We start from the raw sequence: 57,671 nt of genomic DNA, 5'->3' as shown, positions 1-57,671 counted from the left end.
ACCAGCCAATCGTGCCGGAAATCAGCATGGCGGCGATCATTTCCCATATTCCGCGACGGATAGCTGTATCCATGATTGATACTCCTCAAGTGAGGCTCAATTATGGCAATCTGCGAGGCAGCCGCTCCAGCGACTAAAAAAGGCCAAACCGTCGATTCACCTTTACTTATTAGGCGAACACCATGATTGACACCATCGACCAGCAACTGATCGCCGCCTTGATGGATGACTCGCGCCTGTCCCTCAAGGCCCTGGCAGGTATCACCGGGCTGTCTTCCCCCAGCGTCGGCGAACGCTTGCGCCGCCTGGAAGAACGCGGCGTGCTGACCCACTACACCGTCGACATCGACCCCAAGCACTTCGGCTACCTGCTGCAAGCCATCGTGCGCATCCGCCCGCTGCCCGGCAAGTTGCAGGAAGTGGAACGCCAGATCCAGGCGATCCCCGAATTCACCGAATGCGACAAGGTCACCGGCGAAGACTGCTTCATCGCCCGTCTGCACGTGCGCACCATGGACCAACTGGACAGCCTGCTGGACCGGATCAACGGGTATGCCGAAACCAACACCGCCATCGTCAAGAAAACCCCGGTGAAACGCCGCTTGCCGCCCCTGAACGACTGAAAGCCCCTCCCACATTAGATCGGCTCCAGCCGTCGATTTAATCCTGGAGCGCTTTCGCCGCAGCAAGCAGCCCCTGGAATTTGCCATACCGCGCCGCCAACACCGGCTGCACTTGCTCATCAGGTACATACCGCGCCTTCACCGGCATCCCCGCCGCCAACAAACCAGCGCCCTCCCCGATGGCCATGAACCCCAACTTCGCCGCACCAATGCACGCGCTCAGTTCGCTGCCATGCAGGTAAAAATCTCGCGCTGCAGAATATTGGCCAGCAACTGCGCCCAATACCCGCTACGTGCCCCGCCCCCCACCAGTGCGAAGGCGCTGACCTCGACCCCGCTCGACTGCACCGCGCGCCAGGCATCGAGCAAGCCAAACCCCACGCCTTCCATGACTGCGTAGCCGAGCATCGCCGGCGTGCAGTCATGGCCAAGGCCCATGAAGCCGCCGCGCAGCATCGGGTCGTTATGGGGCGTGCGCTCACCTGCCAGGTACGGCAGAAACAACGGTGCCGACAGCGGCACCGCTTGCTCGATGGGCCACTGCGCCTGCACCTGGTCCAGCAGGGTTTGCTCATCCGGCATCCCGGTCAGGCGCGTCACCCAGCGCAAGCAGCTGGCACCGGCCAGCATGGCGCCCATGGTGTACCAGCGATCGGGCAACGCATGGCAGAAGCTGTGCACCGCACTGGCCGGGTTGCCGGCGGCGTGGGCGGTAATCGCGACAATCGCCGCGCTGGTGCCCAGGGTGATAAAACCGTCACCGGCGTTGACGGCACCGATGCCAACCGCCGCCACCGGGTTATCACCGCCGCCACCGGCAATCACCACCTGCGGCGATAAGCCCAGGCCAGTGGCCGTCACTAAAGCACTCGCGGCACCACCCTCCACCAGCCTGGGCATCTGTGCAGGCGTCAGGCCAGTGGCGTGCAGCATCGGGGTAAACCACTCGCGCTGCGCCACGTCCAGCCACAGCGTTCCTGCAGCATCCGACATCTCGCTGATCCGCTCCCCGCAAAGGCGCAGGCGCAGGTAATCCTTGGGCGACAGCACGCAATCGATGGCATTGAACACCTCGGGTTCGTGCTGCTGCAGCCACAGCAGTTTCGGCGCGGTCAACCCGGCCATCGGCAGGCTGCCGGTGACTTCGGCATAGCCGGCGCCCAGTTGCTCTGCCTGCGCAACTGCACGGGAGTCGTCCCACAGGATGGCCGGGTACAGCACGCGGTTGTCGGCCCCCAGCAAGACCGCGCCGTGCATCTGCCCCGACAGGCCGATACAGGCCACACGGGCAAACGCCGCATGCTCGCGCAGCGTGTCCAGCGCCTGCAGGCACGCCTGCCACCAGTCTTGCGGCGCCTGTTCGGACCAGCCGCTATGCCGACGCGACACGCTCAGGCGCACGCCCGCGTGGGCCAGCACCGTGCCGTCGAGGTCCATGAGGATGGCTTTGAGTTCCGAGGTGCCAAGGTCTATACCGAGAGAAACAGGACGGTTCATACGTGGGTCCAATCAGTCACAGCCACAGGAATTACGCACGTGCAGGCGTGGCGCCAGGCGTACGCTGTGCTTGGGTGCAGCGGGGCTCGTCATGCGTTGCAGCAGCAATTCAACAGCGCGTGCGCCGAGCTGCTGGACCGGCTGGGCGATCAGCGTCAGGCGCGGCACGAAAAAATCCGCCCAGTCGAAATCGTCGAAACCGACCAGGGCAATATGCCCCGGCACATCGAGGTGGGCGTCACGCAGGGCGTGCATGGCGCCGAGGGTCATCAGGTTATTGCCGGCCATGATGGCCGTGGGCGGCGCGGCCAGGTTCAGCAACTGCTGGGTGGCCTGGCGCGCTGGCTCAGTGTTGGAACCACCGTTGACCAGCAACTGTGGATCGAGCGCCAGCCCTGCTGCCTGCAATGCAGCCTGGTATCCCGCCACCCGTTCATGGGTGGTACTGAAACCGCTGCGCCCGGCGATAAAGCCGATGCGGCGATGCCCGTGGGCAATCAAGTGTGCGATCAACGCCTGGGTGGCCTGGCTGTTCTCCACCCCGACCTGGTCGAACTGCTCGCTCATCATGCGATCCACCAGCACGGCCGGAATCTCGTTGGCGCGCAGGTACTCCAGGGCCCGCGAGCCGTTCGAAGGCGCCAGTACGATCCCGTCGACCCGCCGGTGATGCAGCGCGGTGACCACGCGCAACTCTTGCTCCGGGTCGTCGTGGGTGTCGACGAACAGCATCATGTAGCCGTGCCGGGCGCACTCGGTCTCAATCGCGTGCACCGTCTCGCTGAAGTAATGGTTGGACAGCGCCGAGATCGCCACACCGATGGTGCTGGTGCTCGACCGTGCCAGTGAGCGGGCCAGGGTGTTGGGCGTATAGCCCAACGCCTGGATCGCCCGCTGCACCGCCTGCACCGTCGCCGGGCTGACCTTGCGCGTGCCGTTCAGCACATGGGACACCGTCGACGTCGATACCCCGGCGCTGCGTGCCACGTCATCCATGGTGACCATGGCGCTATCCCCCTGGGTCAACGACTCAATGCTTGCTTGACCAGCCGCTGTAGGTGCCGACGTTGTCACGGGTGATCAGCTTCGGCGTGAGCAAGGTCACCGCTTCGGCCGGGGCTTTGTCGTTGAGCAGGTCGTTGCCTACATCCACGGCGGCCTGGGCCATCGCCCATGGGTCCTGGCTGGCGGAGGCCTGGATCTGGGTGTCGGTCTTCAATGCATTCTCGATGTCCGGCGCGCCGTCCACCGAGGTGATGATGATGCCGCTACGCTTGAGCTGCTTGGCCGCCAGGTCGCTGCCAATGGCTTGCGGGTCGTTGATCGCGAACAGGCCGTCGATCTTCGGGAAGCGCGTGAGGTAACCCTGCATCACGTTCAAGCCGCCTTCGCGCGAGCCTTTGCCGTCCTGGTCGTCGGACAGCACCTTGATGTCCGGCGCGCTGTCCAGCGCGGCCTTGCAGCCTTTGACGCGGTCGGTCACGGCGGTGACTTGCGGGCCGTTCTGGATAATCACGTTGCCCTTGCCCGAGAGCTTGTCCACCAGGTACTGGCAGGCCAGCTTGCCGGCTTCGACGTTGTCGGTCTGCACCGTGGCGTTGACGCCCTTGGCGTCCACATCCACCGCCACCACCACAATCCCGGCGTCCCGCGCTTTCTTGATCGCCGAAGCCATGGCGGACGGGTCGACGGCATTGATCAGGATCAGGTCGACCTTGGAGGAAATGAAGTTGTCGATCTGTGAAAACTGTTTGCTCAGGTCATAATCCGCCGACACCGACGTCACCTTGACGTTGGGATTGAGTTCCTTGGCCCGCGCCGTGGCGCCGTCGGCCAGGGTCACGAAATACGGGTTGCCCAAAGAACCCATGCTGATGCCCAGGGCCTTGAGTTCTCGGGCTTGCACGGCTTGGGACATCAGGGCAGCCAAGGCAATGACGGGAACGATGCGTTTTATGTTCATGGAGGTCTCTCTTGTGATTGTTGTAGGAGTGAACTCAGGTACGGGCGCCGGACTGGCGATAGCGATCCAGCGCCACCGCGCCAATGATCACGATGCCCTTGATGATGTACTGCCAGATATCCGACACCCCCAGCAGCACCAGGCCATTGGTGAGTACCGCGATGATCAGTGCGCCGATCAGCGTGCCGCCGATGGTGCCGACGCCGCCGGTAAAGCTGGTGCCGCCGAGGATCACCGCGGCAATCGCGTCCAGTTCGTAGGACTGCCCCAGTTGCAGGCCATTGGCGGCGAACAGGCGCGAGGCGCTCATCACCGCGCCGAGGCCGGCCAGCGCACCGGACATGGCGTAGACGAACAGCAGCACCTTCCACACCTTGATCCCCGACAGCCGCGCCGCTTCCGGGTTGCCGCCCACCGAGTAGATCTGCACACCCATCACCGTGCGCCGCAAAATAAACCACGACAGCGCCACCACGGCCACGGCAATGACCACCAGCCAGGGCACACCGAGGATCGAGTCATTGCCAATAAAGGCAAACGGCAAATCGGGGTTGAACACCGTCTTGTCGTCGGCCAGCAACCGCGCCAGGCCGCGCATGGCGGTGAGCGCGCCCAGGGTGACAATAAACGGCGGCAGGCGCATGAATGCGATCAACCCACCATTGACCAGCCCCAGCAACAGCCCGAAGCCGATCCCGGCGGCGATGCCGAACATGCCGAACTGCGGCGACATCGAGGCCTGCAGCGCCACCACCGCCGACGCCGCCAGGATCGCTCCCACCGACAGGTCGATGCCCGCCGTGAGAATCACGAAAGTCATGCCGGCCGCCAGCACCACATTCACCGAAGCCTGCTGCGTGATGATCGACAGGTTCTGCAGGGACATGAAGTTCTCGCTGGCCAGGGCAAACCCCACCAGCAGCAACACCAGCACCGGCAGCATGCCCACCGTGCGCATCCACTCGCGTACACGCTCAGCCTTGCCCGTCGTTGTTGTCGCGATATTCAATTCAGCCATTGGCAGCCACCTGATCGCCACCGGTGGCGAGGTCGATAATACGTTCCTGGGAGATGACGTGACCGGAGGCCCCGCCGACTTCGGCCACCAACTGGCCTTCGCGCATGATCAGCACGCGGTCGCACGTGCCGATGATTTCCGGCAGCTCGCTGGAAATCACCACGATGCCGACACCGGCCTGGGCCAGTTGATTGATGATGCGGTAGATCTCGGACTTGGAGCCGATGTCCACCCCACGGGTGGGCTCATCCAGAATCAGCACATGCGGCTTGACCTCCAGCAGCCGCGCCAGCAACACCTTCTGCTGGTTGCCGCCGGACAGCGCGCCCACATTGACCTTGCCCGACGCCACCCGAATAGACAGCGACTTGATCGCATCATTGGCGCGCTGTGCGCCATGGCTGCGGTCCAGCACCCCACCGGCGCGGGCGTCCGGCACACAGGCGCACACGTTGATGTTGTCGGCCACGCTCATGTCGAGGAACAGGCCCTGGGCCTTGCGGTCCTCGGTGAGGTACACCACGCCGGCGCGGATCGCATCGGCCGGGGTGCGCAGCTGGGTGACGGTTTTGCCGACCACTTCCAGGGTGCCGCTGGTGCGCGGGTCGGCGGCGAAGATCAAGCGCGCCAGCTCCGTGCGCCCTGCCCCGACCAGCCCGGCAATGCCCAGCACTTCGCCGGCATGCAGGTCGAAACTGCAGTTGCGTACGCGCTTGCCGTCGGCCATGTCGCGCACGCGCATCACCACGTTGCCGGGGTTATACGCGGCGTGTTCCTTCTTGTAGAAGCCGGACAGGTCGCGGCCCACCATCATTTTCACCAGCACTTCGGCCGACAGTGCATCGCGGCTCAGTTCGCCGATGTACTGGCCGTCGCGCAGCACCGACACGCGGTCCGACAACTCATAGATTTCGGCCATGCGGTGGCTGATATAGATGATCGCAAGGCCCTGGCTGCGTAGCTGTTTGATCAGCGCGAACAGGCGGTCGGTCTCGCGCGATGACAATGGCGTGGTCGGTTCGTCCATCACCAGGATACGGGCGTGGGCATGCAGGGCGCGGGCGATTTCCACCAACTGGCGCTCGGCGATCGATAGGCTGCTCACCAGGGTGGCGGCGGTGAATTCAGCGCCCAGGCGTTGCAGCACTTCCAGGCAGCCGGCTTGCATGCCCTTGCGGTCAATGGTCCAGCCACGCCGCAATTCGCGGCCCAGGTAGATGTTCTCGGCCACGCTCAGGTTCGGGCACAGGCTCAATTCCTGATAGATCACGGCGATGCCGAGGGCTTTGGCGGTAGCGGGTGTAAAGCTGGCGACGGGTTGGCCGTCGATGCGGATTTCGCCGCCGGGGTCGGCCTGGTAAGCGCCGGAGAGGATTTTCATCAGCGTGGATTTGCCGGCGCCGTTCTCCCCCATCAAGGCGTGGATTTCGCCGGGGTAGACCTTCAGGCCGACACTTTTGAGCACGCGCAAACCGTTGAAGGTTTTGCTGATGCCCTGCATCTCAAGCAAGGGTTCAAGGCTCATGGATGAGCTCCTGGATTTATTGTTTTTGTTGTCGAGTGCTGCCGACTCTAGTTCAGATACATTTGCTTACGCAAGCGCTTGCGTCGCCATTTATCGGTCTGGTGAATCGTTTCATCATAGAAGAAGCGCGCAAACACCGTAGCGCCGGCTTTTGCACGTCAAAAGAATGCCATCGCCATTAAAAGGCCATGGTTTCTGCTATTGTCCAGAGAACTCATCTCCTCCTCGTCGCGTCCACGCGACCTTCTGTGAGCATGTTCTGCGCCATCTACCCGATGGCGGGCCTGAAGTTCACGGAAATGCTGCAATGGACACATCTCTACCCGACCCGCCCCGGTCACGTGCCGAAAAGATTGTCGAGTTCAAACGCCAGAAGACCTTGCTCAAGACCGGCGCGCTGCAGGATGCAATTTTCAACAGCGCGTATTTCTCCAGCATTGCCACTGACGAGAAAGGCGTGATCCAGATCTTCAACGTCGGTGCCGAACGCATGCTCGGTTACGCGGCTGCCGATGTGCTTAACCGCATCACCCCCGCCGACATCTCCGACCCAGCCGAACTGATCACACGCGCCGCCGCCCTCAGCCTGGAGCTCGACACACCGATCACGCCGGGTTTCGAAGCCCTGGTGTTCAAGGCTTCCCGTGGCATCGAAGACATTTACGAGCTGACCTATATCCGCAAGGACGGCAGTCGCCTGTCGGCCATGGTCTCGGTGACGGCCTTGCGTAACCGCCATGACACCATCATCGGTTACCTGCTGATTGGCACCGACAATACCGCACGCAAGCAGGAGGAAGCCGAACGCAAAGGCTTCGAGCGCGCGCTGGAAGAGAAGAACCTGGAGCTGGAGCACGCCAGCCACATGAAGTCCGAGTTCCTGGCGACCATGTCTCACGAATTGCGCACGCCGCTGAACGCGGTGATTGGCTTTTCCGAGGCGCTCAAGGATGGTCTGGTTGGCGAAATGAGCGATGTGCAGCGCGAATACATCGGCGATATCTTCACCAGCGGGCAGCACTTGCTGTCGCTGATCAACGACATTCTCGACCTGTCCAAGGTCGAGGCCGGGATGATGGACCTGGAGCTGGAAGCCGTGGCGCTTGACGGGTTGCTGGCCAACAGTTTGCTGATCGTGCGGGAAACGGCCGCGCTGCAGCGTATCGAGCTGAAATTGGAATGCGCGACGGATTTCGGCGTGCTGGCGTTGGACCTGCGCAAGACCAAGCAGATCATCTACAACCTGCTGGCCAATGCGGTGAAGTTCAGTGAACACGGCGGCTGTGTGACGTTGACGGTGCGCGAAGTCAGCCGCGCCGGGGTCGGCCACATACCTGGAGATTGGCCGACGCACGGGTTCGCCCTGCCCCCCAGCGCGCACCAGCGGTTCCTGGAGCTGAGCGTGAGCGACACCGGCATCGGCATCGCCGAGGACGACATGAGCAAGCTGTTCAAGGCCTTCAGCCAGATCGACAGCAGCCTGGCGCGCAAGTTTGAAGGCACGGGCCTGGGGCTGGCAATGGTCAAGCAACTGAGCGACCTGTATGGCGGCAGCGTCGCCGTGGCCAGCCGCGAAGGCCTGGGCGCTCGCTTCGTGGTATGGCTGCCGTTGCATCGTGCACCGGAGGCGTCATGGCCCACATCCTGATCGTCGAAGACAACGAGGCGAACATGCGCCTGGCCCGCCTGCTGCTGATCAACGCCGGGCACACGGTACTCTGGGCCGCCGATGCCGAAATCGGCCTGACCCTGGCCCGGGAACAACAACCAGCGCTGATCCTGATGGACATCCAACTGCCGGGCATGGACGGCCTGGCCGCCACTACCTTGCTCAAGCAAGACCCCGTCACTGCCCATATCCCGGTGATCGCCCTCACCGCCATGGCCATGAAGGAGGACAGGGAAAAAACCCGCCTGGCCGGTTGCGATGCCTACATCATCAAGCCGCTGCGCTACAAAGAGCTGTACCAGGTGATCGACAGCTTGCTGCAAAAGACTATCAACCCCCTCACATGAGCCCTCTCCATGGCCAGTCAACCCGCCACGCTGTTGATCGTTGACGATGACCCCCAGGTACGCAAGCTGCTGGAAACCCTGCTGCAGCACGAGGGCTACCAGACCCTGAGCGCCGACAGCGGAGAAGAGGCTCTGCGCCTGGTAGCGCAACAGCCGCCGGACCTGATTCTGCTGGATATCATGATGCCGGGCATGGACGGCTACGAAGTGGCGAGCCACTTGAAGGCTGACGAAACCACGGCCAACATCCCGATCATCATGCTCTCGGCCCTGAGTGAGCCCAGCGCCCGCGTCAGCGGGCTGGAAACCGGCGCCGAGGAGTTCCTCAGCAAGCCGGTGGAGCGCGTCGAGTTATGGCTGCGAGTGCGCAACCTGCTGCGACTCAAGGCCCGTGGCGACGAGCTGAAAAACCACAGCCTGATGCTGGAGCAGCAACTGCAGCGGCACACCGATGAAAAAACCGGCATGAGCGTGCATGACCTGGCGCGTCAAGACCTGGAAAAAGACTTGCGCCTGGCGGTTGAACAGCATGATTTCTCCCTGCATTACCAACCCAAGATCGAGCTGGCCGGTGGCCAGATATGCGCCCTGGAAGCCTTGCTGCGCTGGGATCGCCCAGGTTATGGAGCGGTGTCCCCGGCCGTGTTCGTCCCCCTGCTGGAAAGCCTGGGCCTGATCGTGACCGTCGGGCGCTGGGTGATCGACAGTGTTTGCCAGCAGATCGCCACGTGGCAACGCGGCGCCGTGGGCGCGGTGGAAGTGTCGGTCAACGTATCAGGCCATCAACTGATCGAGGGCGACTTGATTGCCGATATCGCGCATAGCCTGGCCAGGACCGGTGTTCAAGCCCACTGCCTGGAGGTCGAACTGACCGAAGGCTCGCTGATGGAGAACACCCAGCACACTATCGCCAGCCTGCAGCGTCTGCGCACCATGGGCGTGAAAATTTCCATTGATGATTTCGGCACCGGCTATTCAAGCCTGGCCTACCTGCGCCGTTTTCCCATCGACACGTTGAAAATCGATATCGCGTTTATCCGCGAAGTCACCACCAACCACCAGGACGCGGCGATCACCCGCACCATCATCGAACTGGCCCACAGCCTGAACCTGCGGGTGGTGGCCGAAGGCGTGGAAACCCAGGCGCAACTGGCGTTTTTGAAGGAAGCCGGCTGCGATCAGATCCAGGGCTACCTGTTCAGCCGACCGCTGTCGGCGGCCACCCTGGAGCGCCTGCTACTGGAGCGTCTGGCCGGTGCGTGAAATTTCGTCGCGCAGGCAGTCAAGCAGGCTGTGATGGGTGGCATTCAAGCGCTGCGCGCCGGTGACCAGCGCCAACTCCGACGGCGGCACCGGCGGCAGTTCCGTGCAGACGCGGTGGGTGTTCAGCACCGCGCTTTGGGGCAGGATGCTCACACCGAGGCCGCAGGTGACCGCTGCCTGGATCCCGGTGAGGCTGTGGCTGCCAAACGCCACGCGCCAGCTGCGGCGGGCCTTGTCCAAGACGCGGATCGCGCGCTGGCGGTAAATGCAGCCCTGGGGGAACAGGGCCAGGGGCAAGGTGCCGACGTGCAGGTCCTGGCCTTCGCCGCACACCCACACCAAAGGCTCGGGCCAACTGGCGTGGCATTCGCCGGCGCCGACTTCACGCTTGACCAGAGCAATATCGATCTCGCCGCGCTCCAACTGGCGGCGCAGGTCGCAGCTCATGCCGCTGACCGTTTCCAGCCGCGCTTCAGGGCGGGCGCGGACAAACCCCGAAAGCATCGAGGCCATGCGCGCAGCGTCGAAATCCTCCGGCACGCCCAAGCGTACCGGCACCACACTGGCCTCGGTGCTCAGGGCGTCACGGGCTTCCCGGGACAGATTGAGCAGGCGCCGTGCGTACTGGGTCAGCAGCTCGCCATGCTCCGTCGGGCTGACGTGCTGGCCGGAGCGATCCCGCACCAACAGCACTTGCCCGACGCTCTCTTCGAGCTTGCGAATCTGCTGGCTGACGGTGGATTGGGTGCGATGCACGCGTTCGGCGGCACGGGTGAAGCTGCCTTCGTCCACCACGCAGACCAGGCTGTGCAGCAGTTCGAGATCAAACATAGTGGCGACCTTCATATTTATAATTCAACTGTGATCTAGAGGTTAATTTAATTTTCAACTGATCTCCAGGCTGCCTATGCTGTCCGGGTCATTCACGCTCTGGTACAGGTGCCCCATGCCCCTCGAACACTCGCCCCGCCCGCTATGGTTGACCTTTGACTGCTACGGCACGCTGATTCAATGGGATGAAGGTCTGCGCAGCGCGATCGATCGCATCCTCGATGCCAAAGGTGAGCATCAGGTCGACCGTGAAACCCTGATCAGTCTTTACGACCAGCATGAACATGCCTTGGAACAAACACCGCCCCATCGTCACTTTCGGACCCTGGCGGGGCTAAGCCTGCAAAGGGCATTGCAGGCTTGCGGCCTGCCCGCCGACGAACAGGACGGCAGACGCCTGACCGACAGCATCAGCGCCATGCCACCGTTCCCCGAAGTGGTGGCGACCCTGGGACAGCTCAAGGCGCTGGGCTACAAGCTGTGCATTGTTTCCAACACTGACGATGACGTGATTGCAGGCAATGTCGCCCAGTTGGGCGGCCATATCGACCGGGTGATCACTGCGCAGCAGGCCGGGGCGTATAAGCCGAATCGGCGTTTGTTCGATTATGCCTACGCACAATTGGGCGTCAGCCTGGACCAGGTGGTGCATATCTGCGCCAGCCCGCACCTGGACCACGCCGCCGCGCGGGACATGGGGTTTCGCTGCGTGTGGATCGACCGTGGCACCGGCCGCCAACTGCTGGCCGATTATCGTCCCGATGCGATCCTGCCGACGCTCGACGCCGTGCCCGCCCTGTTCAACTCCCTGGGATGGTGAATCATGGCCCACACCTTTACGCCCACCTCATCCAGCCCGCGCGCCGGGCGCCTGAACCTCGACAGCAGCGCCGCCATCGAAGCCCGTGTAGAGCTTGCCGCGTGCCTGCAACTGGCCGCGTTGCACGGTCTGGAAGAAGGCATCTGCAATCATTTTTCGGCGATGGTGCCGGGACATGATGGGCTGTTTTTCGTCAATCCGTACGGCTACGCCTTCGACGAAATCACCGCCTCCGATTTGCTGGTGTGTGACTTCGCCGGCAATGTGATCGAAGGTCACGGCCTGCCCGAGGCCACCGCGTTTTACATCCATGCCCAACTGCACCTGCGCCAGCCGCGGATCAAGGCTGCCTTCCACACCCATATGCCCAATGCCACCGCCCTGTGCCTGCTGCAAGGTCCACCGCTGTTGTGGCTGGGGCAAACCGCGCTGAAATTCTACGGGCGCACGGCGGTGGATGAGCATTACAACGGCCTGGCCCTGGATAACCTCGAGGGCCAACGTATCGCGGCTGCGCTCGGCAATGCCGATATCCTGTTCCTGAAAAACCATGGGGTGATGGTCGCCGCGCCGAACATCGCCCAAGCCTGGGATGATTTGTACTACCTGGAGCGCGCGGCCCAGGTGCAGCTCAAGGCCATGGCCAGCGGGCAACCACTGAAGCCGATCGACTCGGCGGTAGCGCAGCGTGCGTATGAGCAGATGCGCGAAGGCGATCCGGCCAGTGCGCGGGCGCATCTGGACAGTGGGATGCGTCGCTTGAAACAGCGCGGGTCGCGCTTTGACCAATGAAGCCGGCGCCCACGGCAGGCACTTTTGGTAGCCAGCGGCAAAGCGCATTGAACCAGTATCGGACCATGCCCCTCCAACCTGCATAGACCAGGGCCGGACGCACGCTCGATGACGTTTATTCTATGGTTGGCCGTACTCGGGGCGATTTTGCTGATACTGGCCCTCACCTCCTCCTACCTGCGCTGGATGCCGGTGACCACCTCGGCGGTGTGCCTGTTGCTGGGGATCGCAATCGGCCCGATGGGCGCGGCTTTGCTGCACCTGGACATCAAGGGCTCCGCCCGCTGGATGGAGCACCTGACCGAAGTCGCGGTACTGTTTTCGCTGTTCGTCAGCGGCCTGAAACTGCGCCTGCCCCTCAAGCACCGCACCTGGCGTATCGCCTTCGGCATGGCGGGGCCGGTGATGCTGTTGACCATCCTCGGCGTGTGCCTGGCGCTACATTATTTGTTTGCGCTGTCGTGGGGCGTGTCATTGCTGGTCGGCGCCATGCTCGCACCAACGGACCCGGTGCTGGCCGGCCTGGTTCAGGTCAACAATGCCCAGGACGACGACCCGCTGCGCTTCGGCTTGTCCGGTGAAGCCGGCCTGAACGACGGCACGGCCTTTCCCTTTGTAATCTTCGGCCTGCTGCTCATGCAGCACGGCGGTTTTGATGGCGACTGGTTCGGCGGTTGGGTGTTGAAAAACCTGCTGTGGGCAGTGCCGGTCGGGCTGTTGATCGGCTACTGGATGGGCCGTGGCATCGGCCGGGTAACCTTGCGCATGCGCCTGATCAATGCCGACAGCACCTCGTCACCCAATGACTACCTGACGCTGGCGCTGATCGCCCTGGCGTATGTGAGCGCGCAGGCCGTGGGCGGCTACGGTTTCCTGTCGGTGTTCGCCGCAGGATTGGGGTTGCGCCAGGCCGAATTCAAATCCAGCGGCAAAGCGCAGACACCGTCCGAGCATCTGGCCCAACCCGTGGTCGGGCATCTGGAAGTGGCGCCGGAAAAAGCCTTGCACGGCGATGTCAGCGCGCTGGAAGATACGCAAATTGCCGCCGGGGTCATGATGGGCGACATGCTGGCGTTCGGCGGGCTGATAGAGCGTTCAATGGAAGTGTTTCTGGTGACGGTGCTGGGCCTCGTGCTTGCCAGTCATTGGGACTGGCGCGCAGTGCCAGTAGCGGCGTTGTTGTTCTGCGTGATCAGGCCGCTGAGCGTACTGGCAATGCCTTGGGGACGCCTGATCGATCTCCGTCAGCGCGGTTTGATGGGCTGGTTCGGCATTCGTGGGATCGGCAGTATTTTCTACCTGTTCTATGCCCTTAATCACGGTCTGATCGGCACCAGCAGCGCGGTAGCCGTGGACCTCACGGTATCAGTGATCGCCCTGAGCATTGTTGTGCATGGCCTGAGCACCCAGCCGATGCTGGCGTGGTACGAGCGTCACGCAGCGAAGAGACGACTCCCGGAAATAAACTGTTAGCACTGTATTAACAGTCACTGGAACCGCAGAGGGGCGGTAGTTACTTAGGGGATACGCCCAGGAGATCGATGCCTTGGAGCCTACTTGCCCCAGAGATGCCAGAACCTATGAACCCCACTTTCAGCCCCATTGCCTCACAAGCCAACCGATTCCTGCCGCGGGCAGACATCCCCTCCGAGCCGCTCTCCGGCCCGACACAGGCGGCGCCCGCGCCGCAAACGGAGGATAACTCCCGGGCCGCAGGCGATCGCCAGTTGGCTGTAGAGTATCACGCTGCATTGCTGCGCGCGGCCACGGCCGGTACGGATGTGAGGGTCAACGCGGTTGCTCCACACTCCACCTTCGGCCAGTGGCGGGAGCAGTTGAAAAACGCCCTCCAGTTACCCGGTGTGCTCCAATGGGTTCGAGACAAAGGGATCGACATTACGTCGCTGACACTCAATACCCAGACAGGCGAAGTCTCCTTCAAACGCCACCGACATCTGGACCCGGAACAGAAGCTTCACACGGTTGGCCAAGAAGACCGGCAATGGGCCGCCATTCGTGAGCCTATCCTTCACGCCGCATACGTTATCTGCACGGGGCATCCTGATACCGCCTTCGTACCGCAGGCGGTTCTTCAGGATGAGCAGATTCCGGGATCGCTGATCGCGCGTTTTTATCTACAAGAGTCGCCGGCGCCTACCGCGAGCGGTCTGCGTACACAGGCCCAAGACATCCTGCGCAACTGGGGCTTCAAACCCGTGGATGCCGACACCGACGCCAGCTATTTCGATTCACGTAGCGAAGACGCGCTGCTCCACCAGAAAGCGTTGTTGGGCGATATTCTCAACCGCGAGCGGGTGATCATCGAGTTACACAGCCTGGCCAAGTCTCCCAAGGACGACCTCGAAGAACCGGGGGCACTCGAAACCACGTTGAAGCAGCGAAAAATCGCGCTGTCGGCTGATAGAACCTACCTATCCGGCGATGATCACCCCTCGAACAAGATCAGTGTTTTTCAATTCTTGCAGGATCATGGCTGGGATATTCCCACCGATCACGATTCGCTGGCCAACTTGGCAACCGCGCTTTCCACACCTCCCCCCACCTCTCCCGCCAATGGCGACCTGGGAGGCGCGCTGGCATGGCCAGTGCCGCTTGATGCGCGCAGCCGGCAGCAACTGAAGGCAGACATTCGCACGGGCAAGTTCGGTAACATCCTTGTGAGCCCATTCAAAAATGTCCTGGAATACCTGCTCAATGGCAGGGTGATCACGTCTGCGGACCTGGGCGATCCACGCAAGTTGATCGATAGCCTGATCGCCGAGCCTCGGAGCAAGGCACTGGGCGAAGCAATTCAGGCTGCCTTCGAGGCGCGCGAGGTCAAAGGGAGCGCCGACGATTGGCTGCTCGCGGCCTTGAACCTGGAGAGCAACGAAGACAACGGCGATGGGGTGACGATTGAAGGCTATCGCCTGCTCTCCCCTGAAAACCGCGGCAAAACGGCCTCTACGGTTGTCAAGGAACTGGAGGCTCATCTGCTCGCCACCGGCAAGGCCTCATCCGCCGAAACGGCCGCCATTCTGGCGCACATACTGCTGGCCAGCAGGGCACCGGAATTCCTGGTCAAGGATATTCCCAACGAAGTCGTTATCGGCAGTCACAGTTGGGTCAGTTTCTCCACCGCCGTTGGGCGCATCGAAGAAAAAGCGCCCGGTGCGACGACAGGTGGTGTCAGCTATTTGCAAGTCATGCTTGAAGCCAGCGTCGCACCGATCAGCGAGCAGGAGCGTCAAATCGAGTATTCTGCCCAGAACGCGGCGCTCAAGGAGTGGGCCATCGCCAGCGGTAGAAAGCCGCCGTTGACCCCCGACGTAATGACCCAGGTGAGCGAAGCGTTCAATTCGCAGCTCAGGGAGCTGCAGAAGGCATCCGACACACAACTCGGTAGTCTGCCAACGGTCAGGGAAATAGCCCTGGAGCAGTTGAAAAAAGCGCTGCCGCATATGGACCCGAAGCTGTTCGAGGAAAAATGCATCAGCGTAGATCCTCCTCACAAACGCTATCCCGGACCTTACTCGATACTGGACAGCTACATCGATGGCCGGCCGCTTTTCTGGACGCCGAACCGGGCCGAGTTCTGGGCAGAAGAAGTACGCAACATCAAAAATCTATTCGTATCCAAGGAAAACGAGGAACAACCCGATTCACGGCCAGCAGCCTGGGTATCCTCATCAAAAGAGTTCGACCTTCAAAGTGTATCTCAAACGCTGAAAACCCTGCCGCGCCCCAGAGAACTGTTCAAGCCGCAATTCGATGAATTCTTGAGTGCCTTGAAGATCGTCAAGACCGCTCAGTTCAAACATATGTTTTCCAAAGCGTCGCCGGAGGATATCGATAATCTGGTGAACGGCAAAATCACCCCTCGCAAGCACATCAGGTATCACCGCGCCGACCATCCCAAGCGAGTTGAAGAAGGCGTATTGCTCTATGAAGTCGAGCGCAACGGCAAGACCATGACCTATGCGATCGATCGGATCAACGCCACGGTGACCCAGCGCCCCGACCAGACCTATACCGACTACCCGCCGAAAAACGGCACCCTTCCTCAACTGGGCCAGCGATACGATCTGGTCAAGCCAGCGGGAGAGCACCCGCCAGGCATCACCGACGAAAGAACAGGTGAGCAAGATGCGCCTGACGTTTTCAACGAGCCCAGGATCCAATACATCATTGACACGCTGTTTGCAGATATGGAACTGCCTGCGGTAGAAAATCACGCTCGGGGGACCACGACCTTTGATACCGAGGTCCCGCTTCACGAGACCATTGAAAAAATCGTGCTGGGCTTGGTTCCTTTCAAGTCAGCCATCGAGAATCTGATAGCGGGTAACACCAAGGAAGGACTCATCGAACTGGCCGTCGATATCTTTGGTTTCGTGGTTGGCTTCGGTGGCGCCCTCAAAGGCTTGAGTGGCCTGGCACGGGGTTCATCGGCGCTCGCAAAAGTCGGTAGGGTCGTGAAAATCATCGGGCGCTCGGCGCTCAGCGCACTGAACCCGTTGGACGGTGTTGCTGACCTGGCGCGGGGCGCTGTAAGTCTCGGGAAAAAGGCAACCTACGCAAGCTATAGGGGTATCAAGCAGCTACGCTCCAACCGCAGTGTCGACCTGCTGAAACTGGCCAAAAGGCCCGATATTGCTGAAGGAACCTACAAGTTGGCCGCTAACGGAGGTGACATTCCTGCCCTGGCCAAATTCGACGAGGGGACGCAAAAGTGGTTCGCTTTTGACCCGCGTACGCAACAGGCCTATGGCAAGCCCCTTGATCAGTTCAGGGCTGGCCAAGAGGGAGGGTTGGAAGCGATCGGCAGCAACGACATGATAAAGGCCGTCAGCCAGCGACATGGCTTGGCCGCTACCGGGACATTCAAGGTCGGACAGAAGAGTGTTGAAGGTAATGTCGTGATGTTTCAGGGCAATTGGCATCAATACGACCCTCTGAAAAAACTACCGGTCGGCCCTCCGGTGACAGACTTCACCCCCAGTCGGGTAGCGGCCAGTGGTGAGGTACGGGTCGCGGATGCCGAGTTGTTGGGGTATCAAGCCAAGTACATCGAACAGCGAGAGCTGTCGAGCAAAGGCCTGCAGGGCAACGTGTATCAAGGCCGCAGTAAAAAGGAATACGTAAAGGTCGATGGAACGCTGTATGAGTCCAAGGTCAAGGACGGCCAGCGGTTTATCCTCCACCCCTCGGGCAAGGGCCCTGACATACCGGTCAAGGATCTCGGCATTTCCGGGTGGGAGCCGCGCTCCAGGTCGGTCGGCTTGTTGGGGGGCGGGCAGGAATTTCATACGCGATGGCGATTGGGGGATAACACCTATGTTGTGCCAATGGACGATATCAAGGTGGTGGAAAACGCTGCCTCGCCTTTCAGCGTCAACGTCAACGGTGTCGATCACGCCGTCAACTTTGACAGTTCATCCGGCGCCTGGCGAGGTCTCACGCCAAGCCTGGACGCCGGTGCGCAAATTCCTCCCTATTTCTGGAGAAGTCCTAAAGGAAAGTGGCAGCGAGGCAGCGTCCATGAGTTTCTCAGCGCTAAAAAGGCAGACGCTCATCACTACAAATTCATCGATGTTTCGGCGATCCCGAAACTCCCGAAAGAGGTCACCCCGTTACCCCAGAACTTGCATTACTTTTGGGGCGGCCAGGACCTCCCCCCCCCCATTTGGCGGACAACCTGGCTAAAAACAGCCTGCATGCGCCCGGATATACCTCGACCCTCCATGTTGACGCCGACGCTCCAGAAATTTTTGAAAAGATAAAAGCCACCCTGAAAAACACAGCCCCCGGCGTGACGGTGAAAAACCTTCATGAGGATGCCCTTTACACGCAGTTGAAAACTGACGAAATTTATAGTTACTTCCGACAAGGGCAAGGTAAAAATCTGTCGGCCGCTTCGGATGTCGCGCGCTATCAAATCATGCACAAGCATGGCGGGGTTTACCTGGACACTGATGACATCATCCAAGCCAACGTCGATTCCGCCGCCTTGATGGCAGGGCCCAATGATGTGCTGCTCGGTAACGCGGTTGTGCATCGGGCCACCGGCTATAAACCTTTCTACAACACCAGTAACTTTGCCACCCAGCCTGGCAACCCTTTGATGAAAGACATCCTTACCGAAATGCATAAGCGGTTTACCGCGAATAAACCCTATTTTGTGAACAACCGCCCTGTAGCCCGACAGTCTATCGACGGTGGCGCATTTACCGCTGATCTCGATACATACGCGAAAAAACTATTCGAAACGACGGGCCCTACCCTGCTCAACGACACACTCAAAGTGAAACGACCTGATATGTACGATCTGGGACTGGAAGGGCTCGCAAAAGACACCAAGGTTGTGGATGGAGAGTTGGTCTCGTCTGGACCGGTCGTGAACAACGAGGAGAGAGCCCGGAACTTGTATTTAAAAGAGGGCATTGCGCCGCCCCCACTACTGCGCAGCCAGATAAATAAAATGAGCGAGCATTATTTCCCGCTTCGCCATAAATTCAACGTGAAACCAGGGGCCGACCATTCCTGGAAGACTGGCTGATCGCCCCTTGTTCAACCTCTACCCGGCCTGGCGCAAGGCGCGCCACCGGTCAGTCCTGATCCTCGGTATTGCCGACGTCCGCCGCTTCATCCAGATCGTTGAGCGGCACTTGCGCATCGTCCATCAACGAGCCGGGGTCTTCATTGCCAGGATCGTTGAGTTCTTCGTCCAGTTCTTTTGACATGACGTGTTCCTCTAACCGCCTTGCGTATCGATATCGGCATCGGTTTCAGGCTTGGGCTCGAGCGGCTCAGGCTTGAAGTCTGGACTGTAGTCGTTTTCCTTGGCCACGGGATCGCTCGCCGGCGCTGGATCCTTGGGTGCATCGGCGGCGGTGCCGGGGGCCGGCTCGCCACCGTCAATCGCCGGGTCGTTGCGGTTATCGGTCTGGGGATCGTTATCTGTGGGCATGGCGCACCTCTTTGCAGGCCTGTAGAAAATAGGTAACACGTAAAACTAAGGCGCTGCGTTAACGCGTGAAGTTCCGTCCGATTGCTCATCGCAACGGGTTGTCGACCTGGATATAGAACGCGTAGAAGCCCAACACCAGCCAGAACACCATGAACAACCACGGCGCGCGCATGGAAAACAGCAGCGACTTGCGATAGCCCTTGTGGGTCGATTCCATTTCGGAAAACAACGGCGAGTCATCGTACGCCATGCCCATGACCGGCTCACTGCGCAGCAGCTCGCTTTGCTTGTAGTGCCAGTGATCGATGATCTCGTAGGCGGCGCGAATGCCGGGCCAGGCGTTGAGGGAGCTGAGAATGCCCAGCGCCGCGAGAAAAACCGGCACCACCAGGGTGAACAACTTGCCCCACTCCGGGTTGAGATTGCCCATCCCGGAGACGAAGGCAATCACCAGAAATGACTGCGCGGTGAGGTAGGCGTCGGTGCGGTTGGCCAGGATGCTGGTTTCGTATTGGATTTCGCGACGATAGAAATCGAGCCGGTCCTTGGGCGAACCGAAGATCTTGGCGTTATGCTCGCTGTGGTCGGTTAGGGCCGCTTCCGGAGTGTGCGGTGAAATGATTCTGGGCACGACGGGCTCCACGTGGTTTCAAGACTTGATTAGAAGAACCCGGCCTGGGTGAAGTTCAAGTTTTTCACGCACCAAATTGGAGCGCTTTTGAGCAATGAGAGGACTGCTCAGGGGGCCGCTTCGCAGCCCAGCGGGAGCAAGCTCCTTCGCCACGGGGTATCGCGCTGACTTGGCGGTTTCGGCACACGCTTTGCTTAAACCATTCATCTGCCGGTAAACAGGAGCATTCGTTACCCCCCGACCCAGAGCCGACTCCATAAGAAAGTAAGGACCAGGCCCGTTGGCACCCTCAGCCACAGGCTCATAAAAAAATGCGTTTTTTAAAGCGGCAGTGCCACCCAGCAACCCTGGGCACTGACAAGGTACTGGAATGGCTCGATCTTTCTTCGATGAAATGAATGACGCAGACGGCGTGTGCCGGGCGCACTATCAGGATTTCTCGCGCTGGCTGGCCAATACGCCGCCGGAGTTGCTGGCCCAGCGGCGCCGTGAGGCTGATTTGCTGTTCCACCGCGCCGGGATCACCTTCACTCTGTACGGTGACGAGCAAGACACCGAACGCCTGATCCCCTTCGACATCATCCCGCGCAGCATCCCCGCCAGTGAATGGAGCCTGATCGAGCGCGGCTGTATCCAGCGGGTCACCGCGTTGAACATGTTCCTCGCCGATATCTACCACGACCAGCGCATCATCAAGGCCGGGATCATCCCCGCTGATCAGGTGCTGGGTAACGAGGGGTATCAACAGGCGATGGTCGGCCTGGACCTGCACCGCGACATTTACTCGCACATCTCCGGCGTCGACCTGGTGCGCGACGGTGACGGCACCTATTACGTACTCGAAGACAACCTGCGCACCCCCAGCGGCGTGAGCTACATGCTCGAAGACCGCAAGATGATGATGCGCCTGTTCCCGGAAGTGTTCGCCAGGCAGCGCATCGCGCCGGTGGACCACTACCCCAACCTGCTGCTCAAGACCCTCAAAAGCTCCAGCCGCCTGGACAACCCCAACGTGGTCGTACTCACGCCAGGGCGCTTCAACAGTGCCTTCTTCGAACATGCGTTCCTGGCCCGGGAAATGGGCGTGGAACTGGTGGAAGGCGCCGACCTGTTCGTGCACGACCTCAAGGTATTCATGCGCACCACCGACGGCCCCAAGCCGGTGGACGTGATTTACCGGCGTATCGACGACGCCTTTCTCGACCCCAAGGCCTTCAATCCCGATTCAATGCTCGGCGTACCCGGCCTGGTGGCGGCCTATTGCGCCGGCAATGTGGTGCTGGCCAACGCCATCGGCACCGGTGTGGCCGATGACAAGTCGATCTACCCCTATGTGCCGGAAATGATCCGCTTCTATCTGGATGAAGAGCCGGTGCTGCAAAACGTGCCGACCTTCCAGTGCCGCAAGCCCGATGAACTGTCCCACGTGCTGGCCAACCTTGCGCAACTGGTGGTCAAGGAAACCCAGGGCTCGGGCGGCTACGGGATGCTGGTCGGCCCGGCGTCCACCGCCGCCGAGATCGAGGACTTCCGCCAGCGCATCAAGGCCCGCCCCCACGCTTACATCGCCCAGCCGACCCTGAGCCTGTCGACCTGCCCGACCTTTGTCGAAAACGGCATCGCGCCACGGCATATCGACCTGCGCCCATTTGTGCTGTCGGGCAAGGAAACGCGCCTGGTGCCCGGTGGCCTGACCCGGGTCGCGCTGAAGGAAGGCTCGCTGATCGTCAATTCGTCGCAAGGCGGCGGAACCAAGGACACCTGGGTGGTGGAGGGCTGAGTATGTTGAGTAGAACCGCCGCAGATCTGTACTGGATGTCGCGCTACCTGGAACGCGCCGAGAACCTGGCACGCATGCTCGAAGTCAGTTATTCGCTGTCGCTGATGCCCCACGCCGGGCGCAGCGATGGCCTGGACGAACTGGCGATGTCGCTGCTCAGCAGCGGCACCCTGGACAGTTACCTGGAACGCCACAAGCAACTGGACGCCGAACGCATGCTGCATTTCTTCGCCCTCGACGAAGAAAACCCGGCCAGCATCTACAACTGCCTGCGCGCCGCCCGGGGCAATGCACACGCCGTGCGCGGGCGCATCACCGCCGACATGTGGGAAAACCTCAACGCCACCTGGCTGGAAATGCGCAGCATCGCCGCCGGCGGCCTGGCGCGGCATGGCATCAGCCATTTCTGTGACTGGGTCAAGCAACGCTCGCACCTGTTTCGCGGTGCAACCTCCGGCACCATCATGCGCAATGACGCCTATCGGTTCATTCGCCTGGGCACCTTTGTCGAACGTGCGGATAACACCCTGCGCCTGCTGGATGCGCGCTATGAAATGTTCGGTGAAGAGTCCGAAGAAGTCAGCGATCTGTCGGCACGTGGTTATTACCAGTGGAGCGCCCTGTTGCGCGCGTTATCGTCGTTCGAGGCGTATACGGAGCTTTACCCGAACGCACTGAATGCACGCTCGGTGTCGGAGCTGCTGCTGTTGCGCAGCGACGTGCCGCGCTCGCTGCACGCGTGCATCGAGGAATTGAGCCATATCCTCGCCGACCTGCCCGGCAGTTACGGGCGCACGGCGCAGCGCCTGGCGGCGGAGTTCGAAGCGCGGCTGAGGTACACCGGGATCGATGAGATCCTCGAAGACGGGCTGCACACGCGGCTGACGGACTTTATCGACACGGTGCGCGAGTTGGCGCGGGCGATACAAAGCTCCTACCTGGAAGTGGTTTAAGCCCCAACACCGTGCAAATGTGGGAGGGGCTTGCCCCCGATGGAGGTCTCTCAGCCAGCTTATTTGTAGCTGACCCACCGCTATCGGGGGCAAGCCCCCCTCCCACAATGGGTCTAGCGACCGATCGACCACCAACTGGGCAACAACTGCCGCACGCGCGCGTCGCCGAAACGGTCGTCGATCAACATCACCACGCCGCGGTCGTGCTGGCTGCGGATCACCCTCCCCGCCGCTTGCACGACTTTCTGGATACCGGGGTACAGGTAGGTGTAATCGTACCCCGCGCCGAAAATGGCGCCCATGCGCGCCTTCATCTGTTCATTCACCGGGTTGAGTTGCGGCAAGCCCAGGGTGGCGACAAACGCCCCGATCAAGCGCGCACCGGGCAAATCGATGCCCTCGCCGAAAGCACCGCCCAGCACGGCAAACCCGATGCCCTGGCTATGCTGGGTGAACTGGTCGAGAAAGGCCTGGCGCTGCGCCTCGGCCATACCCCGCGATTGCAACCACAGCGTGACCTGCGGATGACGCTCGGCCATCAACTGCGCCACTTGTTGCAGGTAATCGAAGCTCGAGAAAAACGCCAGGTAGTTGCCGGGTTGCTCAGCGAATTGCCGGGCGATCAGTTCCACGATGGGCTCCAGCGACGCTTGGCGGTGCACGAAGCGCGTGGAAATGCGCTCGACGATGCTCACGTGCAGTTGCTCGGCCTTGAACGGCGACTCGACGTCGACCCAGGCGGTGTCGGTCGGCAGCCCGAGCAAGTCGGCGTAATAGTGGCGTGGGCTCAGGGTCGCGGAAAACAGCACGCTGCTGCGCGCGGCGCTCAACCTGGGCCGGATGAATTCGGCCGGCACCACGTTGCGCAGGCACAAGGTAGAGCTGCTGCGCTTGCCGCTGAACTGACGCTTGCTGATGTCGAAAATGAAATGCTCATTGAACAGCTCGGCCACCTTGGCAAATTGCAGCGCTTCGAAGTAGAAGGCTTGCAGCTCGCCGCTGAGGGCCTCGGGGTGGTCGTTGAAGTGATCGCCCATGGCGCTGGCACACAGGCTCAGGGCCTGGAGCAGCTTGTCGGGTTTGGCCGCGTAGGCCTGATACGGCGCGAGCTGATCCTTGTGCAACGCGTTCCACTCACGGTTCAGACGTTGCAAGGGCTTTTTCAGCGCCTCGGGCGCGCGCTCGCGCAGGGTCTTGAGGCTGTACTGATCGAGGCTGGCGCTGTACATCGAACGCGCCCGCTCGACCAGGTTATGGGCTTCGTCCACCAGCACCGCGACCCGCCACTGGTTGAGCTGGGCCAAGCCAAAGAGCATCGCGCCAAAATCGAAGTAGTAGTTGTAGTCGGCGACCACCACGTCGGTCCAGCGCGCCATTTCCTGGCTCAGGTAATACGGGCAGACGTCGTGGGCCAGCGCCACCTCGCGCAGATTATGCTGATCGAGCAGGCGAATCTTGGAAGCGGCTTGGCGCGCAGCGGGCAAACGGTCGTAAAAGCCCTTGGCCAGCGGGCACGATTCGCCGTGGCAGGCTTTGTCCGGGTGCTCGCACGCCTTGTCCCGCGCCACCAGTTCCAGCACGCGCAAAGGCAAGTCGGGGCTGCTGTCGTACAGCACCTGGGCGGCGTCCAGCGCCAGCTTGCGGCCGGGGGTCTTGGCGGTGAGAAAGAACAGCCTGTCCAACTGCTGCGGTGCCAGGGCCTTGAGCATCGGAAACAGCGTACCGACGGTCTTGCCGATGCCGGTGGGCGCCTGGGCCATCAGGCAGCGGCCGGTACACACCGCTTTGTAGACCGACTCGGCCAGCACACGCTGGCCGCTGCGAAACTCTGCGTGGGGAAAGACCAATCCTTGGGCGGCGTGGTTGCGCGCCTCGCGATGCTGCATTTGCTGCTGGGCCCAGTCCAGAAACAGCGCGCATTGCTGGTTGAAGAAGTGCTCGAGCTCGGGCGCGGTGAAACGCTGCGTGAGCAGGGTTTCGCCTTCGCCGACGATGTCGAAGTACACCAGCGCCAGCTCAATCTCATTGAGACCGAGCTTCTGACACATCAACCAGCCGTAGACTTTGGCCTGCGCCCAGTGCAGCTGCCGATGGTTGGCCGGCTGGGCCTGGAGGTCACCGCGATAGGTTTTCACTTCTTCCAGGCGGTTGCTGTCCGGGTCGTAGCCGTCGGCCCTGCCGCGTACCTTGAGCTGCGCGTACTCGCCTTCCAGCGCCACTTCGTTCTGATAGTGCGCGCTGCGCCGCGACGCCACCGTGCGATGGCCGACGATGCCTTCCTGGGCGCTGGGCGACGGGGTAAAGCGCAGGTCCAGGTCCCCGACCTTGGCCGTGAACTCGCACAACGCCCGCACCGCCACGCTATAGCTCAAGCGGACTCTGCCCAGCGCACGTAACAGACCGTGACCGGCATCTGGTATTCACCGCAGAACTCCAGCCAGCGCAGCTGGTTGTCCTGCAGCCGGTCGCCAGGGCCTTTGACCTCGATCATGCGGTAGGTTTTCTGCGCCGGCCAGAACTGGATCAGGTCGGGCATGCCGGTGCGGTTGGCACGGATGTCCAGCAGCAGCCGCTCGAACCAGTAGCGCAGATGCTCGGCGGGCAGGCACGTCAGGGCTTGCTCCAGCAGCTCTTCGCTGAGCAGGTTCCAGAACACGAAGGGCGATTGCAGCCCCCATTTGTCCACGTAGCGTTGGCGGATGGTGGCTTTGTAGCGCTCGTCGCTCAGTTGCTCGAAGCAGGCGCTGAACAGCGCGGCGCGGCGTTGCTGGAAGTCTTCGCTGTGCAGGTCGGCGGGCCCGCGCTGGAAGGGGTGGAAAAACGCCCCCGGCAGCGGCGCGAAGATCACGTCCCAGCACAGCAGGCCGAACAGCGAATTGATCAGGCCGTTCTCCACATAGTGCACCGGCGCGTCCGGCTCGCTCAGGTGGGCTTGCACGCAATACTCCACCGACATCAGCGGCTCGGGGCATGCCAGGGCGAGGTCCAGGCGCGTGAGGTCCCGCGGCTTGGCCTTCGGCTGCCTAGGCTCACCCAGCTTGCGCCGCAGGCGCGGTAACACGCGCAGCAGGTGTTGCTGCTCGGCGGCGCTTTCCGGCGCCTGCTGCGCGGCGACGGCCAATGCCAGCGCTTGCGCGTAGGCCTCCTGGCGCTCCAATACGCGGATCAACCGCGAACGCGCGCCGGGGTAGCCGCAGCCGCGGTAGATCTGTTCGGCCAGGGCCAGTTCAGCGCTGCGCTCGCAGTATTGGCCGATCTGGAACAGTAACTTGGCGCGGCGTTTTTCCAGCCAGGGGTTGTCGGTGTGCAGCGTGGCGATGTGGGGCAATAGCGTATCCAGCGCCTCACCCGTGTCAAACGCTTGCTGGCACTGGTGCAGGAATACAAAGCCCTCCACGTCGGCGCGGCTGCGCAACCCACGGGACTCTGCGCTGAACGCGACCTTTTCATAGGTGTAGATACCCAGGTCCGCCAGCACGAACTCCGACCAGTCCTGATAAAGGTTGCCGAAAAACATCAGGCGCAGGCGGTCGCACAACTGCATCACCGTGAGGCTGTACAGCACATCCTGCAGATCGGGGCACCAGTGGGCGAAGCTGCGGCTTTCACTGAAGCGCGCAGCCAATGGCGCCAGCCAGTCGGATTTCCTCGCCTTGGGTTGCTCGATCCAGGGCCTGAAGGCCAGGAGCAGTTCGCCTTTTTGCAGCAAGCCGAACAGTTCTTCAAAGCCCAACAGGCATTGGCCGTCGACCCAGCCGAACGCCAGTAGCGGCTGCATGGCCGCATGCGGGCAGCCGACCTCTTGGTAACTGAGCTTTGCCCCACGAAAATGCACGCCCTTGCGCATGATCATGCGCACCACTAACGCCTGGGACGCCTGCGGCAACCTGTCGAATTGCTGAATGAACTGCAATTCGTCCGGGTCGAGCAAATCGGCATAGCGTTGCTCCAGCCAACTCAGCACTTGGCGGAAGTTATGCAGGTAATACAAGGGATCTTCGAGGGGGTTGGCCATGGCACAAAGCAATCGACTACTGGTTATGCATACAGAGTGCCGTCGCAAACGTGTTGTTGCAATCAGTAATAGATAAGTGGCGCCTGCAACTTTTTGCAAAAAAGCGATCAGATGAGGGAGCTGATCGCGTAACATTTATGCCCTGCAGCCAGACGCTGCGGGGCTTTTAAGCGGGACTATTCAGGGTAAAGGTAAGGGTAAATGAACATGAAGAATTTGGGTCTGCCGCTGGTTGCACTCACTTTTCTGGTATTGGCCGGTTGCTCTACGCAAACGGTGGTGACGTTGCAAAACGGCACGCAGTATTTGACCAAGGACACCCCCAACGCCAAGACCGCCGACGGCTTCTATGAATTCACCGATATCGCCGGCAAGCGCATTCGGATCAAAGCAGCCGACGTGGCCACGGTGCGCAAGGAACAATAATCCCCTTATTGATCGTTGTACGCCGATCAAAATGTGGGAGGGGGCTTGCCCCCGATGACGGTATGGCAATCGACACATGAAGTGACTGGACCACCGCTATCGGGGGCAAGCCCCCTCCCACAGTTTTTACTGCATTCCCACAGTCAGCCGATCATTATCCCCTCCCCCGACACACTGCTCACACCCACCAGTGTCACCGAGTCGGCGCCGAAGCTGATCACGGTATCCCCGCCTACCAGCTTGGCGTGGTCACGGTAATCCGTGCTGCCCCCTACCCCGTCGAACACCAGCTTATCCGTCGCCTGATAGCCAATCACCCGGTCGTTGCCAAAGTGCTCGCTGAACAGAAAAGTGTTATGCCCGCTGCTGTCGCGAATCGTGTCGTTGCCTTTGCCGCCCTCGATAAAGTCAGCGCCCTTGCCGCCCTGGATCAGGTCATTACCGTGGCTGCCGATAATGAAGGTGTTGCCCTTGTGTACTTCGGCATTGCGGTTGAGGTCTTGCACCCAGGTGGTGGCCCTTGCCGGGTCGGACAGGTTGGCGACGATCACCGTGGAATCGCGGGTCATCTGCTCGTAGAAGCCTGAGTCGAGAATGCGCGTCATGCCGTCGCCATAACCGGTAGGCAAGTGAGACACCCAGGTCGGCAGGTTGAGGATGGAAAAGGGCAGCGCGTTCCACAACGTTGACGCGTAGTGGTCGTTGAAGCTGACGATATTATCGGTGGTGGATTCGTGGGGTTTGTCGTGCACGCCCAGCGTCGACAGGTTGGACGACGCGCCATCCAGCGCGCGGAACACCGGATCATTTTCGTAGCCCACGTTCAGCACCTTGTCACCGGCACTTTGTGTCGGCGAGGCATAGGCTACGTAGTTGGAGTCCTTGTAGAAGCCTGACCACTTGCTGTCGCTCAAGTCGGCCATGCTGTTGACCGCAAGCCCTCCCAGGCTATGCCCGCTGACGACTACATCCTGGCCGCTCAGGCCGTGGGCGCCGGCAAACTCGGCGACATTCTTGAGCAAGCCGCCGAAGGCTTCGCCAGCGTAGTTTTTCGCATAGTCCTTGGGGCCGAGGGCGGCGAGCAGGTCATTGATCAGGTCGCCGATGGAGTCGGTGATCAGGCTCTCGCGCGGCCCTGAAGTGCCGCGAAACCCAATGCCGATTTCCAGCAGCTTTCCCGCATCATCGTACTTGCCCAGCACCTCGACCTGAGCCGTGGTGTAGCCGGGCTTCTCGCCAAAGAACGTGCCCCTTGCGTCGACTTTTCCGGTGTAGCCCAGGGTGCTGGCGCTGATGGGCGTCCAGCCCGCCTGTTGCACCGCGTCCAGGGCGGCTTTTTCCGAATCGGGGTTCCAGGGAACGCCGGGAATCACCCCCTGGGAATCGGTACTGCCCAGCAAGGCGCCCACCAGCGTGGCCGGCAAGCCCAGGCCGAGGCCGTTATGCTGATACCCCACGGCAAAGCCGTTATCCAGGTTGTGGTAGGAATACAAGGTGATCGCCATCGCATCGGCGAACAGCGTCTTGGAACCCTCGGCTCCGAGGTTTTTATAGTCAAAGATACCCATGGTATTGCCTCTCTGTTGTTGGATTTGTAGAGAAAGCCAAAAAACCTGTTATCCGTTACCGACTGTAGGAGCGAGGCGGGCGGCTAGCCCTTGCTCGCGAAGATCGTCAACGATGACGCGCTCTACCTGAAGAAACGCGGCACGTTTTAGTTTTTCGCGAGCAAGCTCGCTCCTACAGTGGTTTTTAAAGCTTTAGAACGCCCAGTCCAGACTCAGGCCGACGCCGTGCACCTTCTCCTTGCTGGCCAGCAAACCGTTGTAATCGAAGTTGACCCGCGCATCCTTGCTCAACGCCAGGCTTACCCGTGCACCGACCAGCGCGGCATCACGCACCATCGGCGCGCTTTCCACCGCGAACGAAGGCCCACCGGAGGCAAACGCCAGGTGCTGTTCGGAGTCGGTACTGCTCAAGTTGTGCTGCCAGCCCAGGGTGCCGGACACTTCCAGTTGCTGGTGATCGTTGACGTTGAAGGTCTTCAAGGCGCGCACACCCAGGGTGCTCAACACCAGGTCGCGGCTGTCGTCGCCACTTTTCAGCGCGGCGGCATCGCCCTTCTCGGTGAAGCCATCGGTGTCCAGGTGCACGTAGGCCAGGTTGGCGAACGGCTCCAGCGCCAGTGGCTGCAGGTTGACGCGGTACGCCGCCTCGGTAAACACCTGGGTGCTGTGGGCGTCGACCTTGGCTTTCTGCTTGCCGCTCACGTCACCGTATTGCAGGTCGCGCTTCACATCGGCGCGGTGCCAGCTGTAGGTCGCGCCGCCGCTCAGGCGCCAGGCGCCGATTTCATGCCCGGCGTAGGCGCCGAAGTGGTAGCTGTCCACCGACGCACGGCTATGGGTATCGCTGCCCATGTTCAGCGACGTATCGCTGTAGCCCGCCACCAGACCGATGCGTGTCGCGTCGTCGAGGGCACCGTCCACCCCGGCGAGCATGCCGCCGATAGAAGTGGTGTAGCCCGCCGTGTCGCTGCGGCTGTCGGTCTTGCCCCAGGCACCCAGTGCCTTGACCCACACGTTGCCACGGCTGTCGATGGCTTGGCTGGTGGCGCCCATTTCCCCATTGCGCAGCCGTTCACCGACCGCTTCGCGCACGTAGCGGCTGTCATTGACCAATGCAGTCTCCAACGCCGGGTAGACTTCGCCACTCAGTTGCTGGAACGCACCCTGGGCCGAGGCCGCCGTCGGTGCCAGCAGCAGGCTTTCATACACCCCATTGCCCGCGCCCAATTGCTCGGCGGCAGCGGCGACGGCGCGCTGGTTCGGCGTTGCGGCCACACTGGCGAAGCTGTTGGTGCGCGCCACATCCAGCTGCACGCCATTGGCTGCGTAGTTCAAGGTGCCACCGATGAACAGGTAGTTCGGCAGGACTGCACCGAATTGGCCGGTGATACCGCCGGCCGCTTGCAGGATGTTGTACTGACGGCCAATCAGGCTTTGCGCCTGGGTTGCGCTGAGCAACGTCGGGCTGTTTTCCAGGGCCAGGGTCACGGTGCCGCCGTTCAGCGTGGCGGTGCCGCCGGCGACGATACGGTCGCTGCTGGTGGGCGACAATTCCACCGCGTACGTCGAGCCCGGCTCGAAGGTGACATTGCCCGCCACGTTCAGGGTACCGATGGAGTTGCCCGGCGCCACGGTGCCGCCGCTTTTTGCGCTCAGCGAGCCGATACGCCCCGAGCCACCGAGCACGCCGCTCTGGCTGACGGTGACGTCGGAGGTGAGCGAGCCGTTGATCGCCAGCAACCCCTGGTTGACCAGGGTCGGGCCGCTGTAGGTGTTGGCGCCGGTCAGCACCAGGGCACCAATGCCCTGCTTGGTCAGGCCGCCATGCCCGGAGATATCGTTACTCCATACATCCAGCCCGCAGTGCACGTCGTTGCACACGCGCTCTGTCGGTTTACCGGCATCCACCACCGCGCCTATCCCCGGCAGGTCCGCGACGAACTGGCCACTGCCGTAGGCGCCGTCAATGCGAAACTCAGCCGGAATGTCCTCGGCGGTAATGAACATCCCCGGCCCATTGACCGCCTTGCCCAGGTTGATCATGCCCCAGCCGTACAGCGAGTCGATGCCTGGCGCGCCGAGGTCGGTGGCGGTGGTCTTGAGCAGTGTGGAGATCTGGTCGCCACTCATGTACGGGAAGCGCTCCATCAGCACCGCCGCGCTGCCGGCCACGTGGGGCGCGGCCATGGAGGTGCCGTTGAAGTTGGCGTAGTCGGTGGTGAGGTTGTCCAGGTTGGTGCCGTTGATGATCGAGCTGAAAATCTTGGTACCCGGTGCCGACACACAGAAACTCGCCGCATAGCCGCAGCGCGAAGAGAAGGTGCTGATCACATACGGGTTGGCACTGCTGGTGTCCGGGTTCTGCTGCAGGGCCGCAACCGACAGCCAGTTCGGTGCAATTTCGGGGACGAAGTACGCCAGGCCGGAAATGGCGTCCGGGTTGTTGCGGTTGTAGTCGTTGCCGGCGGCGAAGATGGTCAGCACACCGCTGCGGGCGGCATCGATTGCGCCTTGGTAAGCGCCGCCGGCAATCGTGCCGAGGATCGGCCGGATGGTATTGAACTGCGCCTGGGCCTCATTGACGGTGAAGTTGGGGAAGGCGGGATCGCGGCCACCCTTGGCGTACTGATCACCGATGCCAATGCCCCAGCTGTTGTTGATGATCCGCGCGCCGCTGGCGACCAGCGCGTCCCAACCGGCTTTGTACACCGCGCCATCGTTGCCCAGGATGATCCCGTCTTCCGGGCCTGGGTCGCCGTTTTCCGCGCTGATGATTTGCGCGTTGAACGCCACGCCATGCATCGGCCCGCCGTCGCGGTTACCGGCAGCAATGCCGCCGACGTGGGTGCCGTGGTTGCCCAGCTTGCCGTTGGAGCCCAGGGACGGCGTGCCGTCATAGCGAAACGCGTCACCGGCCTTCACCGGGATATACGGGTCGGTGTATTGGCGGATGCCTTCGGTGACAATCGTCACTACTTTGTTCGGGCTGGCGAATTCCGGATGCTGGGCATATACCGGCTGATCGAAGATGCCCAGCTTGACGCCCTTGCCGGTGTAGCCTGCGGCGTATGCCGTGTCGGCATGTACCGCGCCCAGGCCCCAATCGGCCTTGAACTCATTGCTGCGCCAACTGGCGGCGTCGCCCAGTTTGCCGGTTTCCACATAGGGTGCGGCCTGGGCGGTCCCCAGGCTTGCCAGGCAGCACAGCAACGCGCCGTATGGCACGCAACTCAAAGCCTTGAGCGGGTAGCCCGGGCCGGTGTGGATGGCGGTAGTTAACCCTGACTTGCGTTTTTTCACGGTGACCTTCCTTAGTTTTCTTATTGCCAGTATGTGAATCGCTTCCAATGTGGTGTGCCTTTAGAACTGCCAGTTCAGGCTCAGCCCCACACCCTGGGTTTTCTCGCGTCCACCCAATTGGCCGTTGTAATCCAGGTTGACCCGTGTCGACGGGCTCAGCGCCAGGCTCGCCTGCACGCCCACCAGCGCCGCATCGCGCAGCAACGGTGCGCTGCGTACGTCGAATGAAGGCCCACCGGCGACAAACGCCAGACGTTCTTCGGACTCGACGGCGGTCAGGCTGTGTTGCCAGCCCAGGGAACCCGACAGCTCAAGCTGCTGGTGGTCGTTCAGCGCCAGGGTTTTCAACGCTCGCACGCCCAGGGTGCCGAGCACCGCATCGCGTTGATCGCTGCCACGCTCCAAAGCTGCTGCTGCGCCTTTTTCGTGGAACGACTCACTGTCCAGGTGCACGTAGGCCAGGTTGGCGAAGGGCTCCAATGCCAGCGGTTGCAGGTGAACGCGGTACGCGGCTTCGGTGAACAATTGCGCGGTGCTGGCGTCCAGCTTGGTCTTCTGCTTGCCGCTGACTTCGCCGTATTGCAGGTCACGCTTCACATCGCCGCGATGCCAGCTGTAGGCACCGCCGACGCTCACCCGCCAGTCGCCCAGCTCGCGCCCGGCATAGGCGCCCAAGTGATAGCTGTCGATGGACGCCGAGGCGTGAGTGCCGCTGCCCAGGCCCAACGAGCTGTCGCTGTAACCAGCCACCACGCCGATGCGGGTCTGTTCGTCCAGTGCGCCGTCGACGCCGGCCAGCAAGCCGCCGATGGAGGTGGTGGAACCCGCCGTTTCACCGCGATTGTCCGACTTGCCCCAGGCGCCCAGGGCCTTGAGCCACAGATTGCTTTCACCGGCCACTGGTACATGACGCAAGCGTTCGCCCACCGCGTCGCGCAGTTGGCGGCTGTCGTTGATCAACATCGCGCCCACCGCCGGGTAAATTTCACCCGACAGCTGCTGCAAGCCCTGTTGCGCCGTGGCAACCGAGTCCGACTGCAGCAGGCTTTCGTACACCGGGTTGCCGGCGCCCAATTGCTCGGCGGCAGCGGCGACGGCGCGCTGGTTGCGGGTGGCGCCGACGCTGGCAAAGCTGGCATCGTTGCGCCCCACCGCCAGTTGCACGCCGTTGGCGGCGTAGTCCAGGGTGCCGCCCAGGAACAGGTAGTTGGGCAGCACCTGGCCGAACTGGCCCTGGATACCGCCGGCCGCTTCAAGAATGGAGTACTGGCGACCGATCAAGCTCCGGGCCTGGCTCTGGCTCAACAAAGTCGAGCTGTTTTCCAGGGCCAGGGTCACCGTGCCGCCTTCCAGCACCGCCTTGCCGCCTGCAACGATGCGGTCGCTGCTGGTGGGCGTCAGCTCCACGGCGTAGGTGGAGCCCGCGCCCAGGTTCACATCCCCGGCCACTTGCAAGGTACCCACCGAGTTGCCCGGCGCCACGCGGCCACCGCTGTTTACCGACAGCGCGCCGATACGCCCGGAGCCGCCGAGGGTGCCGCTGTTATTGACGGTCACCGCCGAGATCAACGAGCCGTTCACGGACAACAGGCCGCCGTTGACGGTCGTTGAACCGCGGTACGTGCTGTCGCCGCTGAGCACCAGGCTGCCGGCGCCGGACTTGATCAGACTGCCTTCGTACACACGGTTCGCCGCGGCCTGATCGCGTGCGCTGCCCACGGCGTAGTCGGTCTGGTCCTGCTGGCTGGCCGTGGCGCCCACGCCGTTCTGCCAGCCTTTATCGATCAGGGTCTGCTGCCAGGCGCTGTGCTCGGCGCGGTCTTCTGCCTGGCGCTGGAGCAGAGCCTGGTCGGAAATGCCGTTGCTCCACACATCGCCCTGCCCAGCCGCCAGGTTCACATTGGTGACGCCGAGCAACTGCCCCGGCCCGTGCATCGCCCGGCCCAGGTCCGGCACGCCCCAGCCGACGATGGCGTTGGGCGCCTGGGTGATCGAGCCGTCAAGTTGCGTGGCGGTGGTCAACAGCACCTGCAACGCCTGCTCGTTGGTCATATACGGGTAGCGCTCCATCACCAGCGCCAACGCGCCCGTGGCATGGGGCGCCGACATCGAAGTGCCGGATTTCACGCCGTAACCGCCGTCCGGGATGGTGCTGTTGATCAGCGCACCGGGGGTGGAGATACACCAGTACTTGGCGATGCCGCACTTGTTGTATTTCTGGTTGTTGGCCTTATCCAGCCCCGACACCGCCAGCCAGTGGCCTTCCAGTTCCGGTTGGAAGTACGGCAAGGCCGAGCGCACGCTGGCGTTCGCGTAGCCGCTGTTGCCGGCGCTGAACACGTTGATCACACCGGCCTTGGCCACATCCGCCGCCGCATCCAGCCAGGTGCCACGGTTGTAGTGCTGGGCATAGGCTGCATGCAGATCGCCCAGGGTCTGGTAGCTCACGTCCTTGGGCTGGCTGCCCCAGCTGTTGTTGATGGCGCGCACGCCGGAATCCACCAGGGCGCTGTACACCGCCTTGAAATACTTGGGGTCCGGCGTCGGGCCGAACAGGAAGCTGTCGTTGGCGTTGGTGTTGCCGACAAAAACCTGAGCGTTGTACGCAACGCCATGCATGCCCACACCGTCGCGCGCCGCGCCCATGGTGCCGGTGACGTGGGTGCCGTGGGAATCGTTGTTCGGGTTGAGCGCACCCGTGGTACTGAAGGCACTGCCATCGACGTAGGTGCCGCTGGCCGTGACCGGATGAAAGCGGTCTTTGGACGCTTCGGGGTGATTGGCATCGAAACCCGAGTCCAGCGCACCGATCTTCACGCCGTTACCGCTGATCCCGGCGGCATAGGCTTCATCGGCCTTCATTCGCCCCAGGCCCCAGTCGCTCTGGTATTCGGCGGAGCGCCAGCTGGTGGGGTCCCCCGGTTGGCCGGTCTCGGCATATTGCGCCTGTGCCGCAACGGACAGCAGCAGCAATGAGCCTGCGGTGAAGGGTTTGAAACGTGGTGAATCGGTGATCATCCGTACACTCCTGTTTACTGTTATTCGCCCTGCACAAGTGAGCCTTTTTGTGGCGAGGGAGCTTGTTCCCGCTCGACAGCACAGCTGGAGCCGGCTTTTCCGGGAGCGCTTCGCACTCCAGCGGGAGCAAGCTCCCTCGCCACAGCAAGCTCGCTCCTACAGTTTTCTATCCGGGCCGAAGGCTTCATCCACCTTGGCCAGGTCGGTGTCACGCAAGTTGCCCGCGTAGTAGTGCAATTTGGTCCAGGCCATCAGGTAGTCGTAGCGCGCCTGGGCGAGGTCGCGGCGGGTGCTGTAGAGCTGCTGCTCGGCATTGAGGGCATCGAGGTTGACCCGCTCGCCGCCAAGGATGCTTTGCTTGGTCGACACCACGAGTGCCTCGGCCGAGGCCAGGGCTTTTTGATAGGCGCGCAGCTTGCTCACCCCCGACAGGCACGCGCTGAACTGACGGCGCAGTTCGATCAGGGTTTCGCGGGTCTTGCCTTCCAGTTCGTACTCGGCCTGCTCCATGGCGCGACTGGCCTGGCGCGTGGACGCCGAGATACCGCCACCGGCGTACAGCGGCACGCTGACTTCAACGCCAATGGTGTTGGTGTCGTAGCGCTGGTTGTAGGTGTTGCCGCTGTCGGACTCCTGCTTGCGCGAACTGGCGTATGCAGTCACCTTCGGCAAATGCCCGGCGCGGTTGCGTTCCACTTCATAGCGCGCCACTTCCAGGGCCTGGCGCTGGGAGGCGAGCGTCGGGTTATTGCTGATGGCCAGCTCATGCCAGGTGTCGTAATTGGCCGGGGTCAGGGTGAAGGCGGCAAAGCCCTGGTTCAGCGGGGCCAGGTCGTTGATGTTGACGCTTTGCACGCCGATCAACGCACCCAGCTCGCGCAACGACGCATCCTGCTCGTCCAGGGCCTGGATCTCTTCGGCGGTGGCCAGCTCATAGCGCGATTCGGCTTCGAGGATGTCGGTGCGGGTGCCCTCGCCTTGCTGGAACAAGTGCTGGTTCTGCTGAAACTGCTGCTCGAAGGCTTTCTTCTTGGCGCGGGCGATGTCGATCTGGTCCTGGGCGAACAACGCCTGGGTGTAATAGCTCAACACCCGCACCAACAGCGCCTGGCTCTTGTCGCGAAAGCTTTCATCGGCAAACAGCGCCTGGGCCACGCCCTTGCGGTAGTTGGCATAGGCTTCGTAGTCGAACAGCGGCTGTTGCAGGCTGAAGGTGGAGCCATAACTGTTGTAGTTGCGGTCGTCACGGTAGCTGCCACCGCGCCCATCGGGCAGGTGCGCCTCGGAATTGTTGCGGCCCTTGTTGTAGTTGTACGACAGCTTGGGCAGAAGGCCTGCGCGGCCGATGGTGCGGTTTTCCAGGCCGGCGTCGCGTTCCTTGATCGCGCCAAGGAACACCGGGTCATTGCGCAGGGCTTGCTCGTAGACATCGAACGGGCCCATGGCGGCGTGTGCACTGGCGCAACTGAACAGCAAGGCGATGAACACAGGTTTCATGCTCATTCCTCGGTCAACGCGGAGCCGGCGCGGTCGAGCAGCGGCTTGAACAGGTAATTGAGCAACGAGCGCTCGCCAGTGCGCACGAACATCTCGGCGGGCATGCCGGGCTTGATCACCAGGCCGTGGAGTTTTTCCAGCGCCGCCTCGCTGACTGTGGTGCGCAGCACGTAATAGGGTGCGCCGGTCTTTTCATCGAGCATCTGGTCGGCGGAAATCAGGCTCACCTCACCTGGCACCCGTGGGGTGCGGCTCTGGTTGAAGGCGGTGAAGAGAATGTCCACCGGCAAGTGCGTGCCAACCTTGTCCACCAGGTGCACCGGCAAATGCCCCTCCACTTCCAGGCGCGTGCCTTGGGGCACGATCTCCAGCAGGGTTTCACCGGCGCGCACCACGGCGCCTTCGGTGTGCACGCCGAGGTTGACCGCGATGCCATCGGCCGGCGCGTTGATTTCGCTGTGCTGCAAGTCGAAGCCGGCGGAGGTGAGTTGCTGCTCCAGGGTCAGGCTGCGCAGTTGGGCATCGGCCAGTTGGCTGCGCACCTCTTTCTGATATTCCTCGCTGTGCTGCTGCAATTTGAGGCGCGATTCGACAATGCCCTGCTCGACGCGGCCGCTTTCGCCGGCATTCTGCGCCAGGTCCTGCTGCACCTGGGACAACTGGCGCTGATAATCCATCAGCCGGTTGCGCGGGATGTAGCCGTTGTCGGCGAGCGGTTGCAGGTTGCTCAGTTGTTCACGCAGGGATTGGGCCTGGGCGGTCAGGTCGCTGCGGGCGCGGCGCATGCCGCCCAACTGCGACGTGGCGCCATCGATGCTCGCGCGAATGCCGGCCTGCTCACGGGCAAAGGCTTCGCGCCGGCTGCTGAACAGTTGACGCTGGCCTTCGAGCACCAGCGCCAGGGCCGGGTCGGGGTTGCTGCTCAGTTCAGCCGGAAAGCGTACGCCTGGCAGGTTGTCGCGCTCGCTCTGCCAACGGGCGGCGCTGGCCCAGGCCATGCGGTATTGGGCTTGCAGCGACTGTACGTCGGCCTGGTGCTGGGTCTGGTCGAGACGAAACAGCGGCTGGCCCTGCTTCACCACCTCGCCTTCGCGCACCAGGATCCGGCTGACCACGCCGGGGCTTAGGGTTTGCACGGCCTTGCGCTTGCCCGACACCACCACCGTGCCTTGTACCGAGATGCCCTGATCCAGGGGCGCCAGGCTGGCCCAGAGGAAAAAGCCGCCAGCGCCGACCACGGTCAGCAGCCAGCCCATGCGGACGAAGAAACGTGCGTCGTGTTGTTCAACTATAAGGCTGCTCATGCGCCTGGATTCCTTCCGGCCTGATACTGGCGACTGAAAGAGACGCCGGTTTTTTCCTTCGCTGTTTCCTGCTGGCCGGACAACGCGCGCAGCACTTCCTGGCTGGGTCCGAACGCCTGCAACTGGCCTTCATTGAGGATCAGCAACTTGTCGGCCTGGGCCAATGCGGAAGAACGGTGGGTGACCAGCACCACGCTGCTGCCCTGGGCCTTCATCTGCACGATGGCGCTGGCCAGCGCGGCTTCGCCGACGGTGTCGAGGTTGGAGTTGGGCTCATCCAGCACGATCAAACGCGGGTTGCCATACAGCGCACGGGCCAGGGCCACGCGTTGCTTCTGCCCGCCGGACAGGCCGCCGCCGTTGTCGCCCAGAACGGTGTCGTAGCCTTGGGGCAGGCGCAGGATAAGCTCGTGCACACCGGCCTGTTGCGCTGCCTTCACCACCAGCGCCGGGTCGGCCTGGCGAAAACGTGCAATGTTGTCGGCGATGCTGCCGCTGAACAGTTCGATGTCCTGGGGCAGGTAGCCGATATGCGGGCCGAGGTCCTCGCGGTCCCAACGGTGGATGTCCGCACCGTCCAGGCGCACAGTGCCGGCCAGGGTCGGCCACACGCCCACCAGCACGCGGGCCAGGGTGGATTTACCCGAGCCCGAGGCGCCGAGCACGCCCAGCACCTCACCGGCGCCGAGGTTGAAGCTGAGGTGATGCAAGGTCGCCAGGCGCCGACCGGGTGGACCAGCGCTGACCTGTTCAAAGCTCACCTGGCCCTTGGGCGCCGGCAACGTCATGTGCTCGCCTTCCGGTGGGAACTCGCGCAGCAGTTCATCGAGGCGCTGGTACGCCAGTTTCGCCGAACTCCACTGCTTCCACACGGCGATCAGCTGGTCGATGGGGCTGAGTACCCGGCCCATCAGGATGGAGCCGGCGATCATCATGCCCGCGGTCATATCGCCCTTGATCACTAGCAACGCGCCAAGGCCCAACACCAGCGATTGCAGGCACAGGCGCAGGGACTTGCTCAAGGAGGTGATCACCGAGCCGGTGTCGCTGGCCTTGTTCTGCAAACCGAGGAACTGCGAATGCACCGCGAACCAACGCTGGCGCAGCGCGCCGAGCATGCCCATGGCCTGGATGGTTTCGGCATTGTGCAAATGGCTGGTGGCCAACTGCGTCGACTGTTGGGAAAAACCGCTGGCTTCGCCCAGCGGCTTTTTGGTCAGGTATTCGTTGAGGCAGGCCAGGCCGATCAGCAGCACCGCACCGGCGGTCGCCAGTACACCCAGCCACACATTGAACAGGAAAATCACGAACAGGTAGATCGGGAACCACGGCGCGTCGAAGAACGCGAACAGCGCAGGCCCGGTAATGAATTGGCGAATGTGGGTCAGGTCGCCGAGGGACTGTCCGGCATGCCCCTGCCCACGCTGCAGGTTGCGTTCGAAGGCGGCTTTGTAGACACGCAAGTTGAAACGGCGCTCCAACTCACTGCCGATGCGTATCACCACAAAACTGCGGATAACTTCCAACAAGCCAATAAAGGCAAAGAACCCCACGACCATCAACGTCAACATCACCAGGGTGGTTTCATTCTGGGAGGACAGCACGCGGTCGTACACTTGCAGCATGTAAATCGAGGGCACCAGCATCAACAGGTTAATCAGCGCGGTAAAACAGCCAATGCTGATCAAGATGCTCTTGTATTCACCCAGCGCCTTGAACAAGGGTGCAACGGTATGGGGCTTGGCCATATCTTCTTTATCTTCCCTGAACCCAGTTTGCGCGCAATAGTCGCCCTACCCCCTGAATAAGGAGCGGCCAACTAAAAAATTAAGTTATAAGCTTATAGCCGGAACTAAGGCATGCGTTGCAACACAACTAGGGCACCCGATTTAGTCCGCGCCTGATATTCGCCCTCCTTCTGACGATTCAGATGCGTAATCCCGCTGCCTTCGGCATTCATCAGCCAGATCCCGTCTGGCGTCGGCGACCAGCTCAGGGGGTCGTCCCCCAGCCATTGCGCGACACACGCCACATCGCCCCCCAGGCTATTGGCCTGCTCCAGCAGGTCCAGCGCACACACCTGCTCCCCCTGGTGCAACTGCCAATGCCCCGCCAACTGCGCGGTGGTGGGTAAAACAAGACTGCTCGCCATTGCATGGGCTCCTGCCGACACGATCAATAAGGTGAACCATTTGAAACGCTGCATCTTTGGCTCCAGCCTGGAACGCGGCGCCGAAGCGCCGCGCGTTACATCACGCCACGATGTCGCTGGCAGCCGCCTGGCCAACGGTGGTGACGAGGAAATCCGCCACGCCGTGCCCAGAGAAGTCCACCGCCAACGTCCCCAGGTTGGTACCCGAGGCGTAGGACAGCACCGCATCTCCGGCATGCCCGGTGAACGCATTGACGAAGGTCACGCCTGCACCTTTGGTGATGCCGGACAGATCGATCTTGTCCGAACCTGAGGTGAAGTCAAAGATCTTGTCCGCCGCCCCTGGCTTGGAATCGGACACGGCACCAAACACAAAGGTGTCGCTGCCGGCGCCGCCCCACAGTTGGTCCGCACCGCCACCACCGTAGATCAGGTCGTTACCGGCCCCGCCCTTGATGAGGTTGGCAACCTGGTTACCAATGATCAGGTCGTTGCCCGAGCCGCCAAAGGCGTTCTCGACCGTCACGCCCTTGGCGATGGACACGTTGCCTACCAGGCCGCCAACGTCGGAGAACGAGGCCGCATTGAGGTTGATCTTCTGGTTTTGGGTGAAACCGGAGAAGTCCAGGGTGTCGTTGCCCCCACCGTCCCATACCGAGAACACCAGCTTGTCGGCATTGGAGGTGGCGCTGAGGAAATCGCGCCCGGTGTTGGAGTTGAAACCGTAGGTGGTGTCACCGGCGCGGGTGTTGAAGTTGGCACCGTAGAGCTTCTGGATCGCGGCGATGTCGTCGATCAGCGGCCCCGACGCGTAAGCCTCGACCCCGCCTTTGGTGAAGTTCTGGCCAGTGTTGCTCTCGCTCCAGTAACTCATGACACTATAGCCACGCGTGTCCTGTCCATAGGTCGCGTCGTTGTAGGTCGGGTTGCCATTCCCGGCGTTGTAGTCGCCAGGGTGAGCCAGGCCCAGGGTGTGGCCGATTTCGTGGGTCAGGGTCTGCCGGCCATAGTTGTTCAGGTCCGGGGTCTTGTTCGGCGTGTAGCTGCTGTTGGTGAGGTACCACGAGGTGCCGTCGTAGCCTGCGCCGGTACCGGGCAGGTAAGCAAACGCCGCCGCGCCGTCCTGGCCGCCGCTGTAGTTGCCGAAGGTCATGTGTGCGTCACCGCCGGAAGCCTTTTCGGTAAAGGTTACGTTGGCGACGTCCGACCAGGATTGCATGGCCAGTGCGGCCTGTGCTTTCTGCTGGGTGTTGAATTGGCTGAAGCCGGAGATGCCATGTTTGTTCATGGTGCTCTGGGTAGCCGAGGTGAGGAAGGTGTAGGTCAGATCGATCTTGCCGTTGCCATCAACGTCCCGGTAGGCGGCGCCATCCCGCAGCAGCTGGGTCGCTGCCTGGTCCACGCTGTAGGACGGTTTGCCATTGACCGTAAGGTTGCCGCCACGGTCATACAAATGGCTGAAGCTATCGATTTGCGAGTAAGCAGTGCTGGCTTGCGCGGCAGATACAATAGCCTTGTCTTTTACTTTTGACATAAACGTACTTCCTTGTTTGCAAGTGCATCAGTCTTTGTTCGATAGGAACCTCGCGGGCGAGGATAGTCCTATCACTCACCTCTTTTGAAGGCGTAAGAAAACTGACACAACTTGAAATCTTTCGTCTACACATATTTCAGTAGCAAAAAGCTGACCCGATTTCAACTTTGGGAAGTCCCGCGTAGCGTTTGTTGGGGGCTGTTGTGTTTGTGCGCCAGAATAGCGCCGAGCGATATTTAAATATTAAATACAAGTAAAGCCGCTCTAGTGAGCGGCCTACTTGAATAAGGGATCCAATATATTGTCACGGTGTCATTGGCAACATTAAAGAGCCACTACTTACAATTAAACTATGCTGTCCCCTTTTACCGGGGCAGACTCCAGCCACACTTGTGCAGCGCGTCCAACACCGTCTCGCCGGCCAGGCCCGGCACCGCGACGCCGTCCTGGGTGGTCATGTCTTCGCCAGCCAGCAGGGCATTGATGATCGCCTCCTCCACCGCCTCGGCCGCGGCGCTGAACAGCGGCGAGATATGGTCGTTATTGACCATGTGCAATGCCGTGCTGAGCGCCAGGTCCTTGCGCCCGTAATCGGCAGGCGGCAAGGCGTGGTTACCGGTGGCGAAGGCCAGGAACAGGTCGCCGCTGGAATCCTCGGTGCCGCCGCCGGTGCGCGCGATACCGATGGACGCGCGCTGCGCCAGGCGCTGGCATTGATGAGGCAACAGCGGTGCATCCGTGGCGATAATCACCACGATGGAGCCCATGCCCGGTGTGCCGCGGTCGGCAAACGGCGAAGCGATCTGCATCAGGTGGCGGCCGACCGGGTAGCCATCGACGCGCAGTTCCTGGCGTTTGCCATGGTTGGCCTGCACCAGCACGCCGACGGTCCAGCCGCCCTGCTCCGCCGGCAACAGCCGCGACGCCGTGCCGATGCCGCCCTTGAACTCATGGCAGATCATCCCGGTGCCGCCACCCACCGCGCCCTCCTGCACCGGGCCTGACTCGGCCTTGTCCAGCGCTTCGCGCACATGCTCGGGTTGCACATGCTGGCCCCAGATATCGTTGAGCAGGCCGTCATAGGTTTCCATCACCACCGGCATGCACCAATACACCGCCGGGTCCGCCAGGCGCTCACGCTCCAGGGCGATCAAGCTGTCACGCACAATGCCGATGCTGTGGGTGTTGGTGATAGCCATCGGTGTGGTCAACAGCCCCGCTTCGCGAATCCACTCAAGGCCGGTGGCGTCGCCATTGCCGTTAAGCACGTGGTACCCGGCAAAACAGGGTTGATGGCGTGCTTCACCAGGGCGCGGCTGGATCACGCTGACGCCGGTGCGCACCTGCTTGCCGCCGACGTTGGCGTTAAGCGTCGCGTGGCCGACGCGCACGCCCGGAACATCGGTGATTGCATTCCATTCGCCAGGCGTGCCCAGCCCCAACGTAATGCCCAATTGACGTGCGCGCATAACCACTCCTTACAGTTTCTGAAAGACCGGACTCAACCGGCCACTAATGGAATACAAAATCACCGACAGGGCCAGCAAGCCGATGATAATCATGATGTCGCGTCCCGATGCCGCAAGCATCAGCGTCACCAGCAGATAACCCGCGCCCAGCACGGCCAGCAGCGCCGGCAACGGCCACAACGGCATGCGGTAGGGATGCTCACGGTCGCGCAGCACAATCCGGCTCATCAATGCGCTCAAGGCCACCACCAGGTAGACCAGCATGATCAGCAATACGCTGAACGAGGTCAGGTCCGCCAGGTTCGAGCTGAAGCTCAGCAACGCCGAAGGCACCGCCAGGAACAACGTCGCCAGCCACGGTGAATCCCAGCGCGGGTGAATACGCGTGAATAACTGGTTGATGCCCGGCGTCCACAGCGCATCACGGCCACTGCTGAACACCACGCGGCCGATCTGGATGACGATGGCGACAATGGCGTTGAACACCGACAGGAAGATCCCGGCGCTGACCAGGCGCGACAGGGTTTCATTGCCGTGGCTGGTCAGCAGGTAGCCGATGGGGTCGGGACTGCTGATCATCGCGCTCAAGGACGGCGCGCCAATCAACAGCGCGGTGATCGGTACCAATTCGATGACGACCACCAGTCCCAGGGACCACAACACTGCCTTGTGCACGCCTTTGCCGCCGCACTTCATGTCTTCGGCCAGGAGCACCGCGGGCCCGTAACCATTGAACGAGAACAGGCCGATGCCGACTGCGCCGATCACCAAGGCCCAGGGCGCCAAGTGCAACACGCCGTTTTCGACGATTTGCGGCTGGAACAGCACGCTGGCCGGCTGTACCGGGTTGCCGAAGCCGATAAATACGATCACCAGCAAGGCGGCGACTTCCAACAGCAGGTAGGTGCCGGTGATCCAGGCATTGAGCTTGATATTGAGGATGCCCAGGGCGTAACTGCAAACCACGATAACCAGGGCGACCGTTTGCGAGTCGAACCGCGTGCCCAGGGCGTTGTTCAGGTAGGTCGCCGCGCCGGTCGCCAGCACCGGCGGGATAAACAGCAACATCACCAGCACCGTCAAAAAAGTTGCATAACCGGCCATGCCACCGAACACCCGCTTGGCGTATACGTACTCGCCGCCGGCGCTGTTGTGGGCGCGGCCAAGTTCGGCGTAACAAAAGGCGAACATCAACGCGAGCAACGCGGCCATCACGAACGCCAGGAATACCCCGCTGCCAGCCTGCTGGATGGCAAACGGGGCAATCACGAATACGGAACTGGCCGGAGTGACCGCCGAGACGGTAATGGCGACTACATCGAAGACGCTCAGGGTGGGCTTGAGCACGCCATCTGGGGCGGGGGAAGCACTCATATCGTTATCCTCTGTCGTTGTTTTTGGTAGGAGGCAGAAACGAAAAGTCGGGCGGTGGGCGGGATATGCTTCCCGCTGGATGACCGGACAGTAAACGCTACCCGGTTGCCGGCCAATTCCCCTATTGGCGTACTCCCCTTGACGGTGGCCGCCAAAAGCCGAAGGCTTGGCCGATCTTTTGAAGGTCGGAGCGCTATTGATGAGCCTGTTCAACGAGGTCGGCCTGCACGCCGGCCTGGGCCGCACCGTCGCACAACTGGGCACCGAGCGCTTCTGGAAACAATTGGTGCTGTTGCTGCATCAGTGGCTGCCGTTCGATAACGCCCTGGCGATTTTCTATCCCCTCGAGGGTCCGCCCCAGGCCCTGGAAGAATACGACGCCCAACCCAGCAGCAAACCGGCGTCGATGCTGGTCTACCTCAACGGTTTGTATCTGCTCGACCCGTTTTTCCAGGCCTGTCGCGAGGGCTATGCCAGCGGCGTGTATCGCCTGGAAGAAGTAGCGCCGGACCATTTTCGCCAGAGTGAATACTTTCTCAATTACTTCCACGACAACGTGTTGGAAGATGAGGTGCAATTCATCCTGCAATTGCCCGGCGCGGGGACGTTATCGCTGTCGCTGGGGATGCAGCGGCGATTCAGTTTTGAACAAACCGGGCTGATGACCACGCTCGCGGCCTGGGTGCTGCCGTTGATGCAGCAACATTGGCAGCAAAGCACCCAGCGCGCGCCGGCCATGGACAGCCAGATCCGCGATGCGTTGAGCCACTTCGGCAGCGGTGTGCTCTCGGAGCGCGAGCTGGAAGTCGCCCGCCTGGTGCTGCGCGGGTTCTCTTCCAAGGCCATGGCCGAACGCCTGAAGATATCGCCGGACACCGTGAAGGTGCACCGGCGACATCTCTACGCGAAGCTGGATATCTCGTCACAGCCCGAGCTGTTTTCGTTGTTTATCCAGTCACTGGGACATGACCTGGACAATCCCTGACTTCACCTGGGTGTTGCGTTGCGCCTAGCGCCCGGTGCGGATGCTATTCCAGACTCGTGTGCGAATCCGGTCGATATTCAAAGGCATGGCTTGCAGCGCAAACAACTTGCCCATCATTTCCGGGCTGGGGTAGACCTTGGTGTCCGCCTTGATCTGCGGGTCCACCAGGCTGTCGGCTGCCTGGTTGCCATTGGCGTAATGCACGTAATTGGTGATGTTGGCCATCACCTCTGGGCGCAGCAGGTAGTTCATGAACGCGTAGCCGGCCTGTTCATTCGGCGCATCGGCGGGCATGGCGACCATATCGAACCAGATCGCCGCGCCTTCCTTGGGAATGTTGTAGCCGATGTTCACGCCGTTCCTGGCTTCCTTGGCGCGGCTTTCAGCCTGCAGGATGTCGCCAGAGAAACCGACGGCCACACAGATATCGCCGTTGGCCAGGTCGGCGGTGTATTTCGATGAGTGGAAATAGGCCACGTAAGGCCGCACTTTCATCAGCAGGTCTTCGGCCTTTTTGTAGTCCTCGGCCTTTTGACTGTGGTGGGGCAAGCCCAGGTAGTTCAACGCCGCCGGCAGCAACTCCGGACCATTGTCGAGGATCGCCACCCCGCACTTTTGCAGCTTGGCCATGTTTTCCGGCTTGAAGACCAGGTCCCAGGAATCCACCGGGGCGTTGTCGCCTAAAACGGCCTTGACCTTGTCGATGTTGTAGCCGATGCCGGTGCTGCCCCACAGGTAAGGGAAACCGTGGGCGTTGCCCGGGTCGTTGTTTTCCAGAGCCTTGAGCAGTACCGGGTTGAGGTTCTTCCAGTTGGGCAGTTGGCGCTTGTCGAGCGGCTTGAGCGCCCCGCCCTGAATCTGCCGCGCCATGAAGTGGTTGGACGGGAACACCACATCATAGCCGGATTTACCGGTCATCAACTTGCCATCCAGGGTTTCGTTGCTGTCGTAGACGTCGTAGGTGAAACCGATGCCGGTTTCTTTCTGGAAGTTTTGGGTGGTGTCCGGCGCGATGTAATCCGACCAGTTGTAGAGCTTTACCGTCTCAGCGGCCTGGCTGACGGAGGCCACCAATATCAAGGGCAACAGGGCAATGGCTTTCATGGTTCGATTTCCTGGCGGTTTTAGGGCTGTTTTTATGGCAGGCGATCAAGGATCAAAGCGTTACAGAATCAATAGTGCGTAATGCTCATGGTTATCCCCATGTGAGTGAAACGGCTCAGTGCATGAAACCTTCCATGAAACCCGCCACCCCGGTCGCCAGCTTGCGGCGCCAGGGTGCGGTATTGGGGTTGGCCAACACCTGGTCTTCATGCACGAAACTGCGGATGATCGCGTTGTAGCCCAGCCAGCGGCACGGCTCAGGCTCCCAGGCTTTCAGCGCCTTGAGCCCATGTTCGCGAATTACCCAGGGCTGGTGGGTCAGTGGCGTGTCGAGGCCCAGGATCAGGTCGGCCAAGCTGCGCCCCCCCAGGTTGGTGGCACCGACGCCCTCCCCGCCATACCCGCCAGACAACGCGATACCGGTCGCGTGATCGCAGAGCATGTGCGGGCGGAAGTGGCGTGACATGCCGAGGTTGCCGCCCCACGAATGGGTAATTCGTACCTTCTTGAACTGTGGGAAAAGTTCGCCGAACAGGTAACGACGCAGCTCTACTTCACTGTCGGTCAAGTCAAAGTCATGGCGCAGCTTGCCAGCGAACTGATAACCACCACGTGCGCCGAACACCAAGCGATTGTCCAGCGTGCGCTGACCGTAAGTGACCTGCCGGCTGCTCTCACCAAACGCCTGGCCGTGTCTCAGGCCGATGTCATCCCAGGCACTGGCGGGCAACGGTTCGGTGGCGACCATCAAGCTTTGCACCGGCAGTTGGTAGCGGCCCAGTGGCGGCAAGGTCGTGGCGTAACCCTCGACAGCCGGCACCACCCAGGCGGCACGCACACTGGCCTTGGCGGTGCGCACGGCGCCGGATTGCCAATGGGTCACCGGGCTGTTTTCGTAAAGGCTCACGCCCAGGCTCTCTACCACTCGCGCCAGGCCGCGCACCAGTTTGGCCGGGTGGATGGTCGCCACATGAGGTGCATGGATACCTCCGTAAGGTTTGGCGATGCGGATCTGTTCGGCCAATTGCTGAGGGCTCAGCCAGCGGTAGTCGGCTTCGGTGAGGCCCTGGGCGTAGAGTTTGTCGAGGTAACGGCGCAGGTTGCCCTCCTGCTCCGGGTAGCGCGCCGCACAATACAGCGCCCCGCCTTTGCGATAGTCACAATCGATGCCTTCGCGGGCCAGCACCTGGGCTACTTCATCGGGAATGCCGTGCAGCAGGTCGAACGAAGCGCGACGCTGTGGGGGTGTGAGCCCTGCCAGCAGCCGGTCTTCACCGAGCAGGTTGCCCATCAGCCAGCCGCCGTTGCGACCGGACGCCCCAAAACCGGCGGTTTGCGCCTCGATGATTGCGATCTTCAACTGCGGTGCCTGGCGCTTGAGGTAATACGCGGTCCACAGGCCGGTGTAGCCGGCGCCGATGATGGCCACGTCTACATCCAGGTCATGCTCCAGGCACGGCCGCGCCTGCAACGGGTCGTCGAGTTGGTCCATCCATAAGCTGATCGTGCGCCAGGCCTGCATGCCCTGTTCCCCTACCTCGTTTCGATAGGGTCGATCCTAGAGCGCGGCCTTATTGACTGTCTTGCGCGCGTGCACGCAGAGAAATCAGTTTGACGTAGGCCTTGGGCGATTGGCCGGTATGCTGGCGAAAGGCGCTATAGAACGCCGACAGCGAATTGAAGCCAGCGGCAAAGGCCAGGTCGTCGACCTTGATCGGTTGCGCCGCCTGCTCCAGTGCCGCCAGCAAGTGCCGCAGCCGGGCCTCGTTGACGTAACGGTAGAAGCTCTGCCCCAGCACCTGGTTGAGCAGGTAGGAGATCTGATTGCGGCTGTAGCCACATTCGGTGGCGACTCGCTGAAGGTCCAGTTCCGGATCCAGGTAGGGTTGCTGCGCCTGGAAATACTGCTGCAGATCGTTAGCCATATGGCCCAGCTGCTGAGGCGAAAGCCCCAGGCGGCTGACCGTGGGGCGCAAGGCCCGGGTGGGCTGCTCGTGCACCAGCGAGGCGTATTCGTTGACGCGCCAGATCAGCCCATCACGCACGGTGATGGCCTCACTGGTGCGAAACGAAACCAACCCCTGCCCGCCCCGCAACGTAATGCGGTACTGGATAAAAGCCGTATCACCGTCGGCACGAATGCGGTCGGTGTGCTCAATGGCCTCGTCAGCCCCGCGTGGCATGCTGGCTTGCAGGTATTCACGCAGTTCAGCGTAAACCACCACGCGGTTCTGGAAGAAATCGTGGTACTGGATCTCGGGATGGTAGTAGGCCATCACCCCGTCCAGATCGCGATGACGCCAGCACAGGTGATGGCTCAGGACCAGCTCGCGGGTGGCTTGGGTCGTAAGGCAGTCATCGTCTGGGGCGAGGTCGGGCATACGCGGGCCTACTGGAATAAACACTTGAGATTGCCCAAATGCAGCGGTGTTTTCAATGACCAGGTTCAACGTCTGGCTAGTGGCGTTTTGCCTAATACCGGTTCGGACTTGATTCAAGTCAATATGAGCTAAAAGAACCGCCGAACGGGCCTGAAAAAGTCGCCTCGCACTTGCGAACGAATGCTATTTTTAATGCTCGACGCCACGACGATTGAAAGTCCTGGCCCCTGCCGCGAGCTAAAGGAAGCGCTCAATGAACAAGGTAGGCAACATGAACAAAGTGACATTCCCTAACGCCTGTCAGCTGATGCGCTGGCATTTTCATCCGATGGGCTTCGAGGGGAGCATGGACGCCCCCGGCAGCATGGTTGCCCGCCTGTTCGACCGGGCCAGCGGCGAGACACTGATCGCCATCGCCGGCATTCCCTGCGCCACGGTGATGAACGCCGCCGATGTGGAACGCATCATCGAGGCGGTGGAAGATGAACTGGAGTGTTTCGTGCCGCCATTGTCGTTGCGGGCCTGACCGAGGCCCCAAGCCTGTGAGATCCAACTGTGGGAGGGGGCTTGCCCCCGATAGTGTTGGGTCAGCCACTGAAAGGTCGAATGGCACACCGCCATCGGGGGCAAGCCCCCTCCCGCATTAACCGCGCTGATCGTCGAAAAACGCTTTCCTGCCATCCACCCGCTCCGACGCCCTTGGCACATTCACCGCCTGGCCTTCGGGCTTTTCCACATACCAATAACAGTGGCTTACCGCTCGGGTGATACCGACGTAGGCCAGACGCAGCACTTCGTCTTTTTGTGCGTTGTCGTACGCCTCGCTGTCGCCTTCCTTGCCCAGGCCCGCCATGCGGTAGACCTGGTTCTTGTAGGGCGAGCTGGTAAGGTGCTGGCAATCACCCAGTAGAAACACCGTATCCGCCTGCAGGCCCTTGGCGCTGTGATAGGTCAGCTGTTTCAGCCTTCGCGCCTGTGGCGGCAAGCTCGAATCCAGATTAACTATGTTCTGAATATGCTCTAGCATCAATAACTTATCGCTGCTTTTTCGATACAGCATTAAGACTGTATCGCCCTGCTGATAGCGTTCGAGTAATTGCCGGGCCAACGCCGCGTCGTCGCGCTCGCGCACCACCACGGGTACCAACGGCTTGGACTCGCCGCAAGCCTTCGCTTTCTTGCCGGGAATGGCCGGGGCACTGCGCACGATGTGCTCGGCAGCGTCGATGATGTGTTGGTGGCTGCGGTAATTCTCACCCAGCATCACGCGGGTGGTGCTCGGCGATGGGAACTCTTTGTTGAATTCCATGAAGTAGTGGGGCGAGCTGCCGCGCCAGCCGTAGATCGACTGCCAGTCATCCCCCACGCATAGCAATGACGAACGCTGGGCCCCGCGCCCGACGTGCATGGCCGGGCCACGGCTGCGGATCTCGCGCAGGCTGGCGCGAATCCACGAGACGATCTGCGGTGAAACGTCCTGGAACTCGTCGATCATCAGGTGCGACATCGGCCGCAGCAGTGGGTCGCTGAGCAGCTTGAGGTTTTCCGGGGTGTTTTCGCCAAATAGCGAGAACATGCGGTTGAAGGTCATGATCGGCGGCGACTGATCAAGCAGGTGATCTTCCAGGGCTTTCCAGAAGATACCCAGGGCCTCGAAGAACAAGCGGTCCGGGTCGTCCCTGGCGAAGCTCATCCGGCCCACGGCGGTGGGCACATCCAGGCCGAGGTTTTCGATAAAACCGGCGGCCATGACGAAGCTGTCCAGTAGCGGCGCCGAAGTAAGCTCGCCCTTGACCTTGTAATCAAACCCCGGCCCGGCCGTGGCATCGCCTGCCAGGCTACTTGACAATTTTCTTGAGGCCTCATAACCGTCTAACCATATCAATGGCTTACGGCAGAAAGCTTGAAACAAGGTACGCTTTACCGCCCACTCTGCGCGCACTGACAGCTTTGAATTGGGCCGGCTGATCTGGGCGTTTTCACGCGAATCGAAGCCAAGCACCACCCACGCATCCAGTTCGGGGATATAGCCATGGCAGTGGAACTGCGCGCCGTTGATTTCCATCGTCTGCCGGCTCGGCTCGATGCCCTGGATTGGCCAGGCGCCGGCGCGAAACCACAGGTCCTCGATGACATCGCAGAGCTCTTCATCGCGCTTGGCCGCCAGTTCCGTTACCGCTATGCGCTTCTGCACATCGGGGTGATCACGCTCCAGCTCCTTGAGCTGCAACCCATGGCGGGCCAGCGGTGCGATCAACTCGCGGAAACGCGCATGATGGCCATGCAAGCGGTGGTAGCAGGCGTTCATCTGTTGGCGCTGGGCGTCATTGATGCGCAAATCGAACGGGTTGCTGTCGGCGTCCTCGAACCCGGCGTTCAGGTTCTCGAAGGCCTGCAGTCGCTCAAAGCCTGGCAGGCTGCGCACCATCGGCAGAATGCGCGAGTGAAAGGTGCGCACCACCGCCTGGGCTTCTTTCTGGCCGAGAGGTTGGCCCCACAGGTTGAGGATTTCCATGAGCTTGTGAATGAAGTCTTTGCGCGATTCGCGGGTGAAGGTCACCACGGTCATCGAGCTCAGCTCAAAGCCCAGGTAATGGGTCAGCAGCAGGATACGCAGCACCAGCGAGGTGGACTTGCCTGCTCCGGCACCGGCAATCACCGAGGTTGACGGCGTGTCGCTGAAGATCATCTTCCACTGCGCGGCGCTGGGCTGGGCGTGAGCGGGCAACAAACGCACCACGTCGGCTTTCATGCGCTTTTTGATGTCGGCGGTGAGCGGCAGTCGCCAATCGTCGAACAGGCTGTCATCAATGCCAGGAGCACGGTGCTCATCGGAGCGAAAATCGCGAATCAGCAGGACTTGCCGGCCTTCCTCCAGCCCCTCCGCCTTGCCCTCGCAATAACCATACTCCACACCGGCTTCATGCCCGCTGCGAAAACCGTCTGCTTGGCCGTGCAACCAGGAAAACCGGTGCTGCGCGCGCAAACGCGTGAGGCCATGGCCGAACAGGCGCGCGGCGAGCCGTTTCAACAATGGCATTTCAGCCAGAGGGCGCAGTTCTGGGGGCAGATCAGGCTGTGGGTGCGGCACGCGGACTCCTGCGATGAGCTTGGTTTTAACGGTGCGCCATGGTCGCCGGAATTGCCGCTCAGTTCCAGCCAAATGCTTTGCTGTCATGCAGTTAGGCGGTGAAGTGAAAGTTAATGCGCCTGTCTATCATCGAATAAATGGATAGGAATCAGGCATTTTTTACGCTTTTTATCGATCATGCGCTGTTGGATCATAGGGCCATCAACAGGAGACGATCATGCTTGAACTTCGACCCTTCAACACCCTGGGCGGCGCCCACCATGGCTGGCTCGACGCCCATCACCACTTCTCATTCGCCGAATACCACGACCCGGAGCGCATGCACTGGGGCAACCTGCGGGTGTGGAACGACGACATCATCGCGCCGGGCAGCGGCTTCCCGCAGCACGCGCACCGCGACATGGAAATCATCACCTATGTGCGTGAAGGCGCCATCAGTCATGCCGATAACCTCGGCAACAAGGGCCGTACCGAGGCTGGCGATGTGCAGGTAATGAGCGCCGGCACCGGGATCGCACATAGCGAATACAACCTGGAAGCGACGCCGACCAAGATCTTCCAGATCTGGATCATCCCGAATGAGTCGGGGTTGCCACCGTCCTGGGGAGCCAAACCGTTTCCACAGGGTGAACGCCAAGGCTTCGTGACCCTGGCCAGTGGCAAGGCCGGAGACGCTGAAAGCCTGCGCATTCGGGCCGATGCACGCCTGGTGGCGGCTAATCTGAAGGCAGGCGAAAGTGCCGAGTACCGGCTGGATAGCGGGCGACGTGCGTATTTGGTGCCGGCAACGGGGGTGATTGAAGTCAATGGTTTGCGTGCGCAAGCGCGAGACGGTGTAGCGGTTGCCGATGAGCAGGTGCTGCGGGTGACGGCGATTGAAGACAGCGAGATTGTGCTGGTGGACCTGGCCTGAAGCCAAGCCTGGTTGGCATGTAATGTGGGAGGGGGCTTGCTCCCGATAGCGGTGGGTCAGTCACGGGTGATATCGACTGAGCTACCGCCATCGGGAGCAAGCCCCCTCCCACATTGGGTTTTGCGTTATTACTCGGAGATGGCGCGGTCTACCAGCACCTGGGCCTCTTCTACCAGCTGCTTGAGGTGATCTTCGCCGACAAAGCTTTCGGCGTAGATCTTGTAGATGTCCTCGGTACCCGATGGACGCGCGGCGAACCAGCCGTTTTCGGTCATGACTTTCAAACCGCCAATGGCCTGGTTGTTGCCTGGCGCGTGGCTGAGGATCTGCTGGATGCTTTCCCCGGCCAGTTGCGTGGACGTGACCTGTTCCGGCGATAGCTTGCCCAGCAGGGCTTTTTGCGCTGGCGTGGCCCTGGCATCAACGCGGGTGGCGAAAGGTTCGCCCAAGGCGTCGGTCAGGCCGCGGTAGATCTGGCTCGGGTCCTGGCCTTTACGCGAGGTCATTTCGGCGGCGAGCAAGGCTGGGATCAGACCGTCCTTGTCGGTGCTCCAGACGGTGCCGTCCTTGCGCAGGAACGAGGCGCCGGCGCTTTCTTCGCCACCAAAGCCCAGCGAACCGTCGAACAAACCATCAGCAAACCATTTGAAGCCCACCGGCACTTCGTACAAACGACGCCCGATGCGCGCGGCGACGCGATCGATCAGGCCACTGCTGACCACGGTTTTGCCTACCGCCGCATCGGCGCGCCAGTCGGGACGGTTCTGGAACAGGTAATCGATGGACACCGCCAGGTAATTGTTCGGCGCCAATAGCCCGCCGGACGGGGTCACGATGCCGTGACGGTCGTGGTCCGGGTCGCAGGCAAACGCCACATCGAAGCGCTCCCTTAGCCCAATCAGGCCTTGCATGGCGTAGCTGGAAGACGGATCCATGCGGATCTGGCCATCCCAGTCGACGCTCATGAAGCGGAAGGTCGAGTCGACTTCGGTGTTGACCACGTCCAGGTTCAAGCGGTAGTGCTCGGCAATCGCCGACCAGTAGCGCACCCCTGCTCCGCCCAGCGGATCGACGCCCAGGCGCAAACCGGCGCTGCGGATGGCGTCCATGTCGATCACATTGATCAGGTCGGCCACGTAGCTGTTGAGGTAATCATGGCGATGGGTGGTGTCGGCCTTGAGCGCTTGGGCGTGCGTGATGCGCTTGACCCCGGCGAGCTTGTTGGCCAGCAGTTCGTTGGCCTTGGCTTCGATCCACTTGGTGACATGAGTGTCGGCCGGGCCGCCGTTGGGCGGGTTGTATTTGTAGCCACCGCTCTGCGGTGGGTTGTGGGACGGCGTAATGACGATACCGTCCGCCAGCCCGCTGGTGCGGCCACGGTTGTAGCAGATGATCGCGTGGGAAATCGCCGGCGTAGGGGTGTATTCATCGCCTTCGGCGAGCATCACATGCACGCCATTGGCGGCCAGTACTTCCAATGCACTGGCGCCGGCCGGCGTCGACAGTGCGTGGGTATCCAGGCCGACAAACAACGGGCCGTCGATACCCTGGGCTTCGCGGTACAGGCAGATGGCCTGGCTGATCGCGAGCACATGCCACTCGTTGAAGCTCAGCTCGAACGAGCTGCCACGGTGCCCCGAGGTACCAAACGCCACGCGCTGGGTGGAGATCGCTGCATCAGGCTGGCCGGTGTAATAGGCCGTGACCAGTCGCGGGATATCCACCAGCAACTGGGCTGGTGCCGGCTTGCCCGCAAAAGGACTGATAGTCATGCATAAACCTCGAAAAATAAGGATTCGGAAAAATGACAGTTTACGGTGACTTGGACTACTGCGCGACGGTATCGATCCACAACCGATACAGAAATTTCATACGCGTTAGATCTGTGACTGTTGCAGCGCCTCAGCCAGTGTATCCAAGGCGACGTGCAAGTTCGGATGGCCGCTGAACGTGTGACTGAGGCGAATATACTGGTGATGCAAGCCACTGAGGCTGAACAGCTCGCCGGGGGCGATCACCACCTGCTGCGTGACCATGCGCTGGAACACGCGACGCATATCCACCGCTGTCATCGATTGCAGCCAGAAACTGGCACCGGCGACGGGCATTCGGTAGCTCACCCGTCCCTCGAAATGGGTGTCCAGGCGATGGCTCATGGCCTGCGCTTGCTCACCCAGCCGCTGTTGTAATGTCTGCAAGTGCTGGTCGAACCGCCCGCTTTCGTACAAGCGGGCAATGGCACGCTGGCGAATGGACGATAATCGGAATGCACGCAGTAAAAACCGACGCTGCAGCTCTCGGCTCAGCTGGCGCGACAGTACAAAACCAAACGGTGCTTCCGGGCCCAGGGTCTTCTCGAACGATGAGAACACTACCAGCCGCTCAGGGTTGACCAGGTGTCGCAGGGCTGCGGGGGATGGTGCGAAGCTCAGTTCACCATAGCTGTCGTTCTCCAGCAGCCAGCAGCCGAATCGGTCCAATAGATGCGCCACCTGCAAGCGCTCCTGAATCGACAGGACGTTGCCCGATGGCATGCTCACCACCGATGACAGCAGCACCAGATGCACCGGCTCATGGCTGAGCAGGTGTTCAAGGGTGGTCAAGTCGAAGCGGCCATCGGCGTGCCAGGGCAACTCGATAACCCGCACGCCGGCGCCCTGCAACAGGCGCAATATCAGGTAATCGCAAGGTGACTCGACCACCACCACCGTGCCCTTGAGGCCCAGGACGTCAATCAGGATCTCCAGGACACCGCGCAAGTCGGCGCCGATATACACCTCATCCGCCTGCCAGCAACGCGTGGGCGACGAGGTATAACGTGCCGCCAGCGCCGCGCGCAATTCCCAGACGCCGGAGGGCTGCGAGTGGCTTTGCAGGTGATGGGGGTGCCGGCGGATCAGTTGGCGCTCCAACGTGAGCAATGCGCCATCCAGTGAGCCGAGCAGCGCCGGTTCATCACCACTGAGCACGACCATGGCCGGCCGTCGCGCCGCCGCGTAAAGGCGTTCAAGCAAGTCCCCACTCGCCAGCATTTGCGCGTTGGCGGCCACCGGCCAGGCAAAGTAGCCGGACTTGGCCACCGAGTAGATCCGCCCTTCCTTTTCCAATATTGAGTAAGCGTACTGAATCGTCGAGATCGACACCTTCAAACGAGTCGACAACTGCCGCAGCGAAGGCAGCTTTACCGGCTTTTCACGGCTGACTTCGTTGATCAGGTTGATCATGTAGCGGTACACCGCCTGATAGGCAAAATCCGCTTGCCGCTCCCCTCGCAGCTTCATGGACGCCCACCCGGTGTTGCGCACACAGGCATGTCGTCAACGCCCCGACAATTGCGCGATTGGCGCTTGCGCCCGCTGCCGTTTGCGCGCTTGGCTGCCACGGTTCGTCTGCCGTATACGCTTGCGGTACAGGTGCTGTAACAGGGGTAATGGCAAGCCACTAGTGTCAATCAGCCACTGCTGCAGCATGTCCGCGACTGGCTTGCCCTGCAGCGCCTTGTGCAACTCGGGAAGCCCCACCAGCATGCCGGGATGGCATTGACGCAGGTAACCCTCCAGGCGCTCGCCATGATGCAGGAAGGATGAAAATAACAGGCACGTCAGTTGGCCCTCGTCCAGACCGAAGAATTCCTGGGCGTAGGTCGTCGACAACACGCGACCATCATCGCTGCCCATCTCAACGATCAGAGCGTCCGGGATTTGTCGGCGGCCCATTGCGTCCCCCGCCTGGCGCACAAACGCCTGCACGCCTTCCTCGTAGGACAACTCGCGCAGGCATTGGGCCTGCAACCCATGCAAGTGGGCCATGAGCAACGGGTTGGGATAGTCTGGATGACTGAAGTGAAAGTCGAACGGATCCGGCTTGTGGGCGAGGAACTCGGTAAGCAGCGGTGCCGAGGCAACGTCGACCTCATCAAGCAGGTCGGCGACCCCGATATAAGCCAGATGGCGGTGTCCGCCGCGTTCCGGACGCTCGGCCTCCACGTAGTGCTCACCGTACACGTCACGGTAGCAACCGTTGCTCCACTCTTGCATGCGCGCGAACAGGATATTGAGCGACACGGGGCGGCGTGGCGGGACAGTGACGCCCGCGCCCAGAGCCGAGCGCTTCAACCAGGCCAGGTATTGGCTTTGCTTGCGAGCAGAATCGCCGCTGACCACTGCATGCACGCCGCCGTTCCACGTACTCACACGCTGGTAGAAATCCCCCAGCGCCAGGTAAGTGTCATTGCACAGCGTTGCACGGACATCTCCGGACGTCAGGTGCCCGATCATCAGCATATTGCGCTGGCTGACCTCACGGCCGACGCTGGAGGCGGGCCGCTGATGATTGAAAGGCTGCACCTCCTGGTTTTCCACCATCAACAGCTCCACGCGTGGGTCATCGTGAAAAAACAGGGCGCTGTAGCCCTCGTTCAGGCTGCCGAGTGTCGCCTGGGTCATCCCTGCATGCCGCAAAGTCGCCACCCGCAGCTGAAAGGTCTTGGGCGCACGGCCCGCGATACTCAATTGCGCCGCTCGCAGCAGGGCCAGGGTATAACTGCTGACTTCGCCGCCACCATGAGCGATCAACACTTTGTAGTTAGCCACTTGTTCCATGCCGCCTGCGGCCACCACAATTCGCTGGATCAACAATTGAAGTGCCGTCCGTTCGGCCCGAGTGAAGTGCCCCATCAAACGTTGCAGAACTTGCTGGTAAACATAGTTCATGGCTTGTTCGTGAATTGCGCTCATCGTTCTACTACCTGAGTTGAAATATCAGTTTCAAGCAACTTTTTGACGTCGTTGCCTGACCCATTACATCTGTAGGCGTGTCGTCCGCTGCAGGGCGCAAGGATGATTAAACACTAGCACCT

At 61.5% G+C, this 57,671-nt stretch carries 43 protein-coding genes and 1 pseudogene (1 of these 44 only partly in view); 15 read left to right on the top strand and 29 right to left on the bottom strand.

The window, feature by feature from the left end:
* Window positions 1–73, bottom strand: partial view of a DMT family transporter gene (locus C4J94_RS13445; protein WP_124386609.1) — the beginning only. 836 nt of this gene lie to the left of the window's left edge; only the first 73 of its 909 coding nucleotides appear in the window; its start codon is at window positions 71–73; its stop codon lies off the left edge, out of view.
* Window positions 74–182: 109 nt separating this feature from the next.
* Between C4J94_RS13445 and C4J94_RS13440 the strand changes: the two genes are divergently transcribed.
* Complete coding sequence (locus C4J94_RS13440; protein ID WP_065933141.1) at window positions 183–623, top strand: Lrp/AsnC family transcriptional regulator; 441 nt, start codon at window positions 183–185, stop codon at window positions 621–623.
* 37 nt (window positions 624–660) lie between these two features.
* On the opposite strand, the pseudogene xylB reads toward C4J94_RS13440, so the two are convergent.
* The 5 genes and pseudogenes from xylB to C4J94_RS13415 form a co-directional block, all read right to left on the bottom strand.
* A pseudogene (gene xylB / locus C4J94_RS13435) lies at window positions 661–2,120 on the bottom strand (xylulokinase).
* Window positions 2,121–2,132: 12 nt separating this feature from the next.
* Window positions 2,133–3,125 (bottom strand): LacI family DNA-binding transcriptional regulator, encoded by a 993-nt coding sequence (locus C4J94_RS13430; protein WP_124386608.1) that lies wholly within the window; start codon window positions 3,123–3,125, stop codon window positions 2,133–2,135.
* Window positions 3,126–3,150: 25 nt separating this feature from the next.
* Window positions 3,151–4,083, bottom strand: coding sequence for an ABC transporter substrate-binding protein (locus C4J94_RS13425; RefSeq protein WP_124386607.1), 933 nt, complete (start codon window positions 4,081–4,083; stop codon window positions 3,151–3,153).
* Between the two features lie 34 nt (window positions 4,084–4,117).
* The gene (locus C4J94_RS13420) at window positions 4,118–5,101 is read right to left on the bottom strand and encodes a ribose ABC transporter permease (protein ID WP_124386606.1); all 984 of its coding nucleotides are present in this window, start codon (window positions 5,099–5,101) and stop codon (window positions 4,118–4,120) included.
* The gene (locus C4J94_RS13415) at window positions 5,094–6,626 is read right to left on the bottom strand and encodes a sugar ABC transporter ATP-binding protein (protein ID WP_124386605.1); all 1,533 of its coding nucleotides are present in this window, start codon (window positions 6,624–6,626) and stop codon (window positions 5,094–5,096) included. Before C4J94_RS13415 ends, C4J94_RS13420 begins: the two co-directional genes overlap by 8 nt.
* Before the next feature lie 307 nt (window positions 6,627–6,933).
* On the opposite strand from C4J94_RS13415, the gene C4J94_RS13410 reads away from it, so the two are divergent.
* Genes C4J94_RS13410 through C4J94_RS13400 form a run of 3 tightly spaced genes read left to right on the top strand, consistent with a single transcriptional unit; the run spans window position 6,934 to window position 9,905 of the window.
* Window positions 6,934–8,274 carry a HAMP domain-containing sensor histidine kinase gene (locus tag C4J94_RS13410; RefSeq protein ID WP_124386604.1) on the top strand — a complete coding sequence of 447 codons (1,341 nt, stop codon included), beginning with the start codon at window positions 6,934–6,936 and terminating at the stop codon, window positions 8,272–8,274.
* Complete coding sequence (locus tag C4J94_RS13405; RefSeq protein ID WP_124386603.1) at window positions 8,259–8,642, top strand: response regulator; 384 nt, start codon at window positions 8,259–8,261, stop codon at window positions 8,640–8,642. The genes C4J94_RS13410 and C4J94_RS13405 overlap by 16 nt, the downstream gene beginning before the upstream one ends.
* A 9-nt stretch (window positions 8,643–8,651) precedes the next feature.
* Window positions 8,652–9,905 carry an EAL domain-containing response regulator gene (locus C4J94_RS13400; RefSeq protein WP_124386602.1) on the top strand — a complete coding sequence of 418 codons (1,254 nt, stop codon included), beginning with the start codon at window positions 8,652–8,654 and terminating at the stop codon, window positions 9,903–9,905.
* Here the strand turns inward: C4J94_RS13400 and C4J94_RS13395 are convergent.
* On the bottom strand, window positions 9,879–10,736 hold the full coding sequence (locus C4J94_RS13395) for a LysR family transcriptional regulator (protein ID WP_124386601.1): 858 nt from the start codon (window positions 10,734–10,736) through the stop codon (window positions 9,879–9,881). The genes C4J94_RS13400 and C4J94_RS13395 overlap by 27 nt on opposite strands.
* Window positions 10,737–10,851: 115 nt before the next feature.
* Here C4J94_RS13395 and C4J94_RS13390 point away from each other — a divergent pair, with 115 nt between their 5' ends.
* The 5 genes from C4J94_RS13390 to C4J94_RS27845 all read left to right on the top strand — a co-directional run bounded on the left by C4J94_RS13390 (window position 10,852) and on the right by C4J94_RS27845 (window position 18,907).
* Window positions 10,852–11,556, top strand: a complete 705-nt coding sequence (locus C4J94_RS13390) for a haloacid dehalogenase type II (protein WP_124386600.1) — start codon at window positions 10,852–10,854, stop codon at window positions 11,554–11,556.
* A 3-nt stretch (window positions 11,557–11,559) separates the two neighbouring features.
* Window positions 11,560–12,348, top strand: coding sequence for an aldolase (locus C4J94_RS13385; RefSeq protein WP_124386599.1), 789 nt, complete (start codon window positions 11,560–11,562; stop codon window positions 12,346–12,348).
* 108 nt (window positions 12,349–12,456) lie between these two features.
* Window positions 12,457–13,821: a sodium:proton antiporter gene (locus C4J94_RS13380; protein WP_124386598.1), complete on the top strand. Its 1,365-nt coding sequence runs from the start codon at window positions 12,457–12,459 to the stop codon at window positions 13,819–13,821.
* 107 nt (window positions 13,822–13,928) lie between these two features.
* Window positions 13,929–18,131 carry a hypothetical protein gene (locus C4J94_RS13375; protein WP_256657703.1) on the top strand — a complete coding sequence of 1,401 codons (4,203 nt, stop codon included), beginning with the start codon at window positions 13,929–13,931 and terminating at the stop codon, window positions 18,129–18,131.
* Entirely contained in the window at window positions 18,035–18,907 is an 873-nt protein-coding gene (locus tag C4J94_RS27845; RefSeq protein WP_256657702.1) for a glycosyltransferase, read from the top strand. Before C4J94_RS13375 ends, C4J94_RS27845 begins: the two co-directional genes overlap by 97 nt.
* Window positions 18,908–18,956: 49 nt before the next feature.
* On the opposite strand, the gene C4J94_RS27840 is transcribed toward C4J94_RS27845, so the two are convergent.
* The 3 genes from C4J94_RS27840 to C4J94_RS13365 all read right to left on the bottom strand — a co-directional run bounded on the left by C4J94_RS27840 (window position 18,957) and on the right by C4J94_RS13365 (window position 19,949).
* Window positions 18,957–19,091 (bottom strand): hypothetical protein, encoded by a 135-nt coding sequence (locus C4J94_RS27840; RefSeq protein ID WP_256657701.1) that lies wholly within the window; start codon window positions 19,089–19,091, stop codon window positions 18,957–18,959.
* An 11-nt stretch (window positions 19,092–19,102) separates the two neighbouring features.
* Window positions 19,103–19,318, bottom strand: coding sequence for a hypothetical protein (locus tag C4J94_RS13370; protein ID WP_124386597.1), 216 nt, complete (start codon window positions 19,316–19,318; stop codon window positions 19,103–19,105).
* Between the two features lie 85 nt (window positions 19,319–19,403).
* A complete protein-coding gene (locus C4J94_RS13365) occupies window positions 19,404–19,949 on the bottom strand; it encodes a hypothetical protein (RefSeq protein WP_124386596.1) in 546 nt (181 codons plus the stop codon).
* 370 nt (window positions 19,950–20,319) lie between these two features.
* Here C4J94_RS13365 and C4J94_RS13360 point away from each other — a divergent pair, with 370 nt between their 5' ends.
* Entirely contained in the window at window positions 20,320–21,729 is a 1,410-nt protein-coding gene (locus C4J94_RS13360) for a circularly permuted type 2 ATP-grasp protein (RefSeq protein WP_124386595.1), read from the top strand.
* Window positions 21,730–21,731: 2 nt separating this feature from the next.
* Entirely contained in the window at window positions 21,732–22,682 is a 951-nt protein-coding gene (locus C4J94_RS13355; RefSeq protein WP_124386594.1) for an alpha-E domain-containing protein, read from the top strand.
* A 113-nt stretch (window positions 22,683–22,795) separates the two neighbouring features.
* On the opposite strand, the gene C4J94_RS13350 is transcribed toward C4J94_RS13355, so the two are convergent.
* Window positions 22,796–25,054, bottom strand: a complete 2,259-nt coding sequence (locus tag C4J94_RS13350) for an ATP-dependent DNA helicase (protein WP_124386593.1) — start codon at window positions 25,052–25,054, stop codon at window positions 22,796–22,798.
* Entirely contained in the window at window positions 25,051–26,697 is a 1,647-nt protein-coding gene (locus tag C4J94_RS13345; protein ID WP_124386592.1) for a VRR-NUC domain-containing protein, read from the bottom strand. Before C4J94_RS13345 ends, C4J94_RS13350 begins: the two co-directional genes overlap by 4 nt.
* 201 nt (window positions 26,698–26,898) lie before the next feature.
* On the opposite strand from C4J94_RS13345, the gene C4J94_RS13340 reads away from it, so the two are divergent.
* Window positions 26,899–27,123 (top strand): YgdI/YgdR family lipoprotein, encoded by a 225-nt coding sequence (locus C4J94_RS13340; RefSeq protein ID WP_124362844.1) that lies wholly within the window; start codon window positions 26,899–26,901, stop codon window positions 27,121–27,123.
* 143 nt (window positions 27,124–27,266) lie between these two features.
* On the opposite strand, the gene C4J94_RS13335 is transcribed toward C4J94_RS13340, so the two are convergent.
* From C4J94_RS13335 to C4J94_RS13290, 10 genes are all read right to left on the bottom strand, one after another.
* Complete coding sequence (locus tag C4J94_RS13335; RefSeq protein ID WP_124386591.1) at window positions 27,267–28,691, bottom strand: lipase; 1,425 nt, start codon at window positions 28,689–28,691, stop codon at window positions 27,267–27,269.
* Between the two features lie 192 nt (window positions 28,692–28,883).
* Entirely contained in the window at window positions 28,884–31,991 is a 3,108-nt protein-coding gene (locus tag C4J94_RS13330; RefSeq protein ID WP_124386590.1) for an autotransporter serine protease, read from the bottom strand.
* A 60-nt stretch (window positions 31,992–32,051) separates the two neighbouring features.
* Window positions 32,052–35,009, bottom strand: coding sequence for an autotransporter serine protease (locus C4J94_RS13325; protein ID WP_124386589.1), 2,958 nt, complete (start codon window positions 35,007–35,009; stop codon window positions 32,052–32,054).
* 156 nt (window positions 35,010–35,165) lie between these two features.
* Window positions 35,166–36,506: a TolC family outer membrane protein gene (locus tag C4J94_RS13320; RefSeq protein ID WP_124386588.1), complete on the bottom strand. Its 1,341-nt coding sequence runs from the start codon at window positions 36,504–36,506 to the stop codon at window positions 35,166–35,168.
* 2 nt (window positions 36,507–36,508) lie between these two features.
* Complete coding sequence (locus tag C4J94_RS13315) at window positions 36,509–37,810, bottom strand: HlyD family type I secretion periplasmic adaptor subunit (RefSeq protein WP_124386587.1); 1,302 nt, start codon at window positions 37,808–37,810, stop codon at window positions 36,509–36,511.
* Window positions 37,807–39,558, bottom strand: coding sequence for a type I secretion system permease/ATPase (locus C4J94_RS13310; protein WP_124386586.1), 1,752 nt, complete (start codon window positions 39,556–39,558; stop codon window positions 37,807–37,809). The genes C4J94_RS13315 and C4J94_RS13310 overlap by 4 nt, the downstream gene beginning before the upstream one ends.
* Before the next feature lie 104 nt (window positions 39,559–39,662).
* Window positions 39,663–40,016, bottom strand: coding sequence for a protease inhibitor Inh/omp19 family protein (locus C4J94_RS13305; protein ID WP_124386585.1), 354 nt, complete (start codon window positions 40,014–40,016; stop codon window positions 39,663–39,665).
* A gap of 46 nt (window positions 40,017–40,062) precedes the next feature.
* Window positions 40,063–41,496 carry a serralysin family metalloprotease gene (locus C4J94_RS13300; protein WP_124386584.1) on the bottom strand — a complete coding sequence of 478 codons (1,434 nt, stop codon included), beginning with the start codon at window positions 41,494–41,496 and terminating at the stop codon, window positions 40,063–40,065.
* 365 nt (window positions 41,497–41,861) lie between these two features.
* Window positions 41,862–42,965 (bottom strand): P1 family peptidase, encoded by a 1,104-nt coding sequence (locus C4J94_RS13295; RefSeq protein WP_124386583.1) that lies wholly within the window; start codon window positions 42,963–42,965, stop codon window positions 41,862–41,864.
* A 9-nt stretch (window positions 42,966–42,974) separates the two neighbouring features.
* Window positions 42,975–44,339 carry an APC family permease gene (locus C4J94_RS13290; protein ID WP_124386582.1) on the bottom strand — a complete coding sequence of 455 codons (1,365 nt, stop codon included), beginning with the start codon at window positions 44,337–44,339 and terminating at the stop codon, window positions 42,975–42,977.
* 199 nt (window positions 44,340–44,538) lie between these two features.
* On the opposite strand from C4J94_RS13290, the gene C4J94_RS13285 reads away from it, so the two are divergent.
* Window positions 44,539–45,324, top strand: a complete 786-nt coding sequence (locus tag C4J94_RS13285; RefSeq protein WP_372240883.1) for a response regulator transcription factor — start codon at window positions 44,539–44,541, stop codon at window positions 45,322–45,324.
* A 24-nt stretch (window positions 45,325–45,348) separates the two neighbouring features.
* Here C4J94_RS13285 and C4J94_RS13280 read toward each other — a convergent pair whose 3' ends face one another.
* The 3 genes from C4J94_RS13280 to C4J94_RS13270 form a co-directional block, all read right to left on the bottom strand.
* The gene (locus C4J94_RS13280; protein WP_124386581.1) at window positions 45,349–46,428 is read right to left on the bottom strand and encodes a polyamine ABC transporter substrate-binding protein; all 1,080 of its coding nucleotides are present in this window, start codon (window positions 46,426–46,428) and stop codon (window positions 45,349–45,351) included.
* A 115-nt stretch (window positions 46,429–46,543) separates the two neighbouring features.
* Window positions 46,544–47,950: an FAD-binding oxidoreductase gene (locus C4J94_RS13275; RefSeq protein WP_124386580.1), complete on the bottom strand. Its 1,407-nt coding sequence runs from the start codon at window positions 47,948–47,950 to the stop codon at window positions 46,544–46,546.
* Window positions 47,951–47,999: 49 nt separating this feature from the next.
* Window positions 48,000–48,809, bottom strand: coding sequence for an AraC family transcriptional regulator (locus C4J94_RS13270; RefSeq protein WP_124386579.1), 810 nt, complete (start codon window positions 48,807–48,809; stop codon window positions 48,000–48,002).
* A gap of 253 nt (window positions 48,810–49,062) precedes the next feature.
* Here C4J94_RS13270 and C4J94_RS13265 point away from each other — a divergent pair, with 253 nt between their 5' ends.
* Entirely contained in the window at window positions 49,063–49,335 is a 273-nt protein-coding gene (locus C4J94_RS13265; protein ID WP_026013572.1) for a DUF1652 domain-containing protein, read from the top strand.
* Between the two features lie 117 nt (window positions 49,336–49,452).
* Here the strand turns inward: C4J94_RS13265 and C4J94_RS13260 are convergent, their stop codons facing one another.
* Window positions 49,453–51,900, bottom strand: a complete 2,448-nt coding sequence (locus C4J94_RS13260) for a UvrD-helicase domain-containing protein (RefSeq protein ID WP_124386578.1) — start codon at window positions 51,898–51,900, stop codon at window positions 49,453–49,455.
* Window positions 51,901–52,117: 217 nt separating this feature from the next.
* Between C4J94_RS13260 and C4J94_RS13255 the strand changes: the two genes are divergently transcribed.
* Window positions 52,118–52,813, top strand: coding sequence for a pirin family protein (locus C4J94_RS13255; protein WP_124386577.1), 696 nt, complete (start codon window positions 52,118–52,120; stop codon window positions 52,811–52,813).
* A gap of 128 nt (window positions 52,814–52,941) precedes the next feature.
* Here C4J94_RS13255 and pgm read toward each other — a convergent pair whose 3' ends face one another.
* The 3 genes from pgm to C4J94_RS13240 form a co-directional block, all read right to left on the bottom strand.
* The gene (gene pgm, locus C4J94_RS13250; RefSeq protein ID WP_124386576.1) at window positions 52,942–54,585 is read right to left on the bottom strand and encodes a phosphoglucomutase (alpha-D-glucose-1,6-bisphosphate-dependent); all 1,644 of its coding nucleotides are present in this window, start codon (window positions 54,583–54,585) and stop codon (window positions 52,942–52,944) included.
* Between the two features lie 105 nt (window positions 54,586–54,690).
* A complete protein-coding gene (locus tag C4J94_RS13245; RefSeq protein ID WP_124386575.1) occupies window positions 54,691–56,094 on the bottom strand; it encodes a PLP-dependent aminotransferase family protein in 1,404 nt (467 codons plus the stop codon).
* 36 nt (window positions 56,095–56,130) lie between these two features.
* On the bottom strand, window positions 56,131–57,549 hold the full coding sequence (locus tag C4J94_RS13240; protein ID WP_164485579.1) for a hypothetical protein: 1,419 nt from the start codon (window positions 57,547–57,549) through the stop codon (window positions 56,131–56,133).
* Between the last annotated feature and the right edge of the window lie 122 nt (window positions 57,550–57,671).

It is taken from the genome of Pseudomonas sp. R5-89-07 (assembly GCF_003851685.1).
Classification (GTDB): domain Bacteria; phylum Pseudomonadota; class Gammaproteobacteria; order Pseudomonadales; family Pseudomonadaceae; genus Aquipseudomonas.
Note: the sequence above shows the minus strand (reverse complement) of the source record. Positions and strands in the feature narration are given on the sequence as shown.

Coding starts and splice junctions, on each gene's coding strand:
- C4J94_RS13440 (WP_065933141.1), top strand. CDS start 183: ATGATTGACACCATCGACCAGCAACTGATCGCCGCCTTGATGGATGAC.
- C4J94_RS13430 (WP_124386608.1), bottom strand. CDS start 3,125: ATGGTCACCATGGATGACGTGGCACGCAGCGCCGGGGTATCGACGTCG.
- C4J94_RS13425 (WP_124386607.1), bottom strand. CDS start 4,083: ATGAACATAAAACGCATCGTTCCCGTCATTGCCTTGGCTGCCCTGATG.
- C4J94_RS13420 (WP_124386606.1), bottom strand. CDS start 5,101: ATGGCTGAATTGAATATCGCGACAACAACGACGGGCAAGGCTGAGCGT.
- C4J94_RS13415 (WP_124386605.1), bottom strand. CDS start 6,626: ATGAGCCTTGAACCCTTGCTTGAGATGCAGGGCATCAGCAAAACCTTC.
- C4J94_RS13410 (WP_124386604.1), top strand. CDS start 6,934: ATGGACACATCTCTACCCGACCCGCCCCGGTCACGTGCCGAAAAGATT.
- C4J94_RS13405 (WP_124386603.1), top strand. CDS start 8,259: ATGGCCCACATCCTGATCGTCGAAGACAACGAGGCGAACATGCGCCTG.
- C4J94_RS13400 (WP_124386602.1), top strand. CDS start 8,652: ATGGCCAGTCAACCCGCCACGCTGTTGATCGTTGACGATGACCCCCAG.
- C4J94_RS13395 (WP_124386601.1), bottom strand. CDS start 10,736: ATGTTTGATCTCGAACTGCTGCACAGCCTGGTCTGCGTGGTGGACGAA.
- C4J94_RS13390 (WP_124386600.1), top strand. CDS start 10,852: ATGCCCCTCGAACACTCGCCCCGCCCGCTATGGTTGACCTTTGACTGC.
- C4J94_RS13385 (WP_124386599.1), top strand. CDS start 11,560: ATGGCCCACACCTTTACGCCCACCTCATCCAGCCCGCGCGCCGGGCGC.
- C4J94_RS13380 (WP_124386598.1), top strand. CDS start 12,457: ATGACGTTTATTCTATGGTTGGCCGTACTCGGGGCGATTTTGCTGATA.
- C4J94_RS13375 (WP_256657703.1), top strand. CDS start 13,929: ATGAACCCCACTTTCAGCCCCATTGCCTCACAAGCCAACCGATTCCTG.
- C4J94_RS27840 (WP_256657701.1), bottom strand. CDS start 19,091: ATGTCAAAAGAACTGGACGAAGAACTCAACGATCCTGGCAATGAAGAC.
- C4J94_RS13370 (WP_124386597.1), bottom strand. CDS start 19,318: ATGCCCACAGATAACGATCCCCAGACCGATAACCGCAACGACCCGGCG.
- C4J94_RS13360 (WP_124386595.1), top strand. CDS start 20,320: ATGGCTCGATCTTTCTTCGATGAAATGAATGACGCAGACGGCGTGTGC.
- C4J94_RS13355 (WP_124386594.1), top strand. CDS start 21,732: ATGTTGAGTAGAACCGCCGCAGATCTGTACTGGATGTCGCGCTACCTG.
- C4J94_RS13345 (WP_124386592.1), bottom strand. CDS start 26,697: ATGGCCAACCCCCTCGAAGATCCCTTGTATTACCTGCATAACTTCCGC.
- C4J94_RS13340 (WP_124362844.1), top strand. CDS start 26,899: ATGAACATGAAGAATTTGGGTCTGCCGCTGGTTGCACTCACTTTTCTG.
- C4J94_RS13335 (WP_124386591.1), bottom strand. CDS start 28,691: ATGGGTATCTTTGACTATAAAAACCTCGGAGCCGAGGGTTCCAAGACG.
- C4J94_RS13325 (WP_124386589.1), bottom strand. CDS start 35,009: ATGATCACCGATTCACCACGTTTCAAACCCTTCACCGCAGGCTCATTG.
- C4J94_RS13320 (WP_124386588.1), bottom strand. CDS start 36,506: ATGAAACCTGTGTTCATCGCCTTGCTGTTCAGTTGCGCCAGTGCACAC.
- C4J94_RS13315 (WP_124386587.1), bottom strand. CDS start 37,810: ATGAGCAGCCTTATAGTTGAACAACACGACGCACGTTTCTTCGTCCGC.
- C4J94_RS13310 (WP_124386586.1), bottom strand. CDS start 39,558: ATGGCCAAGCCCCATACCGTTGCACCCTTGTTCAAGGCGCTGGGTGAA.
- C4J94_RS13305 (WP_124386585.1), bottom strand. CDS start 40,016: ATGCAGCGTTTCAAATGGTTCACCTTATTGATCGTGTCGGCAGGAGCC.
- C4J94_RS13300 (WP_124386584.1), bottom strand. CDS start 41,496: ATGTCAAAAGTAAAAGACAAGGCTATTGTATCTGCCGCGCAAGCCAGC.
- C4J94_RS13295 (WP_124386583.1), bottom strand. CDS start 42,965: ATGCGCGCACGTCAATTGGGCATTACGTTGGGGCTGGGCACGCCTGGC.
- C4J94_RS13290 (WP_124386582.1), bottom strand. CDS start 44,339: ATGAGTGCTTCCCCCGCCCCAGATGGCGTGCTCAAGCCCACCCTGAGC.
- C4J94_RS13285 (WP_372240883.1), top strand. CDS start 44,539: ATGAGCCTGTTCAACGAGGTCGGCCTGCACGCCGGCCTGGGCCGCACC.
- C4J94_RS13280 (WP_124386581.1), bottom strand. CDS start 46,428: ATGAAAGCCATTGCCCTGTTGCCCTTGATATTGGTGGCCTCCGTCAGC.
- C4J94_RS13275 (WP_124386580.1), bottom strand. CDS start 47,950: ATGCAGGCCTGGCGCACGATCAGCTTATGGATGGACCAACTCGACGAC.
- C4J94_RS13270 (WP_124386579.1), bottom strand. CDS start 48,809: ATGCCCGACCTCGCCCCAGACGATGACTGCCTTACGACCCAAGCCACC.
- C4J94_RS13265 (WP_026013572.1), top strand. CDS start 49,063: ATGAACAAGGTAGGCAACATGAACAAAGTGACATTCCCTAACGCCTGT.
- C4J94_RS13255 (WP_124386577.1), top strand. CDS start 52,118: ATGCTTGAACTTCGACCCTTCAACACCCTGGGCGGCGCCCACCATGGC.
- pgm (WP_124386576.1), bottom strand. CDS start 54,585: ATGACTATCAGTCCTTTTGCGGGCAAGCCGGCACCAGCCCAGTTGCTG.
- C4J94_RS13245 (WP_124386575.1), bottom strand. CDS start 56,094: ATGAAGCTGCGAGGGGAGCGGCAAGCGGATTTTGCCTATCAGGCGGTG.
- C4J94_RS13240 (WP_164485579.1), bottom strand. CDS start 57,549: ATGAGCGCAATTCACGAACAAGCCATGAACTATGTTTACCAGCAAGTT.